Annotated in this window: 45 protein-coding genes and 2 tRNA genes (2 of these 47 only partly in view); 25 read left to right on the plus strand and 22 right to left on the minus strand. The window is 74.0% G+C overall.

Going from position 1 to position 57,671, the window contains the following annotated elements:
* The 6 genes in view from BCAV_RS07770 to BCAV_RS07795 are tightly spaced (at most 49 nt apart) and all read left to right on the plus strand, a layout consistent with a single transcriptional unit that may run on beyond the window.
* Positions 1-152: the final stretch of an SDR family NAD(P)-dependent oxidoreductase gene (locus BCAV_RS07770; RefSeq protein ID WP_015882040.1), read on the plus strand. The gene continues 616 nt to the left of window position 1, outside the view; only the last 152 of its 768 coding nucleotides appear in the window; its start codon lies off the left edge, out of view; it ends in the stop codon at positions 150-152.
* A 49-nt stretch (positions 153-201) separates the two neighbouring features.
* Positions 202-1,212, plus strand: a complete 1,011-nt coding sequence (locus BCAV_RS07775; protein WP_015882041.1) for a 3-hydroxyacyl-CoA dehydrogenase family protein — start codon at positions 202-204, stop codon at positions 1,210-1,212.
* Positions 1,209-2,177, plus strand: a complete 969-nt coding sequence (locus BCAV_RS07780; protein WP_015882042.1) for a sugar phosphate isomerase/epimerase family protein — start codon at positions 1,209-1,211, stop codon at positions 2,175-2,177. The genes BCAV_RS07775 and BCAV_RS07780 overlap by 4 nt, the downstream gene beginning before the upstream one ends.
* 1 nt (position 2,178) lies before the next feature.
* On the plus strand, positions 2,179-3,936 hold the full coding sequence (locus BCAV_RS07785) for a dihydroxyacetone kinase family protein (RefSeq protein ID WP_015882043.1): 1,758 nt from the start codon (positions 2,179-2,181) through the stop codon (positions 3,934-3,936).
* Positions 3,936-4,394: a ribose-5-phosphate isomerase gene (locus BCAV_RS07790; RefSeq protein ID WP_015882044.1), complete on the plus strand. Its 459-nt coding sequence runs from the start codon at positions 3,936-3,938 to the stop codon at positions 4,392-4,394. The genes BCAV_RS07785 and BCAV_RS07790 overlap by 1 nt, the downstream gene beginning before the upstream one ends.
* Positions 4,387-5,130, plus strand: coding sequence for a triose-phosphate isomerase (locus BCAV_RS07795; protein ID WP_015882045.1), 744 nt, complete (start codon positions 4,387-4,389; stop codon positions 5,128-5,130). The genes BCAV_RS07790 and BCAV_RS07795 overlap by 8 nt, the downstream gene beginning before the upstream one ends.
* A gap of 6 nt (positions 5,131-5,136) precedes the next feature.
* Here BCAV_RS07795 and BCAV_RS07800 read toward each other — a convergent pair whose 3' ends face one another.
* From BCAV_RS07800 to BCAV_RS07810, 3 genes are read right to left on the minus strand one after another with little or no spacing between them, the layout of a single operon-like run.
* On the minus strand, positions 5,137-6,012 hold the full coding sequence (locus BCAV_RS07800; protein ID WP_187292861.1) for an inositol monophosphatase family protein: 876 nt from the start codon (positions 6,010-6,012) through the stop codon (positions 5,137-5,139).
* Positions 6,013-6,046: 34 nt separating this feature from the next.
* Entirely contained in the window at positions 6,047-7,048 is a 1,002-nt protein-coding gene (locus BCAV_RS07805; RefSeq protein WP_015882047.1) for a serine hydrolase domain-containing protein, read from the minus strand.
* Between the two features lie 58 nt (positions 7,049-7,106).
* On the minus strand, positions 7,107-8,015 hold the full coding sequence (locus BCAV_RS07810; protein WP_015882048.1) for a hypothetical protein: 909 nt from the start codon (positions 8,013-8,015) through the stop codon (positions 7,107-7,109).
* A 124-nt stretch (positions 8,016-8,139) separates the two neighbouring features.
* Here BCAV_RS07810 and BCAV_RS07815 point away from each other — a divergent pair, with 124 nt between their 5' ends.
* Together BCAV_RS07815 and BCAV_RS07820 are read left to right on the plus strand one after the other, a co-directional pair.
* On the plus strand, positions 8,140-8,493 hold the full coding sequence (locus BCAV_RS07815) for a YciI family protein (protein WP_015882049.1): 354 nt from the start codon (positions 8,140-8,142) through the stop codon (positions 8,491-8,493).
* Positions 8,490-9,725, plus strand: a complete 1,236-nt coding sequence (locus tag BCAV_RS07820; protein WP_015882050.1) for an RNA polymerase sigma factor — start codon at positions 8,490-8,492, stop codon at positions 9,723-9,725. The genes BCAV_RS07815 and BCAV_RS07820 overlap by 4 nt, the downstream gene beginning before the upstream one ends.
* 62 nt (positions 9,726-9,787) lie before the next feature.
* Here the strand turns inward: BCAV_RS07820 and BCAV_RS07825 are convergent, their stop codons facing one another.
* Genes BCAV_RS07825 through BCAV_RS07850 form a run of 6 tightly spaced genes read right to left on the minus strand, consistent with a single transcriptional unit; the run spans position 9,788 to position 19,566 of the window.
* The gene (locus BCAV_RS07825; RefSeq protein ID WP_015882051.1) at positions 9,788-10,507 is read right to left on the minus strand and encodes an ABC transporter ATP-binding protein; all 720 of its coding nucleotides are present in this window, start codon (positions 10,505-10,507) and stop codon (positions 9,788-9,790) included.
* Complete coding sequence (locus BCAV_RS07830) at positions 10,504-11,457, minus strand: ABC transporter ATP-binding protein (RefSeq protein ID WP_015882052.1); 954 nt, start codon at positions 11,455-11,457, stop codon at positions 10,504-10,506. Before BCAV_RS07830 ends, BCAV_RS07825 begins: the two co-directional genes overlap by 4 nt.
* Positions 11,454-14,225 carry an FtsX-like permease family protein gene (locus BCAV_RS07835; protein WP_015882053.1) on the minus strand — a complete coding sequence of 924 codons (2,772 nt, stop codon included), beginning with the start codon at positions 14,223-14,225 and terminating at the stop codon, positions 11,454-11,456. Before BCAV_RS07835 ends, BCAV_RS07830 begins: the two co-directional genes overlap by 4 nt.
* Positions 14,222-17,494 (minus strand): FtsX-like permease family protein, encoded by a 3,273-nt coding sequence (locus BCAV_RS07840; RefSeq protein WP_015882054.1) that lies wholly within the window; start codon positions 17,492-17,494, stop codon positions 14,222-14,224. Before BCAV_RS07840 ends, BCAV_RS07835 begins: the two co-directional genes overlap by 4 nt.
* Before the next feature lie 33 nt (positions 17,495-17,527).
* The gene (locus BCAV_RS07845; protein WP_015882055.1) at positions 17,528-18,448 is read right to left on the minus strand and encodes a 3-methyladenine DNA glycosylase; all 921 of its coding nucleotides are present in this window, start codon (positions 18,446-18,448) and stop codon (positions 17,528-17,530) included.
* Complete coding sequence (locus BCAV_RS07850) at positions 18,445-19,566, minus strand: heparan-alpha-glucosaminide N-acetyltransferase domain-containing protein (protein WP_050761692.1); 1,122 nt, start codon at positions 19,564-19,566, stop codon at positions 18,445-18,447. Before BCAV_RS07850 ends, BCAV_RS07845 begins: the two co-directional genes overlap by 4 nt.
* Before the next feature lie 157 nt (positions 19,567-19,723).
* Here BCAV_RS07850 and BCAV_RS07855 point away from each other — a divergent pair, with 157 nt between their 5' ends.
* The gene (locus BCAV_RS07855; protein ID WP_015882057.1) at positions 19,724-20,575 is read left to right on the plus strand and encodes a methyltransferase domain-containing protein; all 852 of its coding nucleotides are present in this window, start codon (positions 19,724-19,726) and stop codon (positions 20,573-20,575) included.
* Here BCAV_RS07855 and BCAV_RS07860 read toward each other — a convergent pair.
* A complete protein-coding gene (locus tag BCAV_RS07860; protein WP_015882058.1) occupies positions 20,572-21,432 on the minus strand; it encodes a hypothetical protein in 861 nt (286 codons plus the stop codon). The two genes, BCAV_RS07855 and BCAV_RS07860, sit on opposite strands and share 4 nt — an antisense overlap.
* A 52-nt stretch (positions 21,433-21,484) precedes the next feature.
* Here BCAV_RS07860 and BCAV_RS07865 point away from each other — a divergent pair, with 52 nt between their 5' ends.
* The 4 genes from BCAV_RS07865 (at position 21,485) to BCAV_RS07880 (ending at position 25,428) form a co-directional block, all read left to right on the plus strand.
* A complete protein-coding gene (locus tag BCAV_RS07865; protein ID WP_015882059.1) occupies positions 21,485-22,189 on the plus strand; it encodes a MerR family transcriptional regulator in 705 nt (234 codons plus the stop codon).
* Positions 22,190-22,199: 10 nt separating this feature from the next.
* On the plus strand, positions 22,200-22,973 hold the full coding sequence (locus tag BCAV_RS07870; RefSeq protein WP_015882060.1) for a fumarylacetoacetate hydrolase family protein: 774 nt from the start codon (positions 22,200-22,202) through the stop codon (positions 22,971-22,973).
* A 167-nt stretch (positions 22,974-23,140) separates the two neighbouring features.
* Positions 23,141-24,640, plus strand: coding sequence for a glutamate--tRNA ligase (gene gltX / locus BCAV_RS07875; RefSeq protein ID WP_015882061.1), 1,500 nt, complete (start codon positions 23,141-23,143; stop codon positions 24,638-24,640).
* Positions 24,637-25,428, plus strand: a complete 792-nt coding sequence (locus BCAV_RS07880; RefSeq protein WP_015882062.1) for an HAD family hydrolase — start codon at positions 24,637-24,639, stop codon at positions 25,426-25,428. The genes gltX and BCAV_RS07880 overlap by 4 nt, the downstream gene beginning before the upstream one ends.
* On the opposite strand, the gene BCAV_RS07885 is transcribed toward BCAV_RS07880, so the two are convergent.
* Positions 25,409-26,011: a GNAT family N-acetyltransferase gene (locus BCAV_RS07885; RefSeq protein ID WP_015882063.1), complete on the minus strand. Its 603-nt coding sequence runs from the start codon at positions 26,009-26,011 to the stop codon at positions 25,409-25,411. The genes BCAV_RS07880 and BCAV_RS07885 overlap by 20 nt on opposite strands.
* 4 nt (positions 26,012-26,015) lie before the next feature.
* Positions 26,016-26,633 carry a maleylpyruvate isomerase N-terminal domain-containing protein gene (locus BCAV_RS07890; RefSeq protein ID WP_015882064.1) on the minus strand — a complete coding sequence of 206 codons (618 nt, stop codon included), beginning with the start codon at positions 26,631-26,633 and terminating at the stop codon, positions 26,016-26,018.
* A gap of 174 nt (positions 26,634-26,807) precedes the next feature.
* Between BCAV_RS07890 and BCAV_RS07895 the strand changes: the two genes are divergently transcribed.
* Together BCAV_RS07895 and BCAV_RS07900 are read left to right on the plus strand one after the other, a co-directional pair.
* Positions 26,808-26,879, plus strand: a tRNA-Gln gene (locus tag BCAV_RS07895).
* A 74-nt stretch (positions 26,880-26,953) separates the two neighbouring features.
* Positions 26,954-27,026, plus strand: a tRNA-Glu gene (locus BCAV_RS07900).
* A 48-nt stretch (positions 27,027-27,074) separates the two neighbouring features.
* Here BCAV_RS07900 and BCAV_RS07905 read toward each other — a convergent pair.
* Positions 27,075-27,893, minus strand: coding sequence for a GNAT family N-acetyltransferase (locus BCAV_RS07905; protein ID WP_015882065.1), 819 nt, complete (start codon positions 27,891-27,893; stop codon positions 27,075-27,077).
* Positions 27,894-27,977: 84 nt separating this feature from the next.
* Here BCAV_RS07905 and BCAV_RS07910 point away from each other — a divergent pair, with 84 nt between their 5' ends.
* Together BCAV_RS07910 and BCAV_RS07915 are read left to right on the plus strand one after the other, a co-directional pair.
* Complete coding sequence (locus tag BCAV_RS07910) at positions 27,978-31,124, plus strand: PD-(D/E)XK nuclease family protein (RefSeq protein WP_043346821.1); 3,147 nt, start codon at positions 27,978-27,980, stop codon at positions 31,122-31,124.
* A complete protein-coding gene (locus BCAV_RS07915) occupies positions 31,121-34,453 on the plus strand; it encodes a UvrD-helicase domain-containing protein (protein WP_015882067.1) in 3,333 nt (1,110 codons plus the stop codon). The genes BCAV_RS07910 and BCAV_RS07915 overlap by 4 nt, the downstream gene beginning before the upstream one ends.
* 10 nt (positions 34,454-34,463) lie before the next feature.
* Here BCAV_RS07915 and BCAV_RS07920 read toward each other — a convergent pair whose 3' ends face one another.
* Positions 34,464-35,186: an IclR family transcriptional regulator gene (locus BCAV_RS07920; RefSeq protein ID WP_015882068.1), complete on the minus strand. Its 723-nt coding sequence runs from the start codon at positions 35,184-35,186 to the stop codon at positions 34,464-34,466.
* A 102-nt stretch (positions 35,187-35,288) separates the two neighbouring features.
* Between BCAV_RS07920 and leuC the strand changes: the two genes are divergently transcribed.
* Both leuC and leuD read left to right on the plus strand, forming a co-directional pair.
* Entirely contained in the window at positions 35,289-36,770 is a 1,482-nt protein-coding gene (gene leuC, locus BCAV_RS07925) for a 3-isopropylmalate dehydratase large subunit (protein WP_015882069.1), read from the plus strand.
* Positions 36,771-36,796: 26 nt separating this feature from the next.
* Positions 36,797-37,435, plus strand: coding sequence for a 3-isopropylmalate dehydratase small subunit (gene leuD / locus BCAV_RS07930; protein ID WP_015882070.1), 639 nt, complete (start codon positions 36,797-36,799; stop codon positions 37,433-37,435).
* Between the two features lie 22 nt (positions 37,436-37,457).
* Here the strand turns inward: leuD and BCAV_RS07935 are convergent, their stop codons facing one another.
* The 8 genes from BCAV_RS07935 to BCAV_RS07970 form a co-directional block, all read right to left on the minus strand.
* Complete coding sequence (locus BCAV_RS07935) at positions 37,458-42,230, minus strand: NAD-glutamate dehydrogenase (protein ID WP_015882071.1); 4,773 nt, start codon at positions 42,228-42,230, stop codon at positions 37,458-37,460.
* 113 nt (positions 42,231-42,343) lie between these two features.
* Positions 42,344-45,277 (minus strand): glycoside hydrolase domain-containing protein, encoded by a 2,934-nt coding sequence (locus BCAV_RS07940; protein WP_015882072.1) that lies wholly within the window; start codon positions 45,275-45,277, stop codon positions 42,344-42,346.
* Between the two features lie 4 nt (positions 45,278-45,281).
* Positions 45,282-46,454, minus strand: coding sequence for a Gfo/Idh/MocA family protein (locus BCAV_RS07945; protein WP_015882073.1), 1,173 nt, complete (start codon positions 46,452-46,454; stop codon positions 45,282-45,284).
* A gap of 10 nt (positions 46,455-46,464) precedes the next feature.
* A complete protein-coding gene (locus BCAV_RS07950) occupies positions 46,465-47,493 on the minus strand; it encodes a LacI family DNA-binding transcriptional regulator (protein ID WP_015882074.1) in 1,029 nt (342 codons plus the stop codon).
* Between the two features lie 64 nt (positions 47,494-47,557).
* The gene (locus BCAV_RS07955) at positions 47,558-49,216 is read right to left on the minus strand and encodes a type 2 periplasmic-binding domain-containing protein (RefSeq protein WP_015882075.1); all 1,659 of its coding nucleotides are present in this window, start codon (positions 49,214-49,216) and stop codon (positions 47,558-47,560) included.
* Positions 49,217-49,257: 41 nt separating this feature from the next.
* Positions 49,258-50,160 (minus strand): carbohydrate ABC transporter permease, encoded by a 903-nt coding sequence (locus BCAV_RS07960; protein ID WP_015882076.1) that lies wholly within the window; start codon positions 50,158-50,160, stop codon positions 49,258-49,260.
* A 1-nt stretch (position 50,161) separates the two neighbouring features.
* Entirely contained in the window at positions 50,162-51,145 is a 984-nt protein-coding gene (locus tag BCAV_RS07965) for an ABC transporter permease (protein WP_050761693.1), read from the minus strand.
* A 312-nt stretch (positions 51,146-51,457) separates the two neighbouring features.
* Positions 51,458-52,327, minus strand: a complete 870-nt coding sequence (locus tag BCAV_RS07970; protein ID WP_015882079.1) for an LLM class flavin-dependent oxidoreductase — start codon at positions 52,325-52,327, stop codon at positions 51,458-51,460.
* 152 nt (positions 52,328-52,479) lie between these two features.
* Here BCAV_RS07970 and BCAV_RS07975 point away from each other — a divergent pair, with 152 nt between their 5' ends.
* From BCAV_RS07975 to BCAV_RS08000, 6 genes are all read left to right on the plus strand, one after another.
* A complete protein-coding gene (locus tag BCAV_RS07975; RefSeq protein ID WP_015882080.1) occupies positions 52,480-52,863 on the plus strand; it encodes a hypothetical protein in 384 nt (127 codons plus the stop codon).
* Positions 52,864-53,118: 255 nt separating this feature from the next.
* On the plus strand, positions 53,119-54,084 hold the full coding sequence (locus BCAV_RS07980) for an ABC transporter ATP-binding protein (protein ID WP_015882081.1): 966 nt from the start codon (positions 53,119-53,121) through the stop codon (positions 54,082-54,084).
* Positions 54,081-54,920, plus strand: a complete 840-nt coding sequence (locus tag BCAV_RS07985) for an ABC transporter permease (RefSeq protein ID WP_015882082.1) — start codon at positions 54,081-54,083, stop codon at positions 54,918-54,920. Before BCAV_RS07980 ends, BCAV_RS07985 begins: the two co-directional genes overlap by 4 nt.
* A gap of 71 nt (positions 54,921-54,991) precedes the next feature.
* Positions 54,992-56,236 (plus strand): sensor histidine kinase, encoded by a 1,245-nt coding sequence (locus BCAV_RS07990; protein WP_144016744.1) that lies wholly within the window; start codon positions 54,992-54,994, stop codon positions 56,234-56,236.
* Positions 56,233-56,838: a response regulator transcription factor gene (locus BCAV_RS07995; RefSeq protein ID WP_015882084.1), complete on the plus strand. Its 606-nt coding sequence runs from the start codon at positions 56,233-56,235 to the stop codon at positions 56,836-56,838. Before BCAV_RS07990 ends, BCAV_RS07995 begins: the two co-directional genes overlap by 4 nt.
* Positions 56,839-56,898: 60 nt before the next feature.
* On the plus strand, positions 56,899-57,671 hold the 5' portion of the coding sequence (locus tag BCAV_RS08000) for a lysophospholipid acyltransferase family protein (RefSeq protein ID WP_015882085.1). It continues 34 nt past the right edge of the window; only the first 773 of its 807 coding nucleotides appear in the window; its start codon is at positions 56,899-56,901; the stop codon falls past the right edge of the window.

Below are 57,671 nucleotides of genomic sequence, written 5' to 3' on the forward strand. Positions count from 1 at the left end.
AGCGCAAGGCGGCCCTCGTGGAGGAGCTGCTGGTCGACCGCGTCGGGACGACGGCGGACATCGCGTCGGCGATCGCCTACCTCGCGGGCGAGGAGTCGGGGTACATCACCGGTCAGACGCTCAACGTCGACGGCGGTCTGTACATGCACTGAAGCCCAGTCTGTACCGACCGTGTCCCGCAGGGAAGGAAGCAGAGACCGCATGAAGCAGCAGATCGAGAGGGTCGCCGTCGTCGGCTCCGGGTACATGGGCACGGGGATCGCGCAGGTGCTCGCCGGCGCGGGGCTCGACGTCGTGCTCGCGGACGCCGACGCCGAGCGCGCTCGCGCCGGGCACGCCCGCGTCCTCGCCGAGGCGACGTCCGCCGAGGAGGCCGGGACCGCCCCCGGAGGCACGGCCGAGCGCGTCGCCGCGCACCTCACGTGGGCGGCCAGCGCCGCCGAGGCGGCCGACGGCGCGGACTTCGTGGAGGAGGCGGTGCCCGAGGTGCTCGGCCTGAAGCGGCGGGTCCTCGCGGAGGTCTCCGCGGCCACCGCGACGGCGATCATCGGCAGCAACACCTCGACGATCCAGGTGCGCGCGCTCGCGGACGCCGTCGCGGATCCGAGCCGGTTCCTCGTCGTGCACTGGAGCAACCCGGCGCAGCTCGTGCCCGGCGTCGAGCTGGTGTCGGGCGAGGCCACGGATCCGGCGGCGGCCGACGCCGTCCGCGCGATGATCGACGGCGTCGGGCGCGTGAGCGCGCAGCTCGGCGACGCCCCGGGCTTCGTGCTCAACCGGCTGCAGTTCGCGCTGGTGAAGGAGGCGCTCGCGATCGTGGAGGAGGGTCACGCCTCCCCGGCGGACGTCGACGCCGTGGTGCGGAGCACGCTCGGCTTCCGGGCCGGGTTCTTCGGCCCACTCGAGATGCTCGACATGGCGGGCCTCGACGTCTACGCCGACTGCTACGCGTCGCTCGAGCGCGAGCTCGGCCCGCGGTTCGCGCCGCCGCGGATCCTCACGGACGCCGTCGAGCGGGGTCGGCACGGCATGAAGAACGGCGCCGGCCTGTGGCGGGACTACACGGACGACGACGTCGCCGCGCTCACGGCGTGGCGCACTCTCGCCTACTCCCGGATGGCTGACCTGCTGCGCGAGCTGCCCCCGGCGCCCGTGCGGGCGGCCACGGCGGCGTCGTCCGACGACCCCGACCTCGAGAGGACCCCCGCATGAGCGCGCCCACGCACACGACGACGTCGCCGGACCACGACACTCGACCGCGGGCCGAGGACTGGCCCATCGGCGCCGCCCTGCTGCAGTTCCCCGGCGGTGCGGCACTCACGCAGGCCGGACCGCCGGCGTGGCGCCCGGCGCTGCGCGAGGTCGCCCTCGCGGGGTTCAGCCACGTGGACCTCACGGACTCGTGGGTCCGGCCCGGCGACCTGGACCCCGCCGGCCTGCGCGCCCTCACGGGCGCGGCCGCGGAGCTCGGCCTGGCGTTCAGCGCGATCTCCGTGACCCGGCAGAGCGTCATCGACCCCGATCCCGACGTCGCCGCGGCCAACCTCGACTACGCGCTGCGCAGCGTCGACGCTGCCGCCGCTCTCGGGGTGGGCGTGCTGTGCCTCGGGCTGCACCGGCCTCTCACGTCCGAGCAGCAGCAGGCCCAGTGGTTCTGGCACGCCCGCGGCGCGGAGGACCCCGACGACGAGGCCGTGTACGCGCTCGCCGTCGAGCGGTTCTCGGCGATCGGCGAGCGTGCGGCGGCCGCAGGCGTGCAGATCTCGCTCGAGATGTACGAGGGCACGTACCTCGGCACGTCCGCCGGCGCCGTGCGGCTCGCCGGCGACATCGGGCTCGCGAACGTCGGCCTGTGCCCGGACATCGGCAACATCGTGCGGCTGCACCGGCCCGTCGAGGACTGGCGCGTGATGCTCGAACGCATGCTCCCGGTCACGAACTACTGGCAGGTCAAGAACTACCTGAGGGACCACGACCCGGCGACCGGTGCGTACTTCTCGGCGCCGGCCCCGCTCGAGAGCGGCTTCATCGACTACCGCACGGCGATCGGGATGGCGGTGGAGGCCGGGTTCAGCGGGCCGCTCTGCGTCGAGCACTACGGCGGCGACGGACTGAGCGTCGCCGCCTCGAACCGGGAGTACCTGCGCCGCGTCCTCCGGGCGAAGCTGGGCGAGTGACATGACGCACCTGGTCAACGACCCCCACTCCTTCGCCTCCGACGTGCTGGACGGCTTCGTCGCCGCCCACCCCGACGACGTCGTGCGGGTGCACGGCGGCGTCGTGCGAGCCACCCGCACACCCCAAGGCCAGGTCGCCGTCGTCCTCGGGGGAGGGTCCGGCCACTACCCGGCGTTCGCCGGCTGGGTCGGGCCCGGCATGGCGCACGGTGCGGTGTGCGGCAACGTGTTCGCGTCGCCGTCGGCGTCGCAGGCCGTCTCGGTGGTCCGCGCGGCACAGGCCGGCGGCGGGGTGCTGCTGGGCTTCGGCAACTACGCCGGCGACGTGCTGCAGTTCGGCGAGGCCGCGCGGGAGCTTCGGGCTGCGGGGATCGACGTGCGGATCGTCACGGTGACGGACGACGTCGCGTCGGCACCGCCGGAGCGCGCGGAAGAACGCCGCGGCATCGCCGGCGACCTCGTCGTCCTCAAGGTTGCCGGCGCCGCGGCCGCGGCCGGGTACGACCTCGACGACGTCGAGCGGGTCACCCGGATGACCAACGACCGCACGCGCACGATCGGCGTGGCGCTGTCCGGCTGCACGCTGCCGGGGCAGGTCGAGCCGCTGTTCGCCGTCGAGCCCGGCACGATCGCGCTGGGGTTGGGCATCCACGGGGAGCCCGGCCTCGCGGCGCACGCCCTCGGGACGGCGGCCCAGGTGGCGGACGAGCTCGTGGACCGGCTGCTCGCGGAGCTGCCGTGCGACGTCGGCGACCGCGTGGCGGTGCTGCTCAACGGGCTCGGCTCGACGACCCACGAGGAGCTGTTCGCCGTCTATGGGCGCGTCGCGTCGCGGCTTTGCGAGGCGGGGCTCGTCGCGGTGCGGCCGGAGGTGGGGGAGCACGTCACGAGCCTCGACATGGCGGGCCTCTCGTTGACCCTGACGCTCCTGGACCCCGAGCTCGAGACCCTGTGGCTCGCGCCGGTGGACGCCCCGGCGCTGCGCCGCGGCGCGCCCGCACCGGCAGCGACCGGGGAGCGGCGCGACGCCCGGGACGTCGACCGGCCGGAGGAGGTCGCTGTCGCGGAGGGAACGCCCGAGTCCCGCCGCGCGGCCGCCGTCGCTCTCGACGCACTGGCTGCCGTGTGCCGGGCCCTGCGGGAGGCCGAGACCGAGCTCGGGGCGCTCGACGCCGTCGCCGGGGACGGCGACCACGGCCAGGGCATGGTGCTCGGGGCCGCCGGGGCGCTCGCCGCGGGCCGGGCGGCGCACGACTCCGGCGCCGGCCTGGCCTCGGTGCTCCGCTCGTGCGGGGCGGCGTGGGCCGAGGCCGCCGGCGGCACGTCCGGCGCGCTGTGGGGCGGCGCGTTGCGTGCGGCCGCCGACGCGTTCGACGACGCCTCGGCACCGGACGCCGCTGCCGTGCTGGTGGCCGTGGAACGGGCCGCCGAGGCGGTGACCGCGGCCGGCGGTGCGTCGGTCGGCGACAAGACGATGGTCGACGCCGTCGTGCCGTTCGTCGAGGCGCTGCGGAGCGCGCTCGGCGACGCCGCGCCCGCGGCGGCCTGGAGCACCGCGGCGGCGGCGGCCGACCGCGCAGCCGCGGGAACGGCGGATCTGGTGGCGAGGCGAGGTCGGGCGCGCACGCACGGCGAACGCGGGATCGGTCACCGGGACCCGGGCGCCGTCTCGTTCGCCCTGGTGATGACGGCGGCCGGGCGGGTCCGCGGGGCGGACCTCGTCGAGGCCGCTGCGGACGCACGAGCGACGGAGGACTGATGGGACTGCGGATCGTCGTCGGCGCGGACAGCGCGGGCTTCGAGTACAAGGAGGCGCTCAAGCGCGACCTCGAGGCTGACGAGCGCGTGAGCGACGTCGTCGACGTGGGCGTGGACGCGGGCGGGCAGACGGACTACCCGCACGTGGCCGTGTCTGCGGCCCGGCTCGTGGCGCGGGGGGAGGCCGACCGGGCGCTGCTCGTGTGCGGCACGGGGCTCGGCGTCGCGATCGCGGCGAACAAGGTGCCGGGGATCCGGGCCGTGACGGCGCACGACTCGTACTCCGTCGAGCGCTCGGTGCTGTCGAACGACGCCCAGGTGCTGACGTTCGGCCAGCGCGTCATCGGGCTCGAGCTGGCGCGCAAGCTCGCGGCGGAGTGGCTCGCGTACACGTTCGACGCCTCGTCGCCGTCGGCGGTCAAGGTGTCGGCGATCTCGGAGTACGAGGCGCGTGACTAGCACCTGGGTCGGCACCAGCTGGAAGATGACGAAGACGCTCGCCGAGGCGCGCGCGTTCGCGCGCGGGCTCGCCGCAGCGGAGCCCGCGCTGCCGGCGGAGGTCCAGCCGTTCGTCATCCCGCCCGCGACGGCGCTCGCCGCCGTCCGCGCGGAGCTCCCGGCGTCCTCGCGCGTGCTCGTGGGGGCGCAGGACGCTCACTGGGAGGACGCCGGGCCGTGGACGGGCGAGGTGTCGGTGCCCCAGGTGGCCGACGCCGGGGCGAGGCTCGTGGAGATCGGCCACTCGGAGCGTCGCGAGGCGTTCGGTGAGACGGACGAGCGGATCCGGCTCAAGGTGCACGCCACGTTGCGCCACTCCCTGGTGCCGCTCGTGTGCGTGGGGGAGCCGGCCGCCGTCCGGGCCGCCGGCGGGCAGGCCGCCTACGTCGCGGCGCAGACGCGAGCGGCGTTCGACGGCGTCGCGGCGGGCACGCGCGTGCTGGTCGCGTACGAGCCGGTGTGGGCGATCGGCGAGGGCGGGCGGCCGGCCACGCCGGACGACGTCGAGGCGCCGGTCGCGGCGATCCGGGCGGCGACCGCCGACCTCGACGCCCACGTGCTCTACGGCGGCTCGGTGGACGGCGAGAACGCGCCGGCGCTGCTGGACGTGCCCGGCGTCGGCGGGCTGTTCGTCGGGCGCGCCGCATGGGACCTCGCGGGCTTCCTCACGATCCTCCGGGTCGCCGCGCGCGGCTGAGGACCGTCAGGCGCCGGCGCGCTCCGCGGCACGCCTCCACGTCGTCCAGACGTCGGCCACGACGCCCGGCGGGGCCACGAGCAGCCCGTGCGGCGGGAGTCCGTCCGCGGGTCCGTGGGTGTCGTACAGCTCGAGGCCGCCCTCGGTTGCGATGAGGACCCCCGCGGCGACGTCCCAGCTGTGGTACCGCCCCGCGATGAGCGTCGCTGCCGAACGGCCGAGCCCTGCGTGGGCGAGCGACAACGCGCACGACCCGAGGATCCGCACGGTGCCCTGCTGGTCTCGCACCCAGCCGAGGGTCTCGTCCATCCCCGGCCACGTCTGGTGGCCGGACCACTCCGTGAGGAGCACCCGGCCCGCGAGCGACGTCACGCCGTCGTCGGCGCCCACCGCCGGGGAACCGTCCACGCGCACGCCGAGCCCGCGAGCGGCGCCGATCGTCTGGTCGCGGTACACGTCGTGGACGACCCCGACGGCGGGGCCGTCCGCGTCGATCGCCCCGATGCTCACGGACACGTTGCCCAGCCCGTACAGGTAGTTCGTGGTGCCGTCGATCGGGTCCACGTGCCACACGATCTGGGCTTCGGCGGTGTCGCCCCGCGTGGGCCGCTCCTCGCCGACGATCGCGTGGTCCGGGTACGCGGCCGTGAGCTCGGCCCGGATGAGGTCCTCCGTCGCGCCGTCGACCGGAGTGAGCCAGTCCGACGCGCTCGACTTCGTGACCGCGTCGGAGCGGTCGAGGGCGGCGTCCCGGACCTGGCGGCCGGCGCGGCGGGCCAGGTCCTCGGCGAACCTGAGCAGGTCGGCCAGGTCGGCCAGGTCGGCCAGGTCTGTCGGGTCGGAGGGAACGGTCGGTCGGGCGGCATCCGCGGGCAGCGTCACGTCGTCCATCCTGCCCGCTCGGGGGCAGACGGCGTCAGTCGACGACGTGCGCGACGGCCCCGATCACGGGCCAGGCGCCCTCGGAGGTGTTGCCGAGGACGCTGACGGTGGTGCCCGTGCGCGGATCGTGGGTCGAGCGGAACGAGGCCCCCGCGTCGTAGCCCTCGAGCACGAGCTGCGGCCCGCTCGCGTGCAGCCACAGGCCGAGGCCGTAGCGCATGCCCTCGTCCGGGACGTCGTGGCGGGGTCGGGTCATCTCGGCGACGAGCTCTGGCGGGACGATCCGCCCCGCGGTGAGCGCCAGCCAGAACGTGTGCAGGTCGTCCGCGGACGTGACGATCCCGCCGTCGCCCGTGGCGCGGACCGGGAGGTGCAGCACGTTGCACCGGTCGCCGTCGGCGTCGAGGTAGCCGAGGGCGACATCGCCCGGAAGCGCGTCGAGTCGCGGGAAGCCGGTGCGCGTCAGGCCGGCGGGAGCGCAGACGAGCTGCTCGACGAGGTCGTGGTAGCCCTGGCCGCTCGCGCGCTCCGCGACGAGGGCGAGCACCACGTACCCGCCGTTGCAGTATGAGAAGCGCTCGCCGGGAGGGAAGGACTGCGGGTGCCCGTCCAGCATCGGTAGGAACGCCTCGGTGCGGTCCAGCTCGTGGACCGGCCGGGTGAGGACGTAGTCGTCGGCCTGCCAGTCGGCGCTCTCGTCCAGGTAGTCGCCGATGCCGGACGTGTGGGCGAGCAGGTGCTCCACGGTCACGGCGTCGTCGATCAGCGGGAGGTCGTCGCCCAGCACCCCGCGGACGGGGTCGTCCAGGCGCAACACGCCGTCGTCGACGAGGCGCAGCACGGCCAGCGCCGTGAACGTCTTGCCGCCGCTGGCGATCCCGAACCGGGTCTCGGGGGTGTTCGCCACCTGCAGCGCGCGGTGCGCGAACCCGTACGCGCGGGTGAACGTCCGCTCGTCGCCGGTGTGGACGGTGACGACGCCGCTGAACGCCGCGTCGGCGGCGACGGGGTCGAGGGTCTCGGCGGTGAGCGACATGGCCGCGAGCGTACGGCGCGCCCCGGCGCGGAGCCACGGAATTCCCCGCGGCGGGAGCTCAGCGGCCGCGCGCCTCGCGCCGTCGTCGGCGCGCCGCCGACGCCCGCTCCTCCGCGTCCTCGAGCGCGGCGTCCACCGCCGCGAGCTTCGACTTCGCGGCCTCGAGCGCGGCGCTCGCCGCGTCGCGACGGCGGCCCACCTTCTGCCGGTCGGCGCTCAGGCGCTCGATCTCGTCGTCCAGCCTCCGGGCCTCCGCCTCCAGCGGGTCGAGGGTCGCCGTCGCCGCCTTCACCTCGGCCGCGGCGTCGTCGCGCCGCGACTCCACGCGGTCCACCTCCGCCGCGGCCTCGGCCACCTCCCGCTCGGCGGCCGCGAGCGCATCGTCCGGCGGGGCCTCCGGCGACGCCGCGCCCCCGGCCGCCCGTTCGCCGTCGTCCTCGCGAGCCCGCCCGACCAGATCGACGACGTCCGCCGGCTCGCCGCTCTCGTCGACCATCCCGAAGCCCACGTACTGCAGCGCCTGCGCGAGCCGACCGCTGCGCACGGCGGCCGCTGCGCCGTCGTCCATGACGACGGCGGTCAGCGTCTCGCCGAGGCGCCGCGCCGCGTCCGCGGAGACCTTGCGCCCGCCGATCGAGCCGGCGGCCAGCACGTCGGCCACGAGGCCGTCGACCCGCGTCCGGCGCAACCGGTCGAGCGCGGTGATGCGCCCGCGGTCCCGGTCCTCCGTCGCGTCGCGCAGCTCGTCGCCGAGCGCGGCGAGCGCGTCCACGTCGTCCGGCCGTTCCCGCACCACCTGGTTGACGATCCACGCGGCGAGCGTCGGCTTCGGCAGCCGCTTGATCCGGGCGCCGCCGACGTCGTCGCCGCCCTGCGCGACCTCCCGCGCCAGCGCGGCGCGGCCGGGGATGAACGCGTCCAGCGGCCCGGCGTACAGGTCGGCGATGCGGGTGTCGAGGTCGGGCACGTCACCAGCCTGTCACCGGGAAGGGGGTCGTGCCGCCGCACGCGCCGCCGGCGGGTGTCGATCTCGGGCGGGCTCACGCGTAGAAGGGGTGCCACACTCACCCCACCAGGCAAGGAGAACCACGATGAAGTACGTCCTCATGTTCGCCGACCGGCCCGAGGTGTCGAGCGCCGTCCCGCCCGAGCGTCAGCAGGAGGTGTACAACGCGATCTACGGCTGGTTCCAGGAGAACGCCGCCGTCATCGCCGACATGGGCGTCCAGCTGCAGCCCGCGTCGACGGCGACCACGGTCCGCAGCGGCGGCGACGGAACCGATCCGGTGGTCGTCGACGGCCCGTTCCTCGAGACGAAGGAGCAGATCGGCGGGTTCTCGGTCATCGAGGTCCCGGACCTCGACGCCGCCCTCGCCGTGGCCCGGACCTGGCCCGGCCTCGCCATCGACGGTGTGAGCGTCGAGGTCCGCCCGATGGTCGAGTGATCCGCGCGGCGTCCGACGACGTCCTCGTCCGCATCGTCCGCGACGAGGCGGGGCTCATCGTCGGCGCGCTGACCCGCCGCACCGGCAGCTTCGACGTCGCCGAGGAGGCGGTCCAGGACGCGGTCGTCACGGCGCTGGACCTCTGGCGCCGTGACGGCGTGCCGCCCAACCCGGCCGGCTGGCTGACGACGACGGCCTGGCGCAACGCCGTCGACCGCCTCCGCCGCGCGACGCGCCAGGACGCGGCCCTGCGCCGGCACGCCGAGCGTCGGGAGACGGTCGCCGGCGAGGTGGCGGACGTCGACGAGGTCCCCGCGATCGAGACGGACGAGCGCCTCCCGATGCTGTTCGCCTGCTGCCACCCGTCGCTCGCCCCGCCGGCCCGCCTCGCCCTGTCGCTGCGCGCCGTCGTCGGCCTCACGACGGCCCAGATCGCCGGCGCGTTCCTCGTCCCGGAAGCGACGGCCGCGCAGCGGATCGTGCGCGCCAAGCGGAAGATCGTGGCCGCGGGAATCCCGCTCCAGGTGCCCGACGGCGCAGCGCTGCCGTCGCGCCTCGACGACGTCCTGTCCGTGGTCACGCTGTGCTACAACGCCGGCTACCTGCGGGCCGACGACGTCGGGCGCCGCCTCGCGGGCGACGGTGCCTGGCTGGCGCGCGTCGTCGCGCAGCAGCTGCCCCGCGAGCCCGAGGCGCTCGCCGTGAGCGCGATGCTCGCGATGCTCGAGGCGCGGGCGGCGACCCGCTTCTCGGCCGACGGCGTCCTGGTGCCGCTGGCGGAGCAGGACCGCTCACGCTGGGACCACGAGGCGATCCGCGCCGCCGACGACCTGCTCATGCGGGCCGCCTCGTACCACCGGCCCGGGAGGTTCCAGCTGCAGGCGGCGATCACCGCCTGCCACACCACGGCGCCGTCGGCCGCCGAGACCGACTGGCTCCAGGTCCTCACGCTGTACGACATGCTGGCGGCGCGGGACCCGTCGCCGGTGGTGCGGCTGAACCGCGCCGTGGCGCTCGCGGAGATCGCGGGTCCGGAGGCGGCGCTCGCCGAGGTCGACTCCCTCGCGACCCAGCTGGCCGGGTACCACCTCCTGCATGCCACGCGGGGCGACCTCCTCGCCCGGCTCGGGCGGAGGGCAGAGGCCGAGGAGGAGTACGCGGCGGCCCTCGAAAGGGCTGCGTCCGAGGCCGAGCGTGCGCTGCTGCGCACCCGCCTCGGCCCGCTCGTGTGATCGGGCGCAGTGGCGGGCCACGAACCTCTCGCGGAGGGGCCACGAACCTCTCGCGAGCGGCGTCAGGCGGGGGAGTGCTGCGCGGCGTGCCGCCCTTCGCGGGCGTGCAGCGTGGCGCGGCCGTCGTGCAGCTCGAGCACGCGGTCCGCGCGCGCGACGAGCAGCGGGTCGTGCGTCGAGACGACGGCGGCGAGGCCGCGCGCGTGCACGAGCTCGTGCAGGAGGTCCATCACCGACGCCGCGGTCTGGCTGTCCAGCTGCCCGGTCGGCTCGTCAGCGATGAGCACGGTGGGGGAGGAGACGAGCGCGCGTGCGATGCCGACGCGCTGCTGCTGACCGCCGGACAGCTCGAACGGCCGCTGCGCGGCGTGCTGCCCGAGCCCGACCAGCTCGAGCGCGTCGCTCACGCGCCGGTCCCGCTCGGCCGGGTCGAGCCGGGCGATGCGCAGCGGCACCTCGACGTTCTCCGCCGCCGAGAGCACGGGCACCAGCCCGAACGACTGGAACACGTACGAGAGGTGCTCGCGACGCAGCGCCAGCGACTGTGCCTCCGACATCGCGCCGAGGTCCTCCCCGTGGACGACGACGGTCCCCGACGTCGGCGAGTCCAGCCCGCCGAGCAGGTTGAGCAGGGTCGTCTTGCCCGACCCGGACGGGCCGCGCACGACGAGCAGCTCGCCCGCGTGCACCTCGAGGGACACGTCCGTGCAGGCGTGCACAGCCGTGTCGCCCGAGCCGAATACCCGGGAGAGCTCGCGGCCCTCGAGAGCGGGAGTCGTCATCGGGATCCCTCCTCCGGCTCCGCCTCGGGCACGGCGTGCCCGTCGCGTGACGCGTCTCGGTACACCTCGACGTGGTCGGCCTCGAGCGCCAGCCGCACGCGGTCGCGCAGCTCGAGCGACTGCACGTAGTCGCTCGGCAGCTGCAGCCGGCCCACGCGGTCGATGACGGCGAACTCCTCGGCGACGTGCCGCTCCGCTCCCGCCTCGTCCAGCTCGGTGCGCCGCAGCACCTCCGTGGACGTCCGCCCGTCCCGGATCTGCACGGTGCGGCGCACGTGGTCGCTGACCGTGGGGTCGTGCGTGACGATGAGCGTCGTCACGCCGAGCTCGGCGTTCACCCCGCGCATCGCCTCGAGCACCTCCACGCTGGACGCCTCGTCGAGCTCACCCGTCGGCTCGTCCGCGAGCAGCACGCGCGGCGAGTTGGCGACGGCGACGGCCACCGCCACCCGCTGCTGCTCACCTCCCGACATGCGCGACGGCGTCCGGTCCGCGCAGTGGGCCACGTCGAGCAGCTTGAGCAGGTCGGTCGCGCGACGTTCCCGGTCCGGGGTCCGGGCCAGGACCATCGGCAGCGCCACGTTCTCGACGGCGGTGAGGTACGGCACGAGGTTGCGTGACGTCTGCTGCCACACGAAGCCCACCGTGTGCCGCTGGTACTGCACCCGCTGCTTCGCCGTCATGGACAGCAGGTCGACGCCGGCGACGCGCGCCGACCCGGCGCTCGGCGTGTCCAGCCCGGACAGGATCGTGAGGAGGGTCGACTTGCCGGAGCCGGACGCGCCGACGACGGCGACGAGCTCCCCGGCGTCGACGCGCAGCGTCAGGCCCTGCAGGGCCTGCACCTCGACGCCTTGCCCCGAGAAGATCCGGACGAGGTCCTCGCACCGGATGTCCCCGGGCACGGACGTGGTGACGTCCTGCTCCAGCTCGAGCGTGTCGACGCTCATGTGTCCTCCCCGACCCTCAGTACCACTCCGACGGCGCGGCGCCGTGCGACAAGAGCGCTCACCGCGACGGCGAGCGCCACGACGGCCAGCAGGCCGCCGATCACGAGACCCAGCAGCGGGCCGTCGACGACGATCCCCGGTTGCTCGGACCCGCCGGTGAACGGACGGAGGTCGACGACCCGCGTCAGGAGCACGCCGAACGCGACGCCCAGCACCCCGCCCGCCACGACGGACACCGCCAGCAGGGGCACGATCTCCCACAGCACGAGGCCGACCTCCTCCCGCGGCCGCAGCCCGAGCGTACGCAGCACGGCCACGAGGCGGGTCCGCGCCGGCGCGGCGATCGCGAGGGTCAGCACGCATGCCAGCGCCGCGAGCACCCCGGCGATGGCGATGGTGAGCGCCAGCCCGGTGCGCATGCCGCTGACGACCGGTGAGGTGTCGAAGTCCGCGAGCGAGTCGGCGGGCATCGTGGCGACGGCGGTCGGCGCGACCAGCGCGAGGACCTGCTCCTCGACGCTCGCCGGGTCCGCGCCGTCGTCGAGCGAGACGAGCACGAGCCGGGGCGCGAGCCCGGCGTTCGTGACCTCCGACAGCAGCGCCCGGTCCGCGAGCAGCCACGTCGGTGCGTTCGTGATCCCGACGGCGTCCGGAGCGGTCGCGACGACGTCGAGCGGGACGGGGTCGGCCAGGGCCAGGCGCCAGTCGGCGTCGGGATCCTCGACGAGCTGCGACGACGCCACGGCGGGCAGGGCGCCGTCGTGCCACTCGGCTGAGCCCGCGGGGATCGGCGCGGCGCCCGGGACGTCGGCCTGGATCCGGGCGAGGGCCTCCATGTCGACGGCGAACACCGGGGCGGCGACCCCGCCCCTGCCCTCCCGGACCTGGGTGGTGCCGTTGTTCGCGACCGGCGAGACGTCGGCGACGCCGTCGAGGCTCGCGATCGCGGCCAGCTGTTCGTCGGTGATCACGGGTCCGCTGACGCGCAGGTCGGCGCCGACGTCGCGCAGCGCAGCGGTCTCGGCGCCTCCGCGGATCGTGGGCAGCAGCAGCGCCGCGAACACGGTGATGGCGACGCCGACGACCACGGACAGCGCCGGTGCGAGCCCGGGCACCGGCGAACGCGCCGCGCGCGCGGCCCCGAGGGAGGGGACGAGCCCGCGCCCGCTGCGCAGCCGGCGTCCCAGGCCGAGCACGAGCGGCGGGTAGAGGCGCATCGTCCCGACGGCCGTGCACATGGCGAGCAGCAGCGGCGTCGCCACGATGAGGGGGTCGACCCCGGCCTCGCCGGCGCTCGCGACGAGCCCGCGTTGCAGCAGGAGCACCACCGCGGCGGCCGTGAGGACGACGAGCACGAGCTCCGCGACACCCCGCGCCTTCGCCCGGCCCGTGCCGAGGTCCTCCCGGACGGGCCGCAGCGAGCGCCGGTTCGTGACGCCGGCCAGCGTCACGGCGGGGGCGAGCGCGACGGCGGCCGGCAGCACGTACGCCCCGGCGCCGACGTCGGCCGGGACGAGCAGAGCCGCGGCTGCGACGCCGATCGCCGCGGCGGGAACCCCGAGCACCAGCCCTTCGAGCGCCATCACCGACCGCATCTGCACGCCCGAGGCGCCGCGCGCGAGCGCCAGCGCGAGGACGCCGCGGCGTCGGTCGAGCAGCAGGCGCCCCGTGAGCGCGATGACGGCCAGAGCGACGCCGACCGGTCCGGACGCGACGAGCGCGAACACGGCGTCGAGCCCCGCGGAGCGGCCGAGGACGCGCTCGATCGCGGGCACGAGCTGCGTGTCCCACTCGAGCTCCGCCGGGAACCCGCCCGCCTCGGAGGTCGGGAGCGGGGTGTCCACGAGGCCGCGCAGCCCGGCGAGCGCCGCGGGGGCGTTCGTCGCGCTGAGGTCGGACACGTCGAACGGGAACCACGCCTCGCTCGTCCAGGTGGTGGCGAACCGCAACGCGGCGACGCTCGTCGGGTCGAGGATCGCCCGCGCCGTGACGTGGTACCCGGTGTCCGGGTTGTCGTCGACGTTCGGAAACAGGGTCGACGGGGTGTGCTGCCAGAACGGCTCGTCGGGGTCGAGCGCCTCGAACGTCCCGGTGAGCCGCAGATCGGCGACGCCGGCCGACCACGGGGCGGAGCCGAGGGTGACGCGCCGGGTGTCGCCGACCTCCCAGCGCATCTCGTCGGCGCTGTCCACGGACATCCACAGGTCGACCGGGACCGCGTCGTCGCCGGTCGCCGGGTCGGCCGGATCGACGGCGAACGCGTCGTCGGGGACGGCGCCGGGGGTCGTCCCGTCGACGAGCCGCACGCGGTCGGCGAGGAACGGGTCGAGCACGAGCACCGCCGACGCCGAGGCGCGATCGGGGAGCTCGGTTCGTTCGACCGTCGGGACGGCGTCCTGCGCGACGGCGCGGTAGCGCGGGTCGCCGAGGGCCGACCGCACCGGCTCCGCCTGCCGGTCGCGGAGTGCCTGCAGCGTCGAGTCCCACGCCCGCCACTGCGGCCACAGGTCGTCGGGGAGGCTCTGCTCGGTGCCGGTGACGACGTCGTCGGCGAGCCAGTTGTTCACGGCGCCGGAGGGGTCCCGCACCTGGGGTGCCAGCAGTCCCACCTGATACCGCAGCTCGGCGGTGGACATCCGGTCGAGCAGGCGCGGCCACGCGGCGAGCGTCCCCGCGATGACCAGGACGACGAGGGCGATCGTGACGGCCGGGCCGACGGCGGAACGGGCCCCGGCGACGACGATGCGGCGGGCGGTCGGGCGGCTCATCGGATCTCCTCCCGCCACTCGGTGTCCCGCGCCTGGGAGCGGACGTGGGCGCCGTGCGCGAGGGCGATGGCGGCGACGGCGACGACCAGCGCGCCGCCCGCCGCGAGCGCCCAGCCGGCGTCCACCCGCAGAGCCACCTCGAGGGGCAGCGAGCTCGCGGCGGTGGCGGCGAGCGGCGGGACCACGAGCCAGCTCAGCGCGAGCCCGACCACACCGCCGGCGACGATCGCCGCGAGCGTGACGGCGAGCACCTCGGTGCTGCGGGAGCGCGCCTGGTCCGTCGGCGACTCGCCGATGGCACGCAGCACGACGACCTCGCCCCGGCGGGATCGGGCCAGCGCGACGACGACGGCGCCCGTGCCGGCGATCGCCAGCGCGGCTGCCGCACCCGCGGTGAGCCAGAACATGTCCAGTGCGGGGCCGGTGACGGGGTCCGCGTCGGCGTCGGCGCTCAGCACGGCAGGGGCGTCCGTCCCGCGCACGTTGCCCACCGCAGCGGCGGTCTCGGCCGGGGCGTCCGAGGCGATCCACACCTCGGCGGGCAGGCTCGGCGACGTGCCGCTCGCGAGCAGCGTGCCGGCGAGCGCCTGCGGCGTCGTGAGGATCGACTCCGCCGCCCGCGAACCCGGCACCAGGGGGACGACGGCCGCGACCCGGGCCCGGACGTCGGTGCCGTCGACGGCGAGCGTGACGTCGTCACCGGACGACCAGCCGAACGCGTCGGCCGCGGCGGTCGAGACCGCGAGCGGGACGGCGTCCGGGTGCACGGGCATGAGGCGCGCCGTCTCCAGGGCGGGCGCAGCGAGCGCGAACGACGCGGGGTCGGCTGCCGCGAGCGTGCCGGTGAGGCCCAGCGGCTGCATCGGCTCGAGGCCGGCACCTGCCTCGGTGGACGTGTGCAGCTCCCAGCCCTCCGGGAGCTCCAGCGCATCGCCGTCGATGCTCAGCTCGTCGACGGTGAACGTCAGGTCGGCCGCCCGCGGCGGGGTCCGGATCCCCAGGTCGATCGCGACGACGCGCCACCCCGCCGTGTCCGCGGGCACCGGCACGTCGAACGTCTCGGAGACGGGTTCGCCGAGGCCGGGGGTCGCCGGGTCCTCCGTGCAGGAGGTCAGCGCACCGTCCGGATCGGTCGAGCAGTGGACGTCCGGCTCCGCGCGCGCCACGAGCGTGCCGGCGTCGCGCACGAGGACCTCGCCGTCGTCGCTCGCGAACCACACCCGCACGGTGCCGTCGCGGTGCGCGGACCCGCCGAACACCAGGTCGCCGCTCGATCGGGCCAGCACCTGCAGCGTCGCGGTCAGGTCGAGGGACTCCGTGCCCGCCGGCAGCTCGATCCCGGGGAGGGCAGCGGCGTCGTCGAGCGCTGCCGCGACTGCCGAGGCGTCGAACAGCGCCTCGGGGGCGACGACGGCGCCGGCGATCCCCTCGGCCGGCACGGCCAGCCCCGTGACCGGGACGTCGTCCACGCTCGCGGCCAGACTCCAGACCGGCGCCGCGTCCCGCGCCCCCGGCAGCTCGGCGAGCTCCGGCAGGCCGAGCGGCGGCGTCGACGCCGACACGTACGTCACCGAGTGCCCGGGCACCCGCAGGTCGGTCCCGGACCCTAGAGCCGTCGCCGAGGCGCGGACGCTGGTCCAGGTCCCGGTGAACGCCGCGGCGAGCGACGCGGAGCCGGTGGCGAGGACGAGCAGGAGGACGGGGACGGCGTAGACGGCCACCCGGCGGGCGACCTGCCGCGCTGGTTGGACGGGCCACGTCCCGCGCGTCCGCGTAGCGATGCGCGCGGCGAACGAGCTGACGGGGCCGACGAGACCGAGCGCGAGCAGGCCTCCGGTCAGCAGAGCGAGCGCGGGCGCCGCGGCGGAGACGGGATCGACGGTGACGGAGCCGTCCGGGCGCGTCACGACGGGGTCGCCGTACCGCCACAGCTGCCAGACGCCGATCGCCGCGGCGGCGGTGACGAGCGCGACGGCGGCGCCGGTCGTGGCCGTGCGGGCCCGGCCGGACGCCTCGGCCGTGCGCCGGCCGTGCGACGACGCGGCGTCCGCAGCACTCGTGGCGAGCATGATGACGACGACGACGAGCGCCGTCGCCGCCCCGACGCCGGTGACGAGCGCCGTCGCCGGCCCGGCGCCCGCGGGGCCGGCCGCCAGCAGGAGCCACGCGGCGGCCGTCCCTACCGCGGCACCGGGGACGGCCACCGCGAGGGCCTCGGCGAACGAGGCTCCCAGGATCTGTCCGCGGGTGGCACCGCGCGCGGTGAGCAGGTCCGTCTCGGTGGAGCGGACCGTCACGAGCAACCCGACGATCTGCCAGATGGCGAGGGCCGACACGACAGCGAGGACGAGCAGCGGCACGGCGACCGTTCCGCGGACCGCGCCCAGGGCGGCGGCGGTCGCGGCGAGCTCCTGGGCGCCCGTCCCGGTCGTGGTCGCACCGCGGAGCACGACGCCGGGCTCGTCGTCGAGAGCGGCCGGGATGCGTTCGAGCGCCCGCGCGAGGGGGGCGAGATCAGCCGGCACGACGCGCTGCGCGTCAGCGCGGACCGTCCACCGGACGAAGGGCTGCGTCGGGACGGCGGCGAGCGAGGACTCCGGGAGCATGAGCGGACCGAGCGCGCCACGGTCGGCGGGGCTCGAGCCCGTCACGACGACGCGCTCGCCGAACCAGGCCGGGTCGGCGCCGTCGTCGGGCTCCCACAGCCCGGCCACGACGACGTGCACCGCGTCCTCGCCGCCGAGGGCGAGCACGTCGCCGACGCCGGCGCCGAGGCTCTCCGCAGCCAGGGCGTGCAGCACGCCCTGGAGCGGCGTCTCCTCGGTACCCGCGCCCTCGCCGGTCACCGGCTCGGGCCACGCGCCGTCCGTGAGGTGAGCCCGCTCGGCCAGGGCGTCGTCGGCGCCGGCGACGACGCGTTGCGCGACCTCGGGGGCCTCCTCGGCGACGGCGAGCACGTCGAGCGGTCCCGTGCGGATCGAGCGGTCGACGACGGCGGGGAGCCCCGACGTCTCCGTGTCGATCCGGGCGGTAGCTGCGGCGTCCTGCGCGGGGGCGTCGTCGGCGAGCCGCGTCTGGACCTGCACGCCGGACGCCGTCGGCGGTGCCTCCTCGATCGTCTGGCGGGAGCCGGCCTCCGCGGAGACCACCACGAACCCGAGGGCACCGGCGCCCACGCCCGCCACGAGAGCCACGAGCACGCCGAGCAGCGCGAGGAGGCCCAGCTGGGAGCGGGCGCGCCGGCGCAGCAGTGCTGCCGTCGTGACCACGCAACCCCCTCGACTGAGCCTGAGAGCGGGAGCCTAGCGTCCGGCGGCGGCCGCCGCGGACGTTTCGGAGCGGTCGTCCGCCCTCGCCTCGAGTGCCGTCGTCACGGCGAGGAGCCGCGCCCGGAGGCTCTGCGCCCGGGCCGCGAACGTCCGCTGGTGCGCGACGTACTCCGCCTTCCCCTCCGGGGTCTCGATGCGGATCGGCTCGTACCCCCACTGCTCGAGGTCGTAGGGGGAGGCCCGCATGTCGACCTGGCGGATCTCGCGGGCCAGGTCGAACGTCGCGAGGAGCAGCTCGCCGGGGACGGCCGGACCGAGGTGCGTCGCGACCCGGTAGAGGTCCATGTTCGCGTGCAGGCAGCCGGGCTGCTCGAGCTCGAGCTGCGTCGCGCGCGTCGGCTGATGGGCGTTGCGGGGCCGGGCCTGCGGGGTGAAGAAGCGGAACGCGTCGTAGTGCGTGCACCGGATGCCGTGCTCCTGGACGACGGCGTCGGTCCCGTCCTCGCCGAGGCGCAGCTCGAGCGGGTGCCGGTGCTCGCCGGGGCGCTCCCGGTAGACCATCGCCCACTCGTGCAGCCCGAAGCACCCGGTCACCGGCCGGCGCTCCGCCGTCGCCGCGAGCAGCGCCGCGTAGTGCGTCACGGCCCGGCCCCGCTCGTGCACGAACGCCCCGACGTCGAGGCGCGCGGCGCCGTCGTCGTCCATCCGGTACCACCTGGCGTCGGCGAACGGCGTGCCGGCGGCGTCGGCGAGGCGGGTCCCGACGCCGGGGTGCCAGCGGGCGAGCACGCCGGGCTTGGTGGGGTAGTAGGTGAAGAGGAAGTCGTCGACGGGGTGGGTCTCGCCCCGGGCGCGGCGTGCCGTGTGCGCCGCGGTGCGCTCACCGGCGCCCGCCGCGTGGGCACGCGCGGCTTCCTCCCACACCGGGCGGGGGAGCGTCGAGGGGACGGTCATGGCCGCGTGCCCGGCGGGTAGACGGGCGGCGTGCGCTCGCGGGTGGCGGCGTCGGCGGCCACTTTGAGCAGCCGTTCGAGCGGACCGCGGCCCAGCGTGAGCTGCCACACCAGCGCGAAGACGATGCAGCCGAGGCCGATCACGAGCAGCGGGCCGTTCGACGTCGGGTACCAGACGGCGTCGGAGCCCACGATCGCGATCGCGACGATCTGGATCGTGTACACGGTGAGCGACATCGCGCCGGTGGCGGCGATCGGCCGCAGCGCGACGGCGCCCACGACGCCACGCGTCGCGAGGAGGCACAGCCCGAGGACGGCGACGGCGACGCCGATGTTCCCGGCCATCTCGAACATCGATGACGAGTGCGGCTCCGTCGAGACGAGCACGCCGGGCCACGACGTCGTGTCGGCGCCCGTGACGTCGGCCAGCACGACGCCGAGACCGTACGCGACGACGGCCAGGGCGGCCCCGGCGCCGACGAACCACCACTGGGTGGCCAAGCGGCCGAGGCCGAGCCGCCCGACGGCGAGGCCCACGAGCAGGTACGCGATCCACACGAGCGCCGGGTAGTACCCGGTGAGCAGCTCGCCGACGACGAGCGTCGGCTGCGTCGGCTCGACGGTCCCGGTCAGCGACTCGCGCAGGCCAAGCACGAGCGGCGACCCGACGACGAGCACGGCGGCGGCGACGGCGAGCAGGGCCGGCGGGCGCAGGCGCAGGAACGGCAGCGCCATGACGAACAGGAACGCGTACGTCGGCAGGATCACGGCGACGGGGGTGCCCAGCAGCATCAAGGCCCACCCGAGGACGAGGATGATCCCCGAGCGCACGACGATCTTGACGCGTGCGCGACGCATCGCGACGGCGTCGCCGGGAACGACGGAACGCGTGATGAACGCCAGCCCCACGCCGGCCAGCATCGCGAACAGGGCCGACGAGCGTCCGTCGACCACCCACATCCACTGGGAGCCCCATCCGTCCCCGGCCGGATGGTGCCCCGTCCCGAGGTGCGCGACGAACATGCCGAGGACCGCGAGGCCGCGCGCGACGTCGACGCCCTCGATGCGCGCGCCCGTGCGCGCGGCGCGAGGGCGCGAGGAGGCGACGGTCTGGGTCACCGGGTCAGGGTAACCAGCGAGGTCCACCGGCGTCGGGCCGCGACCAGGTGATGAGTCGCGCCGGCGCGGCAGCGAACGTGACCCGTCGCCTGGTCGGGCGCACCGAGCGGGCCGGGGCGGCCGGTCCTACCATCGAGGCAACGAGGCGGAGGTAGGCATGGGCGTGACGGCGAGGGTTCAGGGCGCGGAGGCCGCGGGGCCGTCAGGCGAGCGCGCCCGGTACACGCACGGGCACCACGAGAGCGTGCTGCGCTCCCACACGTGGCGCACGGCCGCGAACTCCGCCGCGTACCTCCTGCCCGAGCTCGCCGAGGGGATGGACGTGCTCGACGTCGGGTGCGGTCCGGGCACGATCACCGCGGACCTCGGAAAGTACGTCGCGCCGGGGCGCGTGGTCGGGATCGACACCGCCGAGGACGTCCTGGTCCGGGCCGCGGAGTTCGCCGCGGCGCGCGACGTCGACAACGTGCTGTTCGAGACCGGCGATGTGTACGCGCTCGGCTACTCCGGCGGCAGCTTCGACGTCGTCCACGCCCACCAGGTGCTCCAGCACCTGGGCGACCCGGTCGCGGCGCTGCGGCAGATGCGGCGCGTGCTGCGCCCCGGCGGCGTGCTCGCCGTCCGCGATGCCGACTACGGGGCGATGCGGTGGTACCCCGAGGTGCCGGCGCTCGACGACTGGCAGCGGCTCTACCGGGCCGTCGCGCGGCGCAACGGCGGCGAGCCGGATGCCGGACGGCGTGTGCTGGCGTGGGTGCGCGAGGCGGGGTTCGACGACGTGACGCCGAGCTCGAGCACCTGGTGCTTCGCAGAGCCAGACCTGCGCGAGTGGTGGTCCGGGCTGTGGGCGGACCGGCTGACCAAGTCCGCGTTCGCCGCGCACGCCAAGAAGACCGGACTCGCCGACGACGCCGAGCTCGCGCGTCTCGCGGCCGGCTTCCGCGAGTGGGGCGAGGACCCGGACGGCTGGTTCGTCGTCGTGCACGGCGAGGTGCTCGCCCGGCGCTAGCGTCCGCCGTCGTCCCACCACTCGCTCAGCAGCGGCAGCACGACGTCGGCGTGCATGGCGCCCAGGTGGTCGAGGCCGTCGAGCAGCCGCACGCTCCACCCGGCCGCCTCGAGCTCGGGAGCGGTGCGGCGCAGGGTCTCCGCGATGGGCACCCGGACGCCGCCCCAGTCGGGACCGTAGGAGATGTCGTCGTCCGCCCCGGCGAACGCCAGGCGAGGGATCGTCAAGGCCTCCGCGACCCGGCGGTCGTCGAAACCCTGGAGGGCCTCGTACAGCGTGACGAACTGGCGCGTCTGCTGCTCGTCGGTCCGGATCTCCGCGGTGTCCCAGTCGCCGGGCGTCACCTCGTGCTCCGCGGCTGGTTCCGGGGGCGTCGCAGCCCGCTCGTGGGAGGCCCGGGTCACGGCGAGCATCGCGTCGTAGGGACCGTCGACCGGCGGGAAGCCGCCCATCGCGAGCCTCGTGAGGCGGTCGGTGCGGGCCGCGACCTGCAGCCCGGCGAGCGCGAGCCAGGAGTACCCGACGTAGGCGAAGCCGTCGGCGCCGGCGGCGTCGGCGATCGCGACGACGTCCGCCACGAGGTTCTCCGGCGTCAGCGTGTCCGGTGCGGGGTGGGCGAGCCGGTGTCCGGTGACGTCGGCGGTCACCACGCACGCGCGCTCGGCCAGGGCGACGGCGAGCTTCAGCCCGTAGTCGGGGTCGCCGCCCCAGGCGCGCAGGTTGTCGGCCTCAGCGGGAGGCAGCCGGCGCGTGCGCTCCGGGAGCACGAGGTGGGCACCGGCGCCCCAGGCGCGGACCTCGAGGAGGCTGCCGTCGTGGAGGACGGCGGTGGTCGTGTGATCTGGTTCGGTCGCCATGCTTCAACCGTAGAATTCACGTGCTGTTGAGGGTTGGAATGCGGGGGGTCGGATGCGCATCGGGGACGTCGCCGGGCCGGCCGGTGTGTCGACCCAGCACGTCCGCGACCTGGAGCGCCTCGAGATCATCCCGAGGTCGGTCAGGTCAGCCAACGGCTACCGGTCCTACACGCGGACCCACAGCACCGCCGTCGTCGCCTATCGCGCCCTGGTGGCCGGCTTCGGCGTCGCGCAGGCGCGGGCGGTGATGCGTGCCGTGACGGCCGACGACGTCGAGCGCGCTCTCGAGCTGGTCGACCTCGGTCACGTGGCACAGCAGGGAGCGCGGGAGACGGTGCGGCTCGCGTCCCGCGCCCTCGACGCGCTCGCGGCCGAGCCGGAGCGCGACGTGCGTGCCGAGGACGACATGACGGTCGGCGAGCTCGCCGGCGCCCTGGGCGTGCGGACCTCGACCCTGCGGTCGTGGGAGGCGTACCGGCTGCTCGTCCCGGCCCGCGACGCACGTTCCGGGCACCGCCGGTACTCGCCCGACATCGTCCGCGCCGCGCGCATCGTGCACCAGCTGCGCCTGCAGGGGGTGCGGCCGGCCCAGATCCGCGCCGTGCTCGCGGCCGCGCCCGCGGGGGGCGAGGTCGTCGAGCTGCGACGGGTCATGGCCGAGCGCCGGGGCGCCCTGGGGGCGGCGTCGCTCGCGATGCTGGACGCGGCGGCGGCCCTGCGCGACCATCTGGCGGCCCGGCAGGCGGATACGTCCTAGGTTGGGCGACATGCGCATCGCCCGGTTCACGTCAGGCTCGGATCCCAGGTACGCGATCGTCGACGGCGAGGGAGACGACGCGGAGCTGGTCGTCGTCACCGGCGACCCGCTGTTCGCCGAGCTCCAGCCGACCGGGCAGCGGCTCCCGCTCGACGCCGTCCGCCTCCTCGCGCCGGTCATCCCGCGCTCGAAGGTGGTCGGGATCGGGCGCAACTACGCGGAGCACGCCGCGGAGCTCGGGAACGAGGTGCCCACCGACCCCCTCGTGTTCCTCAAGCCGAACACCGCCGTCGTCGGCCCGGACGACCCGATCGTGCTGCCGCCGTACTCGGCGGACGTCCACTACGAGGGCGAGCTCGCCGTCGTCATCTCCCGGCTGTGCAAGGACGTGCCGGTGGAGCGCGTCCCCGAGGTGGTGCTCGGCTACACGTGCGCCAACGACGTGACGGCGCGTGACCAGGGCGCGACCGGGCCGTGGACGCTGAAGAAGGCGTTCGACACGTCGTGCCCGCTCGGGCCGTACCTCGTGACGGGTCTGGACGTGAGCGACGTGCGGGTCACGACGGCGCTCGACGGCGAGGTGGTGCAGGACGGCCGGACGTCGCAGATGGTGCGCACCGTGCCGGAGCTCGTGGCGTACGTGTCGAGCATCTTCACGCTGCTGCCGGGGGACGTCATCCTCACCGGGACGCCGGCCGGCGTCGGGCCGATGCAGCCCGGTCAGCGGGTCGAGGTCACCGTCGAGGGGATCGGCACGCTCGGCAACCCCGTCGTCCGCCGCTGACCACCCTTCGCGAGAGGTTCGTGGCCCGTTCGCGAGAGGTTCGTGGCCCGTTCGCGAGAGGTTCGTGGCCCACGGATCCTCTCGCGGTTGCGCAGGAAACCTCTCGCGGTCGCGCAGAAAACCTCTCGCGAAGGGTGGGGACGGGCCGCGGCTAGGCTGGCCGCATCATGAGCACCCCCGCTGCGCCGTCCGCCGTGCGCGTTCGTTTCTGCCCCTCGCCCACCGGCACGCCGCACGTCGGCCTCGTCCGGACCGCCCTGTTCAACTGGGCTCACGCGCGCCACACCGGCGGCACGTTCGTGTTCCGGATCGAGGACACCGACGCCGCCCGCGACTCCGAGGACAGCTACCGCCAGATCCTCGACGCGCTGCGCTGGCTCGGCCTGGACTGGGACGAGGGCGTCGAGGTCGGGGGACCGCACGAGCCCTACCGGCAGTCGCAGCGGATGGACATCTACGCCGACGTCGTCGCGCGGCTGCTGGATGCCGGCCACGCCTACGAGTCGTTCTCGACGCCGGAGGAGGTCGAGGCGCGGAACGTGGCGTCGGGCCGTCCGACCCAGAAGGGCTACGACAACCACGACCGGCACCTCTCGGACGACGAGCGCGCCGCGTTCCGCGCGGCCGGCCGCGAGCCGACGATCCGCCTGCGGATGCCGGAGGACGACATCACGTTCACGGATCTGGTGCGCGGTGAGGTGACGTTCGCCGCCGGCGAGGTGCCGGACTACGTGCTCGTCCGGGCTGGCGGCAAGCCGTTGTACACGCTCGTCAACCCCGTGGACGACGCGCTCATGGGCATCACGCACGTCCTGCGCGGGGAGGACCTGCTGTCCTCCACGCCGCGGCAGATCGCGCTGTACCGCGCGCTCGCGGAGCTGGGCGTCGGCGACGGCGAGCCGACGTTCGCGCACCTCCCGCTCGTGCGCGGCGAGGGCAACCGCAAGCTGTCGAAGCGCGACCCCGAGTCGGACCTGTTCCTGCACCGCCGCCGGGGGTTCACCCCGGAGGGTCTGCTCAACTACCTGGCGCTGCTGGGCTGGTCGATCGGCCCGGACCGCGACGTGTTCTCGATGCCGGAGATGGTCGAGGCGTTCGACGTCGCGGACATCAACCCCAACCCGGCCCGCTTCGACCTCGCGAAGGCGGAGGCGATCAACGCCGCGCACGTGCGGCTGCTCGCCCCGGAGGACTTCGCCGCGCGGCTCGTGCCGTACCTGCACGCCGCGGGCGTCGTGGTGGCCGACTCCTACGCCGACCTCCCGCCCGAGTCCCGTGCGTTGCTCGACGCCGGCGCGCCGCTGGTGCAGGAGCGCATGGTCCTCCTGGGGGAGGCTCCCGGGATGCTGGGCTTCCTGTTCACCGCCGACGACGCCGTGACGGTCGAGGACGACGCGCGGGCGGCCCTCACCGACGACGCCGGCGCGATCCTCGACGCAGCCGTCGCGGCTCTCGAGGGCGTCGAGCCGTTCGAGGCGCAGCCGATCCAGGACGCGTTGCGCGCCGCGATCGTCGACGGGCTCGGGATCAAGCCCCGAATCGCGTTCACGCCGCTGCGGGTCGCCGTCACGGGTCGCCGGGTGTCGCCGCCGCTGTTCGAGTCGATGGAGATCCTCGGCCGGGACGCGGCGCTCGCGCGGCTGCGGCGGCTCCGGGCGAGCCTGTGACGGCGCCCGACGGCGTGACCGGCGTCCTGTTCGACATCGACGACACGCTCGTCGACACGCGGACCGCGTTCGCCGTCGCGCTGGACGCCGTCGTCGACGCCTACCTGCCCGGACTGGGCGCCCCCGAACGGGCCGAGGTCCTCGCGATGTGGCGTGCCGACACCGGCCGCTACTACAAGGCCTACATTCGTGGCGAGCTCACGCAGACGGCGCAGCGCCACGCCCGTGCCCAGCAGATCCTCGACGCGTTCGGTGGTCCGACGCTCGACGACGCCGGGCTCGCCGCGTGGGACCAGGTGTATCTCGCGGCGTTCGCCGACGGATGGGTGGCCCACCCGGAGGCGGTGGAGGTCGTCGGCCAGCTCCGGGAGGCCGGGATCGCCGTCGGCGCCCTGACGAACGCCACCCGCGAGATGCAGGTGCTCAAGCTCGAGCGCACGGGGTTCTCCGACCTCCCGCTGCTCCTCACGGTGGACGACCTCGGCGTCGGCAAGCCCGACCCGCGCGTGTTCCTCGAGGCGGTGCGGCTTCTCGGCACGAGCCCGGGGGAGACGGTCTACGTCGGGGACGAGCTCGACACCGACGCGTTCGGCGCCCGCGACGCCGGGCTGCGCGGGGTGTGGCTCGACCGCCCAGGAAACCGTCGGGGCGGGCCGCACATCGAGGATCCCGAGCTCGCCGCCGCCGAGGGCATCCCGGTTCTCGCCTCGCTGGACGAGCTTCCCAGCCTCTTGGGCGTCGCGCCCCGAGCAGACGCCGTGACGCGCGTCAGCCCGCCGACGCGCTGAGGTCGAGCCGCACGAGCCACCGCGGCGCCCCGCCCGCGCGCGCCGAGGTCTCCGCCACGCGGACGAAGCCCGCGGCCTCGAACAGCGACATCGTGCCCATGTAGGCGAAGGCCGAGCTCAGCCGCCGCTCGCCCGGGTCCACCGGGTAGGCCTCGACCACCGGTGCGCCGCGGGAGCGCGCGTAGTCGACGGCGCCGTCGAGCAGGTGACGGGCCAGGCCGCGCCGTCGGAACCGAGGCCGGACCACCAGGCACACGATGCTCCACACGGGCACGTCGTCGACGGTCGGGATCGTGCGCGAGTGCGTGAGCCGGTGGTGGCTGGAACGTGGGGCGATCGAGCACCAGCCGGCCGGTTCGCCGTCGACGTACGCGACGACGCCCGGCGGTGTGCCCTCCTCGGCGTAGCGCCGCAGCCGCGCGCCGCGGTCGGCGCCCCGCAACGCATGGTTCTCCGCGTTCGGCAGGCGCATGCTGAGGCACCAGCAGGTCGGCACGTCAGGGGAGCGCGGCGCGAGGACGGCTGCGACGTCGTCGAACCGCTCCGGCGTCGCCGGATGCACCTCGATCAGCCTCGGCTCCACGGCGTCACCTCACGTTCGCGTCCCAGTTCCACGACGTCCGGCGCGCCTGACCGGGCAGCTCGCCCCGTCCGGTGGCCCACACCAGCGTCGCACCGGCCTCTCCAGGAGCGGGCGGCGCGACGTCCGGGAACAGGCGGGCGAGCACCCCGGCGGCCAGGTTCTCGGGCAGAGCCGGTGGGGCCCCGTCCAGACCGTTGAGCACGTCCCAGCCGTGGACGACCGTCTCGATCACGGCCATGGCGGCCCAGCCCGCGGCGTCGGCGAGCCCGCGCGGGTGCCGGGCCCGCGCCGTCGGGGGCGCGACGGCGACCGCCGCGGCCATGACCGCCCCGGCAGCGACGAGCGTGTCCGCGATGCCGTCGACCCCCACGCCGGGGTCGACGCGCATGACGTCGAAGCCGCCGTCAGCGGCGACGAGCGGCAGGTAGTCGCGCTGCGCCCACGCCGTCCCTGCGCCTCCGAGCTGGAGCGCGTACGCGAGGAGGTCGTCGAGGACGTGGTCGAGAGTCTGCCGGCACGACCAGTCCACCGGGCCGGCGGGCACGGACAGGTCGGCGTCGGGACGGGAGCGGATCGCCTCGGCGAGCCAGCGGGAGGCGTCGCGCACGTCGTCGGGTGTCATGCCACCCACCGTGCCATGCCGTTCCGACACGCGAGCGAGGTCGGGTGCGGGGCCGCGCTCCGGGCGTCGTGGCGGTTTGGAGCGCCCCGTGCGCTCGGGTAGAGTGCTCCGTCGGTAGATCGCCCGTCCGGAGCCGCGTCAGCGGACCCGAGAACGTCGAGCGAGATACCCCCATGGGGTATGGTGTAATTGGCAGCACGACTGATTCTGGTTCAGTTAGTCTAGGTTCGAGTCCTGGTACCCCAGCGGTGGAGATGTCCGCGTTCGGTGTGCGGACGCACCCGGCACCTCGGGTAGACTCCTCCAGGCATCTGCCGCACGGCCCCGTCGTCTAGTGGCCTAGGACGCCGCCCTCTCAAGGCGGTAGCGCCGGTTCGAATCCGGTCGGGGCTACATCGAACGCCCCTCACCAGTGGAAACGCTGGTGAGGGGCGTTTTCCGTCATTCACCGGAGGCGCGGGGTCCCCTGCGCCACTCGTACGGCGTCGTCGTCGACACCTTGACGAACCCGGAACGTTCGAGGATGGGCCGCGAGTACTCCGTCGAGTCGCTGTTGATGAGGGTCTTGCCCGCGGCGAGCGCCGACCGCGCCCGGGCCGCCGTCAACGCCCGGTAGATGCCCTGGCCGCGCCACTCGGGCAGGGTCGAACCGCCCCAGATGCCGGCGAACTCCGTGCCGGCGACCGGCTCCAGCCGCCCGGTGCTCACGACCGTCCCGCCGTGCTCGGCCACCCAGAGCTCCGTCGTGGGGTCGATCGTGAGCCGACGCAGCATCGCGGCGGTCATGTCCGCGGCCATGTGCGTGCCGAACGCGACGTCGGCCGCCTCGCACATGGCCCGCACGTCGGCCTCCCGACTGACACGGCGCAGCGTGACGCCGTCGGGAAGGGGCGTGTCGACGGCGAGGTGGCGCGCCTCCCCGATCATGATCGATTCCGGCTCGTCCATGACGAACCCGTTCGCCAGGAGCACGTCGTGCAGCCCGGGGGCGTGGTCGTGGCCCCGGGTCTTCCACTCGACGCGCGTGATCCGGGCATCCGCCACGTAGTGAGCCAGAGCATCGGCGACGAGCACCGCGACGCCGGCCTCGTCGGCCCCGCCCAGGTCCGGGTAGGTGACGAACCCGCGCCCGCCGGTGTAGGTGGCGAGCCGCAGAGGCCCGAGCCAGGTCACGGAGGCGGCGCTGAGCGCCTCGGCGGCGTCGCCGCGGAGCTGGTCGTCGTAGGCGGCGAGAAGCTGGGCGGTCGTGGTGAGGGTCACCGGGGCGACGGTTCCCGCTCGGGCTCCCTCGGGCAAGCGGTTATCGCGAGCGGGACGTCCCAGGCGCCCGCTACGGTCCCTCTCGTGGGGAGCGTGCGGGTGACGACGGCGGCGTCCGGCCGTCCCGCCCTCGACGCGCTCCGGGACGCGGTGCGCGAGGCGAAGGCGGGCGACCCGCTCGCCGCGGTCACCGTGGTCGTCCCGGACAACCTCACCGGCGTCGTCGCGCGTCGCGCGCTCGCCGCAGGGCTCGACGGCGACGACGCCCGGCGCACCCCCGGCGTCGCCGGCCTCGTGCTCACCACCCTGCCGCGCCTCGCAGAGACGCTCGTCGCGGCCCACCTGCATCCCCGGGTCCCGGCCACCCGCACCGTCGTCGCCGCGCACTGGCGCGCGATCCTCCGGGAGGAGCCCGGGCGGTTCGGCCGGGTGGCCGAGCATCCGGCCACGGTCCGCGCCCTCGTGCGGGCGCACACCGAGCTGCGCGACGCCGGCGACGAGGGGCTGGACGCCATCGCGGCGAGCGGCCTCCTGGCGGCCGACCTCGTCCGCCTGCACCGCACCGTCGCCGCGCGCCTCGCCACGCGCTGGTACGACGAGACCGACCTGCTCCGGGCCGCGGCCGCCCGGCTGCGCGGGACGCACGGCGACCTGCCCGCCACGGGCGGGAACGCCGTCGTCGTCCACGTGCCCGGGCGCCTCGCCCACGCCGAACGCGAGCTGCTCGCCGCGCTCGCCGACGCGCGGCCGCTGCACGCGGTCGTCGCGCTCACCGGTGTGCGGCGCGCGGACGAGGAGGTGGTGCGCGGCCTGGCCGAGGCCGGCGTGGAGGTGCCGCAGGAGCGGGCCGACGACGGCGCCCGGCTCGGTCCTGCGCCGCCCGTCGCCACGTACGTGCGGCACGCCTCCGACGCCGACGACGAGGTGCGGCTGGTCGCACGCGAGCTCGTCGCCACCCTGGAGACGGTGCCGGCGCACCGCGCGGCCGTCCTCTACGCCGGCGCGTCGCCGTACGCGCGACTGCTGCACGAGCGCCTCGAGACGGTCGGGATCCGCGTCAACGGGCCCGGCGTCCGAGGAGTGGCGGAGCGGGCGATCACCCGGTCGTTCCTCGCACTGCTGCGGCTGCCCCAGGCGCGCTTCGCCCGCGCCGACGTGTTCCGGGCGCTCGCCGACGCACCCGTGCGCACGAGCGACGGCTCGCCGGTGCCCGTCGCGCGCTGGGAGCAGGTGTCGCGGCTCGCGGCGGTCGTCGAGGGCACGGACTGGGACGCCAGGCTGCGGGACTGGGCGGCGCGGCAGCACCGGGTGGCCGAGACGGAGCGCGCGGCGGACGACCCCCGCCCCGCCGTGCTCGAGGCCGCGGACCGCGACGTCGAGACGGCCGAGGCGATGCGGCGCGAGATCGGTGCCCTGATCGCCGACGTGACCCGGGGGACGGAGCTTCGCACGTGGCGCGAGCTCGCGGCCTGGGCGCTCGACCTGCTCGCGGCGAGGTACGGCGAGTCGGACGACCTGCGCCGTCTGCCGCCCGAGGAGCAGTACGCGGCGGCGGCACTGACCTCCGCCCTGCGCGGGCTCGAGGTGCTCGACGACGTCGACCCCGTGGCCGATCTCTCCACGGCCGTGGAGGCGATCGAGCTCGAGCTGGAACGCGCCGTGCCACGCGTCGGGCGGTTCGGCGAGGGCGTGTACGTCGGCCCGCTCGGCGAGGTGGCGGGACTGGACGCGGACGTCGTCTTCGTCGTCGGGCTGGCGGAGGACGCCTATCCTGGGCGGCTGCGTGCCGACGCCCTGCTCGGCGCGGACGCGCGAGCCGCGACGGACCGGCTGGCCCCGGCGCGCACGTGGATCGACGACCGGCACCGCGCGCTCCTGGGCGCGTTCGCCGCGGCGCCGCGCGTCGTCGCGACGTTCCCGCGGGGCGACCTGCGGCGCAGCACGGAGCGCCTGCCCACGCGATGGCTGCTGCCAACGCTCCGCGCGCTCGCGAGCGACCGCGACCTCGCGGTCACGGACTGGGACACGATCCGCTCGCCGCACCTGACCGGCTCCCCGTCGTTCGCCACCGAGCTGACGACGACACCGCTGCCCGCCGACGAGCAGGAGTGGCGCGTGCGCGCGGCGAGCGCGGGCGCCCTGGTGCCCGACGCCGTCGTCGACGCCGCCCGGGACCTGCTGGCGGGGCGACGCGGGCCGGGCCTCAGCCGCTACGACGGCGACCTGTCCGCCTCCGCCGGGCTCCCGGACCACGCCACGGGCACGCCCGTGGTCTCGCCCACGTCGCTCGAGTCGTTCGCGGAGTGCCCCCACGCGTGGTTCGTGCAGCGGCTGCTCCGCGTGCAGCCGCTCGAGCTGCCGGAGGAGACGGTGACGATCTCCCCGCTCGAGATCGGCACGCTCGTGCACGCCTGTCTGGACCGCCTGGTGCGCACGTCGGAGGCGCTGCCGGCCAATGGCGCGCCCTGGTCGGCCGCGGACCGCGCCCGCCTCGCGGAGATCTTCGACACAAAGGCCCGCGAGGCGGCGCGGCGCGGCGCGACCGGCCACGCACGGCTGTGGGAGGTGGAGCGCGAGGCGCTGCTGCGCGACCTGGGGCGCATGCTGGACGACGACGACGCGTGGCGCGCGTCGCGCGGAGCCACCGTGCTCGCGAGCGAGCTGACGTTCGGCACGGACGGCGCCGAGCCGGTGCGCGTCGCGGTGCCGGGCGGCGCCGTCGCCCTGCGCGGCAGCGCGGACAAGGTGGACCGCGCGGGGGACGGCACGCTGATCGTCACCGACGTCAAGACCGGCAGCACGCGCCGCTACGAGGAGATCGAGGACGACCCGGTGGCGCACGGCACGCGCCTCCAGCTGCCTGTGTACGCGCACGCGGCCCGCGCGGCGTTCGGCGCCGGAAGCGCGGGTCGTGCGGAGGCCCTGTACTGGTTCGTGCGGAAGAACGCGGGCCGGCGCATCGCCGTGACTCTCGACGCCGACCTCGAGGCCCGTTTCGCGACGACCCTGGGCACACTCACCGCGTCCATCTCGCGCGGGTGGTTCCCCGCGATCGCGCCCGACAAGCCGGACTTCGCGTGGGTGCAGTGCCCCTACTGCAACCCGGACGGGCTCGGTCACTCCGAGACGCGCGAGCGGTGGGAACGGCAGCGCCGCGACCCCCGGCTCGCGCCCCTCGTGGCCCTCGTCGACCCCGCCGCCCTCGCCGAGCCGGGGGAGGGGAGCCCATGACGCTCGTCGACGACGCCGCCCGCTCGCGGATCGCCACCGACACGTCGTCCTCGCTGTTCGTCGAGGCCGGCGCCGGCTCCGGCAAGACCCGCTCGCTCGTGGAGCGCGTGGGCACGCTCGTGATGGACGACGGCGTCCCGCTGGCCCAGATCGCGGCCATCACGTTCACGGAGAAGGCCGGCGCGGAGCTGCGCGACCGGCTCCGGGGGGAGTTCGAGCGCGTGTGGCGGCGGGCGCGGCCGGGCGGACCGCAGGAGGATCCCGCCCGCTCGTCCCTGGCCGAACGGGCGCTCGAGGACCTCGACGGCGCCGCGATCGGCACGCTCCACTCGTTCGCGCAGCGGATCCTCGCCCGGCACCCGGTCGAGGCGGGTCTGCCGCCCCTGATCGAGGTGAGCGACGAGGTCGCGTCCGGTGTCGCGTTCGACGAGCGGTGGTCGGTGCTCCAGCGCGAGCTGCTCGACGACGAGGAGATGGCGCCCCGCCTGCTGCTCGCGATGGCGGCGGGCGTGACGTTCGACCACCTGCGCTCGCTCGCGCGCGCGTTCGGCGCGGACTGGGACCTCATCGAGGGCCACGTCCTGCGCGGCGCGAGCAACGACAGCGCCCTCCCGGACGCCGCGCCGCTCGTGGACGAGGCGCAGGCGCTCGCCGCGCGTGCCGCGGAGTGCACGGACCCGGACGACAAGCTGCTCACCAGGCTCTCCGAGATCCGGGCGTGGGCGCAGGTGCTCGCGGCCGCCGACGGCGATCCCCGCCGCACGTACGCGGCGCTCGTCGCGCTGGGGGAGCCGAGGTTCGGGCGGGTCGGGCGCAAGACGAGCTGGCCGGACGTCGACGCGGTGCGGGCCGCGTGCACCGCCCTCGTGGAGCACGTGAGCGCCGCCGCTGCCGCGTTCGCGGATGCCGCGGTCCGTCCGCTCGCCCGGTGGATCGCCGCACGCGTGGTGCGCGACGCACGCGCCCGCGCCGCCGAGGGCGCCCTGGAGTTCCACGACCTGCTCGTCCTCGCCCGCGACCTGCTCCGGACCCGCGAGGACGTGCGCAGCTCGCTCCAGGCGGCCTACCCACGTCTGCTCCTCGACGAGTTCCAGGACACCGACCCGATCCAGGTCGAGCTGGCGGTGCGCATCGCTGCCGGGGCCGAGGGCGGCGCCGGGGACTGGCACGACGTGCGCGTCCCGCCGGGGTCGCTCTTCGTCGTCGGCGACCCGAAGCAGTCGATCTACCGGTTCCGGCGCGCCGACATCCGCACGTTCCTCGACGTGCGCACGTGGCTCGGCGACGTGTGCTCGCTCACCACGAACTTCCGGTCGGCCGCGCCCGTTCTCGCCTGGGTCAACGCGACGTTCGGGGAGCTCATCCAGCCGGTCGACGGCGCCCAGCCCGCCTACGAGCCGCTGGACGCGGTGCGGCCCCCGGTGGGGGTCGGTCCGGCGGTGACGGTGCTCGGCGCCCAGCCGCACCAGGACCTGCCCCGCGCGAGCGCCGCGCTGCTGCGCGAGCGCGAGGCGGCCGACGTCGCGGCGGTGCTGCTGCGCGCGGCCGGCCAGGGCTGGACGGTCCACGATCCGCGCGGCGGCGAGGAGCGGGAGCTGCGGTGGGGGGACGTGGCGGTCCTCGTTCCCGCGCGGACGTCGCTGCCGTTCCTCGTCGAGGCGCTCGACGCCGCCGGGATCCCGTACCGGGCCGAGTCGAGCTCGCTCGTGTACTCCGCGACCGAGGTTCGCGCCCTCATGGCCGCCGCACGGGCGATCGCCGACCCCGGCGACCAGTTCTCCGTGGTCACCGCGCTGCGCTCGCAGGTCTACGGGTGCGGCGACGACGACCTGTGGTCGTGGAAGCGTGACGGCGGTTCGTTCCACCTGCTCGCGCCGGCCGACGAGGACCGAGCCGACCACCCGGTCGCACAGGGGCTCGCCCACCTGCGCACGGTGCACCGGTGGGCGCGCTGGGCGACGCCGAGCGAGGTCCTCGCGCGGGTCGCCGCCGACCGCCGCATGTTCGAGGTCCCGGCCGACGCACCCGCGCACGCGCGCGACGTCTGGCGCCGGCTCCGCTTCGTGCTGGACCAGGCCCGCGCCTGGAGCGAGGTCTCCCACGGCGGGCTCCGGGCCTACCTGGCGTGGGCGGCGCGGCAGGCCGACGAGTCCTCCCGGGTGGCGGAGGCGATCCTCCCGGAGACGGACGTCGACGCGGTGCGGATCATGACGATCCACGCGGCGAAGGGGCTCGAGTTCCCGCTCGTCGTGCTGTCCGGGCTCACGTCGCAGCAGCGTCGGGCGAGCGGCGTGCGCCTCCTGTGGACCGACGACGGGTACGCGGTGCGGCTGCGGCAGTCCGTGCAGACGAACGACTTCACCGCCGCGGCCCCGCTCGACGAGCAGATGGACGACCACGAGCGCCGCCGCCTGCTCTACGTCGGTGCGACTCGGGCGCGCGACCATCTCGTCGTGTCGCTGCACCGTGGGCCGACGGCGGCCGCCACCCACGCGAGGCTGCTGGCCGACGCGGGCGGGAGCGGCGCGGGAGCGCACGCGTTCACCGCGGCCGACGACGGCGCTGCTCGCCCCGAGCGCGCGGCGGCACCTGCCGCTCCCGACCACGCGGCGTGGGCGGGCCGCCTCGAGGCGGCCCGCGCGGCGTCCCGCCGGGTCGCGACGCACAGCGCGTCGGGCCTCGAGGGGACGGAGCCCGAGGTCGTCTTCGCGCACTCCGCGACGGGACGCGCGAACGCGGGGGACGCCGTCGTCGATCCCGGAGGAGGGGAGGGCGACGCGCTCCCGGGCAGCGCGAAGGGTCCGCGCGACCTCGCCCTGCCACCGTGGTCGAAGGGCAGGTACGGGACGGCGATCGGGCGGGCCGTGCACGGCGTGCTGCAGGCCGTGGACCTCCGCGTCCAGCTCGCCGACGCCGGCGAGCTGGACGCGGCCGTCGAGGCACAGGCGCGCGTCGAGGGCGTTCTCGAGTTCGCGGACGTCGTGGCCGACCTGGCCCTGTCGGCGCTCGCGAGCCCGCTCGTGCAGGACGCGGCGCGCCGGGAGCACTGGGCGGAGACGTTCGTCGCGACGCTCGAACCGGACGGCCGGGTGCTCGAGGGCGTCGTCGACCTGCTCGTGCGGGACGCCGACGGCGCGGTGACGATCGTCGACTACAAGACCGACGCCGTTCCGGAGGCCGCGCTCGGCGTGCGCACGGAGTTCTACGCGCCGCAGCTGCGCGCGTACGCCCGGGCCCTGCGGGACGCGGGCGCCGACGTGCGACGCGCGGTGCTCCTGTTCCTCGCGCCCGACGGCGCGGTGGAACGCGAGGTGACGCTCGGGTTGTGACGACCCGGCGTCAGCCCTCCTCGGTCCGGCGCAGCACCTCGGTGAGCCGGTTGGCGGCGCTGACGACGGCGGCGGCGTGCAGCCGTCCGGGCTGCCGCGTCATGCGCTCCACCGGACCGGACACTGACACGGCGGCGACGACGCGCCCCGACGGGCCGCGCACCGGCGCCGACACCGACGCCACGCCGGCCTCGCGCTCGCTCACGCTCTGCGCCCAGGCCCGGCGGCGGACGCCGGAGAGGATGGTGGCGGTGAACTTCGCGCCGTGGAGGCCCCGGTGCAGCCGGTCGGGCTCCTCCCAGGCGAGGAGGATCTGCGCGGCGGACCCGGCCTGCATGGTGAGCGTCGCGCCGACCGGGATCGAGTCCCGCAGGCCCATCGGCCGCTCGGCCGCTGCGACGCAGATGCGCTGGTCGCCCTGCCGGCGGTAGAGCTGCGCGCTCTCGCCCGTGTGGTCGCGGACGGCAGCGAGCACCGGCCCAGCAGCGGCCAGGAGGCGGTCCTCGCCGGCGGCGGAGGCCAGCTCCGCGAGCCGCGGGCCCAGCACGAACCGGCCCTGGAGGTCGCGGGCGACGAGCCGGTGATGCTCGAGGGCGACGGCGAGCCGGTGCGCCGTCGGGCGGGCGAGGTGGGTGGCGCTCACGAGCTGCGCGAGCGTGGCGGGTCCGGCCTCGAGCGCGCCGAGCACGACGGCCGCCTTGTCCAGGACCCCGACTCCGCTAGAGTTGTCCATACGGCGATACTGCCGTCTCGCACCATGAGACGCAAGTCCGAGTCCCCGACCCCGGGGGCGAAGATCGAGGAACACCCATCCGAGAGCGCAGAGGTGAGCAGGATGTCCGGCACGTTGGCGGAGAAGGTCTGGCAGGCGCATGTCGTGCGCCAGGGCACGGACGGCGCCCCGGACCTGTTGTACATCGACCTGCACCTCGTGCACGAGGTCACCAGCCCGCAGGCGTTCGAGGGTCTGCGGCTCGCCGGCCGCGGCGTCCGCCGTCCTGATCTCACGATCGCCACCGAGGACCACAACACCCCGACCCTCGACATCGACCTGCCGATCGCCGACGCGACGAGCCGCACCCAGATCGAGACACTGCGCGCCAACGCGAAGGAGTTCGGCGTCCGCATCCACTCGCTCGGCGACGCCGACCAGGGGATCGTCCACCAGGTCGGGCCGCAGCTCGGCCTGACGATGCCCGGCCTCACCGTCGTGTGCGGCGACTCCCACACGTCGACGCACGGCGCCTTCGGGGCGCTGGCGTTCGGGATCGGGACGTCCGAGGTCGAGCACGTGCTGGCCACGCAGACGCTGCCGCTCGCCCCGTTCAAGACGATGGCGATCACCGTCGACGGCGAGCTCCCGCCGGGCACGACGAGCAAGGACATCATCCTCGCGATCATCGCGAAGATCGGCACCGGCGGCGGTCAGGGCTACGTGCTCGAGTACCGCGGCGAGGCCATCCGTGCGCTCTCGATGGAGGCGCGCATGACGATCTGCAACATGTCGATCGAGGCGGGCGCGCGCGCCGGCATGATCGCGCCGGACGAGACGACGTTCGACTACCTGAAGGGACGCCCGCACGCGCCGGAGGGCGCGGACTGGGACGCCGCCGTCGAGTACTGGCGGACGCTGCGGTCCGACGACGACGCGGTCTTCGACGCGGAGGTCGTGCTCGCCGCGGCCGACCTCGAGCCGTTCGTCACGTGGGGCACGAACCCGGGCCAGGGCCTGCCGCTGTCGGCGAGCGTGCCGATCCCGGAGAACATCGGTGAGGACAACGAGCGCACCACCGCGGAGCGCGCGATCGAGTACATGGGCCTGACGCCGGGGATGCCGCTGCGCGACATCCCGGTGGACACCGTGTTCATCGGCTCGTGCACGAACGGCCGGATCGAGGACCTGCGGTCGGTCGCGAAGGTGGTGCAGGGACGGCACAAGGCGGACGGCGTCCGCGTCCTGGTCGTCCCGGCCTCGGCTCGTGTCCGGCTCCAGGCGGAGGCCGAGGGGCTCGACCGCATCTTCCTCGACTTCGGTGCCGAGTGGCGCAACGCGGGATGCTCGATGTGCCTCGGGATGAACCCGGACCAGCTCGCCCCGGGAGAGCGGGCGGCGTCGACCTCGAACCGCAACTTCGAGGGCCGCCAGGGCAAGGGCGGCCGCACGCACCTCGTCTCGCCGCTCGTCGCTGCGGCGACGGCGATCCGCGGCACGCTGTCGAGCGTCGCGGATCTCGACCTCGACGACGACGTCGACCTCACCACGTTCGACGGGTCGCCCCTGGCGCCGCTGGACCCGCGGGTCCCGGTGCAGGTCTGAGCGACGAAGAGACGGGAGCACCAGCCATGGAGAAGTTCACGACGCACACGGGTGTCGGTGTGCCGCTGCGGCGCAGCAACGTCGACACCGACCAGATCATCCCCGCCGTCTACCTCAAGCGGGTGACCCGGACCGGGTTCGAGGACGCGCTGTTCGCGGCGTGGCGCGGCAACGAGACGTTCGTCCTCAACCAGCCCGCCTACACGCACGGGTCGGTGCTCGTCGCGGGCCCGGACTTCGGCACCGGGTCCTCCCGCGAGCACGCCGTCTGGGCGCTCAAGGACTACGGGTTCCGCGTGGTGATCGCGTCCCGGTTCGCCGACATCTTCCGCGGCAACTCGGGCAAGCAGGGGCTGCTCGCGGCGCAGGTCGCGCAGGACGACGTCGAGCTCATCTGGAAGGTGCTCGAGAACTCCCCGGGCACCGAGGTGACCGTCGACCTCGCCGCCAAGCAGGTCACGGTCGCCGACATCGTCGCCCCGTTCCAGATCGACGACTACACGCGGTGGCGCCTCCTGGAGGGCCTCGACGACATCGGCCTAACCCTCCAGCACGCCGACGAGATCACGGCGTTCGAGGCCACGCGTGAGCCGTGGCGTCCGCTGACGCTGCCCGCGAAGCACCTGCCCGCGGTGCCGATCACGGCGGCGCGCCCCGTCGCCTGAGCCGGGGCGTCGGCTGCCCGCGTCACCGCACCAACGAGCGCAGCTGCCGAAGAGCCACGGAGAGCGTGGCGATGCCGGGTCGCTCCACGGCGTGCGCCGTGGCGAGCGCGTCCAGGGCGCGCCGGGCGGGCGCGCCGCCGCTCTCGACCCATGCCGCGATCCGGTCCGCCGCGTCGCCTGGCTCCGTGCCCTCCAGCACGGATGCGGTGAGCGCCACCATCACCGCGTACAGGTCGTCACGCAGAGCGGCGCGCGCCATCGAGTCCCAGCGGTCCTCCTGCGGCAGGTCGGACACGCTGGTGAGGAGGTCGTCGAAGCGGGTCCGTCCGGACAGCGTGAAGTACGTCCGTGCCACCTCGTCGAGCTCCCGGCCGTGGGAGCGCGCGAGCTCCGCGACGTCGAGCAGCGGCACCGACGCGAGCAGGCCAGCGCCGCGCGCAGCGAGGGCACCGTCGCATCCCGCGGCCTCGAGCTCGGCGACCCTGTCGGTGAAGCCGGTCTGCTCGTTCCCCTGCAGCAGATCGCCCATCCGTGAGGCGTACCGGCGCACCGGGCCTGCGAACGCCTCGATCTCGGCGCCGATGTCGAGGCGGTCGGCGCGATGTTGCACGAACCACCGGGCCGCGCGGTCGAGCAGCCGCCGGAACTCCAGATAGAGGTCGGTCTGCACCCTCGCATCGACCACGTTGTCGGTGGCCTCGACCGCGACGACGAAGCCGCCCAGGTCGAGGATCTCTCGGGCGGTGACGAACGCCCGCGCGATCTGCTCGCTCGATGCCCCCGTCTCGTCCGCGGCTCGGAACGCGAAGGTGATGCCGCCCCGATTCACCATCGAGTTCACGACGGCGTTGACGATGATCTCGCGGCGCAGCGGGTGCTCCGCGAGATCGCCGGCATAGGCCTCGCTGACCGCGGCGGGGAAGTACGCCGTCAGCGTGCGCCCGAACCAGGGATCGTCCGCCAGCTCGGTCTCGATGAGGTCCGACTTGAGCGCCAGCTTCGCGTAGGCCACGAGCACCGCGAACTCCGGCCGGGTCAACCCCTGCCCCTGCGCGGTCCGGGCGGCGAGCCCGCCGGCGTCCGGCAGGAACTCCAGGTCGCGGTCGAGGTCGCCGCGTGCCTCCAGCCACTCGATGAAGCGTTCGTGAACAGGCAGCATGACCGCCGCGTTCGCGCGGGAGTTGCCCAGCAGCACGTTCTGCTCGTAGTTGTCGCGCAGCACCTGGGCCGCCACCTCGTCCGTCACGGCCTGCAGCAGCTCGTCCCGGGCGGCCCGGTCCATCCGGCCCTCGCGCATCACCGCTCCGAGCAGGATCTTGAGGTTCACCTCCCGGTCGGAGGTGCCGACCCCGGCGGAGTTGTCGATCGCGTCGGTGTTGATGTGGACGCCGGCCAGGGCCGCCTCGATCCGGCCGCGCTGACTGACCCCGAGGTTTCCGCCCTCCCCGACCACCCGCACCCGCAGGTCGGCGCCGTTCACGCGGATGGCGTCGTTCGCCCGGTCACCGATCTCCGCGTTCGTCTCCGTGCTGGCCTTGACGTACGTCCCGATGCCGCCGTTCCACAGCAGGTCGACGCGAGCGAGCAGCACGGCCCTCTTCAGCTCTGCCGGGGTGAACGACGTGACACCGGGTTCCAGGCCCAGGGCCTCGGCCATCCGTGGGCTCACCGGGACCGACTTCGCCGTCAGCGGGAAGACGCCACCGCCGTCGGAGATGAGCCCGCGGTCGTAGTCGTCCCACGACGAACCGGGCAGCTCGAACAGGCGCTGCCGCTCGGCGCGGGACGTGGCGGCATCCGGATCCGGGTCCACGAAGACGTGGCGGTGGTCGAAGGCGGCAACGAGTCGGATGTGCTCCGACAGGAGCATCCCGTTGCCGAACACGTCGCCGGACATGTCGCCGACGCCCACCACCGTGAAGTCCTGGGTCTGGGTGTCGTGGCCGAGCTCACGGAAGTGCCGCTTCACCGATTCCCACGCACCGCGGGCAGTGATACCCATCGCCTTGTGGTCGTAGCCGGCGGACCCCCCGGACGCGAAGGCATCGTCGAGCCAGAAGCCGTACTCCTGCGAGATGCCGTTGGCGACGTCGGAGAAGGATGCGGTGCCCTTGTCGGCGGCGACCACCAGGTAGGAGTCGTCGCCGTCGTGGCGCACCACTCGGTCCGGCGGCGTGATGACGGAGCCGTCGCGGTTGTCGGTGATGTCCAGCATGCCGCGGATGAAGGTGCGGTAGGCGGCCTTCCCCTCCGCCAGGCGCTCGGCGGCGTCCCCGGTGTCCGGAAGCTGTTTCGCGATGAAGCCGCCTTTGGAGCCGGTCGGCACGATCACCGCGTTCTTGACCATCTGAGCCTTCACCAGGCCGAGCACCTCGGTGCGGAAGTCCTCGCGCCGATCGCTCCAGCGCAGCCCACCCCGAGCGACCTTGCCGAAGCGCAGGTGCACGCCCTCGACCTGCGGGGAGTACACCCAGATCTCCGTCATCGGGCGCGGCGGCGGCAGGCCCGGCACGTTCGCACAGTCGAGCTTCATCGAGATCCAGGGCTTCGGCGCGCCGCTGGGGTCGCGGGTGTAGAAGTTGGTGCGCCAGGTGGCGCCGATGACGCCGATGAACGAGCGCAGGATGCGGTCGTGGTCGAGGCTCGGGACGTCGTCGAGATCCTGCAGCAGAGCCGCCGCAGCCTGCCGCGCAGGTTCCTCGCGGTCGCCCGAGACGTCCGGGTCGAAGCGCAGCGCGAACAGCCGCACCAAATCGGCCGCGAGCCGCGGATGGGTGATCAGTGCCCCGTCGATGTACTCCATGGAGAACGCCGAGCCGATCTGTCGCAGGTAGCGGCCGATCGCCCGCAGGATCACGATGTCCCGCCACCGCAGGCCGGCGCGCAGCACCAGCGAGTTCAGGATGTCGCTCTCTGCGGCCCCCGCCCACACGGCGCAGAACGCGTCCTCGAACGCCGCAGCGGTGCGGTCGTCGCCCCACAGCCCCGGGTCGCCCGCTGCAAGCCCGAAGTCGGAGATGTGCCTGTCGCCGTCCGGGATCCTGATCGTGTACGGGCGCTCGTCGATGACGTCGACGCCGAGGTCGGTGAGCATCGGCAGCACCTGGGTGAGCGGGTACTCGCGGAACGAGGCGATCGTGAGCCGGCGTGCGCCAGGGTCGGCGCCGTCCGGCGCGTACAGGTGCACGGCGATCGGATGAGCGTCGGTGAGGCTGTCGAGGCGTGCGATGTCTGCGACGGCGGCCGCCGGTGTGACCTGCTCCTTGTACGCCTCGGGAAACGCGGAACCGTACCGACCCAGGATCTCCGCGGCCTCGTGCTCGTCGTGGGTGTGGTGCAGCTCGTCGACCAGCGCCGTCTCCCAGGTCCGGACGGCTGCCTCGAGCTGCCGCTGCATCTCGGCGGGGTCGACGTCGGGGATCGAGGCACCCCTGGGGACGCGCACGACGAAGTGCAGCTGTGCGAGCGGCGACTCGCCCACGCGGGTGGTGTGCTCGACACGTTCCGCGTCGAACGCCTCGCGCAGCAGCGCCTCGATGCGGAGCCGCACGGTGGTGTTGTAGCGGTCGCGGGGCAGGAAGACGAGCGCCGAGACGAACCGACCGAACTCGTCCCTGCGCAGGAAGATGCGGGAGCGACGGCGTTCCCGCAGCCGGCTCACCTCGCCGGCGACCTCGGACAGGTGCTCGACGGAGTCCTGGAAGAGCTCGTCGCGCGGGTACTGCTCGAGGATCTGCTGCAGGTCCTTGCCGGTGTGGGACGTCGGCGCGAAGCCGGATGCGTCCAGCACGGCTCGCACCTTCGCCCCCACGATCGGCAGGGTGAGCACGGAGGAGGCGTACGCCGTCGAGGTGAACATCCCGAGGATCCGCCGCTCGCCGGTGACGTTGCCCTCGTCGTCGAACGTGCGCACGCCGATGTAGTCGAGGTAGACGTCGCGATGCACGGTGGCGCGGGAGTTCGCCTTGGTGATGGTGAGCAGCCGCGGCTCGCGCGCGGTTCGGCGCGCCTCCGGCCGCAGGTGAGCCACGGCTGTCGTCGGCTTGCGCAGGATGCCGAGCCCGGTGTGCGGCAGCGGGCGCAGCACGTCCTCGCCGTTCTCCGTCTCGAGCGCGTACTCGCGATAGCCGAGGAAGGTGAAGTGGTCCTCCGCCAGCCAGGTGAGGAACTCCACGGTGGGAGCGATCGTCGCCGGGTCGACGGTGGCCGGCGGTTGCGTGCGCAGATCCGTGCAGATGTCGAGGCAGGCACGGCGCATCGCAGCCCAGTCCTCGACCGAGCTGTGAACGTCGCCGACGACGTCCCGCAGGCGCTCGGCCAGGGCGCCGCGATCTTCCTCGGTGGCGATCCGGTCCGTCTCGAGGAGCATCCACGACTCGAGCCGGCCGCCGTGGGCGCCGATCGCGAGCAGGGCTCCGGAGTCGTCGCGCCGCGCCTCGACGACGGGATGCAGCAGCTGGTGCACGGTGTAGCCATGGCGGGCGATCGCCGCGTCGACGGAGTCGACGAGGAACGGCGCGTCATCGGTGCAGACGCCGACGATCGTGCGCCGCGACGTCCAGCCGTCCTCGCGAACGGTCGGCGTGAAGACCCTCACCAGGGTCTGCCCGGGCTCACGGTGTGCGGCGAGCTTCCACATCGAGGCCAGTCCGCCGACGACGTCACGCGCCTCACGTTCGGCGAGGTCCTCCGAGGGGACTGCGGCGAGCAGGCGCTCGACGCCGGACCGGAGCTCTGGTGCCAGGCCTTCGACAGCGTCCTGGACGAGCGCGCTCGAGACGTCCTCTGCGGCCATGAACACCTTCGTCCTTCAGTGGCGTCGCGCGAATCACGCCCCCCTCGCTCGAACCATAGCGAGGGGGCGTGACGTCGCAACCGCCCGCCGGCGCGAGGAGCCGACGCGCCGCGTCAGGCGCGTGCAGCCGCCGGGTCGGAGGCGGCATGAAGATGCAGCAACCGGCCCCGACCAGGCGCGATCGGGATCGGCTCGCCGATGCGGTAGCGCGCCGCCGGCTGGAAGCCGGCGATCTCGGGCGCGGAGATGGTCATCTCGTCCGGCGGTAGGCCGGGAAGCACGCCGTCGAGAGCCAGGGACACCTCGCACGGCTCCGACGCCCAGCTGGCGAGCGCGATCACGGCATCGCCGTCCCCGGCGAACGTGGTGGCGAGCACGTCGTCGCGGTCGGTGAGCACCGGCGTGTCCGCCGACCACCAGCCCGTCATCGTCATTCCGGTCAGGCCGAGCCGGTCCCACGCGGTCCAGAGCGGCCGGTTGTCCACCGCCGGCGCCCGCGCGGTCATGCCGAACACCATGCCCCGCCACGGGTTGCCGCCGTCCTGGAGCATCTCTCCCATCAGACCGAACGGGATCCCCGACACCTCGACGAGCCAGTAGGCGGGGTCGGTGCCCTCGTAGTCGACGTACTCGCCGAGCCAGAGTCGGTCCAGGTAGGGCATCAGCTCGAGGTAGAGGTTGGCGCTGGAGGCGTAGCCGTCAGAGGCGTTGAACTGGTTGGCCGAGTGCAGGTCCACCAGCGGGTCGGGCCGGTGCCGGGCCAGGACCCGGCGCAGCCGCTTCATGGCGGTCCGGTCGAAGGCGACGTCGTCGAGGTACAACCCGTCGATGCCGACGTGCTCGGCAAGGTGCTCGACGCTGCGCACGTACACGTTGTGCCAGCGCGAGTCACCGGTGGTGACCACGGCGACGTCGTCGACGTTGGGAGCGACCCAGCCGGGCACGTGGTCGCCGGGCAGGTGCTCCTGCAACCACGGGTGCCCGCCCCCAGGTCCGGCGGCCAGCACCTCGTGATCGAGGGCGACCAGCGCGGCCAGCTCGGGGACGTGCCGGGTCAGCTCGCGAACCGTGTCGTAGACCTTGACCCGCTGACCACGCCGGTGCGCCTCGTCGACGAGTGCGCGCAGCTCCGCCTCAGCCCTCATCGGGTCGTTGATGTAGGGGTTCACCGGGGTGGCATGGTGGAGATTGACGACGTTGCCCCCGTAGTCGGCGACGGCGGCCGGATCGTCGAAGGCGTGGAAGTACCGCTCGGTGAGGTGCTGCGCGGGCGTCAGCGGTTTGAACGGGGTCAGCAGGAGCCGGACGTCGAAGGTGCGGCTCCCGCCGGCCGGAAGCTCGAGCGGACCGGAGAACGCGGTCAGCGTCCGCACCTCGGCGTCGCTGCGCAGCCGGACCCCGCCGCTGCCCCCGTTGCTCCACGACTCGGGTTCGAGGAGCGGCTGCTCGGTGTAGTAGTTCGTGTTCAGCGGCCTGCGGTAGTGCTGGTCCCGCCAGGACACCTGCACGCCGGCGTTGGTGTCGCCCAGCCACAGCGCGTCCTGGTTGGCGGTGGCCACCTGCCACGCCCAGTCCAGGCTGTCCGGGCAGGACTGGCCGATCTCGCCGAGCCCCATCAGATAGCGCGCCACGTCGCGACGCAGCGGCACGATGAGCGACACGTCGTCCAGGCGCAGGTCGGCGTCGGCGTGCACCACGATCCGGACCTGCAGGCACCCGTCGGCCTCGAGCTCGCCGTCGACCTCCAGCCGCAGCCCCGCGCCCTGGCCGGCGAGCTGCCAGGTCACGCGGGCCGGGCCCGGCTGCTCGTACGCGAGCGGACCCCAGCGCACGTGGGTGCCGGTGTCGAGGGTGATCGGCCCGGCCAGCAGCTCCCGGCGCGGATGGCCGACGGCGGTGACCTCCGGCGTGAACGACGAGCCGAGGCCGCTCGGCAGCCCGTTCGGACCCACCTCCACGGTGCGGCCCAGGATCTGCAGCACGTCGCCGTCGCGACGCACGGGGACGAACGGGGCGATCACCTCGTCGTCATGACCCGTGGTGGAGTCCAGCCAGCCGAGCCTGGCCATCGGGTCGGTGGCGACTCCGCCGTCGGTGACCACCCGGTCGGCGACCTCGAACGTCACGTCGACGTGCTGGCTGTGCCCGGCGGTGGTGATCGTGATCCGACCGCTGCGCTCACCCGGATCGGCGTCCGCGGGAACCTCCACGCCGATCCACACGGACCTGGCGGTGCCGGCGGTGGTGGGCAGCGCCGAGGTGAAGCGTCTGCCGCGGGCGTCGATCCCGCCGCCGGTGAGATGCCGGGAGGGGAACGGCAGACCGCCGAGCTCCACCTCGACGTCGGACAGGTCGCGCAGCGCCCACACGCCCACCTGGAACGTGCGGAACGCGCCTCGGTCGGCGTCCAGGCGCAGCGGTGCCCCGGGCTCCGCGCGGGCCCATCGTGCCGGCAGGTAGGCACCGCGGCCGAACGGGTACCGACTGTCGTCCGGGAAGAGCACGAACGGGGCGTCCTGACCACGTTCGGCGATCGCACGGCGCTCCGCGGCCGTCGCCGCGAATCCCATCGGTGCGAACGAGTCGATCTCGGAGCGGGCCTCGTACCCGACGGCCGTCGCGATCGGCAGCGACGGCCATTCGTCGGGGGACCGCAGTCCGATCCGGTGGACCCAGGCAGGGTCCGCGGTTGCCGTCACGGTGCGGTAGACGCCCTGCGGGTAGTGGGCGCTCCCGGTGAGGGAGTACGGCAGGTAGTAGACGTAGTAGACGCCCGCCCCGTCGATCGGCTCGAAGGCCAGCTCTCCGGCGTCGGCGTCGATCCGGCCACGGACGACATTGCGCACGCGTCGTCCGCCGGCCGCGACGACCCAGGTGTCGACCCGCTCGTGGTCCGCGTCGTGCCGGCGCCAGGGCACCAGGACCCGGACGCACGGCGCCGTCTCGTGCACCTGCACCACGATCCGGTGGTTGCCGTAGGCATCGGCATCCCACTCACCGATGCCGCAGGTCAGCTCCGGATGGCCGTCAGTGCCTGGATGTGCCATGTCGTCAGGCCTCCGTCTGTCCGCGCTCGAAGTAGTCGATCAGGTCCGGGGCCAGCGGCGGCACCGGCCGGGCGGAGCCGTCGGAGCGCAGCGACTGCGTCGCCACCACCCCGGCGGCCACCGACATGCGTGCCGCGACCGGCGACGTCTGGGTGGTCCCGCCCTCGGTGACGAACCGCAGGAACTCCGTGATCAGCCGCGGATCGGCGCCACCGTGCCCGCCGTCGGCCGCCTGCACGGTGAACGTCTCGTCCGGCGCCGCGTGGCCGGAGTGCCGGCGGTTCCACAGGCCGATCGTGTCCCCCGGACCGTCGCCCAGGTTCTCCAGCCGGCCCTCGGTGCCGATCACCGTGTAGTTGCGCCAGTAGTCGGGGGTGAAGTGGCACTGCTGGTAGGAAGCCAGCACGCCGTTGTCGAGCCGCATGGTCATCATCGAGATGTCCTCGACGTCCACCACGGGATGCAGGCCTGTCTGCGCGGTGGGCGGCCAGTTGTCGAGGCTGACCCACTCGCCCATCCGCTCCTGCATCCGATCCCGACGGTCGGTGATGCCGCCGTAGACCATCAGGTCGCCCATGGCGGCCACGCTGGTGGCGAAGCCGCCGGCCAACCAGTGGATGACGTCGAGGTCGTGGGCGCCCTTCTGCAGCAGGAGTCCGGTGGTCCTGCTGCGGTCGGCGTGCCAGTCCTTGAAGTAGAAGTCCCCGCCATGGCCCACGAAGTGGCGGCACCAGACCGCCTTGACCTGCCCGATCCGGCCGTCGTGGATCAGCTGGCGCATCTGGGCCACGACGGGCATGTGTCGCATGTTGTGGCCGACGTAGAGCCTGCTCCCGGTGCGCCGGGCGGTGGCCAGCATCTCGTCGCACTCCTCGACGGTGATCCCGAGCGGCTTCTCGCAGAACACGGCGGCCCCCGCCTCGAGCGCCGCGAGGGTGGGCCCGTGGTGCTGGTCGTCCGGCGTCGTGACCAGCACGGCGTCCAGACCGAGACCGAGCAGCTCCTTGAGGTCGGCGGTGACGAGAGCTGTCTCGGGCAGGGCGGCGACGGCGTCCGCCCGGCCGCGCTCGGAGGTGTCGCAGGCGGCCACCACCTCGAAGCCCTGCTCGGGGCGGTGCGCGTGGCGCCAGAGCCCAGAGCGCAGCCCGAAGCCGATGATGCCGATCTTGACGGTCACGATGATGCCCTTACTGGTCGGTGGTGCCCGTGGTGGACTCACGGGCGAAGAGCTCCCAGGTGAACTCGTGCAGCTCACCTGGGCCGTCGTCGCCCGCCGCCCGCCGCGTCAGCAGGGTCGCCAAGGCGGGGAACAGGTCGCGGGGGCCGACGGAGGAGACGCTGGGGGAGACCAGCTCGGTCTGACTGGCGTTGCCCACCCCGATCACGGCGAGGTCGCCCGGGACGTCGAGCCGCAGCCGCTGCGCGGCCTCGACCGCGGCGATCGCCGCGAAGTCGGTGGTGGCGTAGACGGCGGTCGGTCGGTTGGGGCGGCTGAGCAGATCGGTGGCCGCCTTGAAGGCGCTGGACGAGCTCTCGCGGAACTCGGCCACCAGCGAGTCGTCGTGCGGCAGGCCGGCGTCCCGCATGGCCTGCACCCACACGCCGTGCCGGATGTTGCGGTGGCCGCCGGACCCTACCGACGTCAGGCTGCCGATCCGCCGGTGCGAGGCCAGCAGGTGCGCCATGGCCACACGGCAGCCCGGCAGGTCCTCGGAGCGGACGACGTCGAACCCGTCGGGCTCCAACGTCTCGGAGAAGACGACGAGGCTCCGGTGGCGGGCCAGCTTCCGCACCAACGGCGCCTGCTCCGGCCGGACGCCGTCGATGAAGGCGACGTCGGCCTGCACGCGGTCCAGGGCGGTACCCCAGTCGGAGTCGGCGAGCACCAACGCGGTCCCGCCGGCGTCGCGCACGGCCGGGACCACCGCGTCGATCACGCTCTGGCTCCACGGGTCCGCCAGCATGTGGAGCGACAGCAGCACCACGCCGGTGCGGCCCGTGCGAACCGCCCGGGCCGCCTGGTTCGGCAGGTACTCGAGCTGGGAGGCCGCCGCGCGGACCCGGTCGGTGGTCTCGGCCGAGACCCCCGAGCCGCCGCGCCGCCCGGACAGCACGTACGAGACGGTCGCCGTCGACACCCCCGCCAGCTCGGCCACCTGGCGCAGCGTGACGCGTCGAGGGCGTGCCGGGCTGGCAGGGGGGTCGGTCTCGGTCATCTCGTCGTCCCTGGCGTGTTCGCGTGGCTCGTGTCCGGTCGGTCGAGCGGCGCCCGATCGAGCGTCACGCGGTGGGCGTCACCGGGACGTCGTCGGGCAGGACGGCCTCGAACTCCTCGCGGATCTTCTCGCCGCCCTCCTCATTGAACCGTGTGACCGCGGCCTCGAAGTCGGCGATCGTCGCACGCCCGGTGATGACGTCCACGATGGTGTCGTTGACCGGCACGGAGATGGTGGCACCGTCCTTGGTGTTGGTGTCGGAGTACAGCCCGCGGACGGGGGAGTACATCGCCAGCTTGATCAGCTCGCCCTGCAGCGCGTGCGCGGCCTCGGTGTCCTCGGGGAAGCCGGGGCTGTAGAGGACTGTCTCGCCGCTGGTCATGATGTTGAGAGCGCTGACCAGGCCGGGGACGTTGGTCTCGGCGGCCGGGGTCGGCTGGAGGTCGCCCGCGCTGTCGCGGGTCCAGTCCTCGCCCTCGGTACCGAACTGCTTCTGCACGTACTCGGCGCTGCCGAAGGGGGCCGACAACCAGTTGACCAGCGCGAGCAGCTCGCGGATCTTGCCTTCGTCCGCCTGCTTGAACGGGGTGAACCCGACCGTGCCGTAACCCATGTTGTACGAAGGCCTGGAGTCGCTGGTCGCGGCGAAGGGCACCAGTGGCACGGCCGGCAGGCCGGGGTCGTAGTCGCGCAGCTGGCCGACGCCCTGCGGACCCACGGAGACGAACGAGGCGATCCGCCCCTGGGCGGCGAGCGGCTGCGGGTTCGCGAGGTTGAGGTCCTCGTAGATGAGCCCGGCGGCCCAACACCTGGCGACGAACTCGATCGCGGCCTTGTACTCCTCGGTCTCCCAGTTGCGGGTCAGGGTGCGGTCGGAGTTGACCCGCCAGGTGTTGGGGGCGCCGTAGCACTGGCTGATGATGTTGAGCACGTTCCGGACCGCGGGCTCGAACGCGAACGTGTTGCCGTCGCTGATCTCTGTGGCCTTGTCGAACAGGTCCTCGATGTCGGTGAAGGTGAACCCGCCGACCCTCTCCCACACGTCGGGGTTTCCGCACATCACCTGCCCGAACGGGGTGGAGGGGATCGGAGCGCCCCAGATCTTGCCGTTGACCACCGCCGTCTGCCACGAGCTCGGCTTGAGCGCGGCCAGGTTGGGGTACTCGAGAACGGCGTCACCGGAGAGGTAGTCGGTGAGGTCGGTGAACTTCGCCTCGAGCATCTGGCCGACGTTGGGGATGCCCTGGTTCGGCGGGACCCACATCATGTCGGGCAGGTCGTCGGAGGCCAGGATGGTGGCGAACTTCTCGGGGTAGCCCGGGTCGGTGCCGATGATCAGGTCGAGGTCGCCTCCGAGCGCGCTGTTGAGCCGCTGCCAGAACGGGTTCTGGTCCATCGCCGGAGGCGGGGTGGCGAAGGTCTCGGTGAGCCCCGAAGCGGTGCCGGTCAGCGGCTTGGCCGCCGTGGTCGCCTCGAACGACTCGGGGAACGTGAGGTAGCCCGGCTGGACGCCCTCGGCGGTGCCCGGCAGGTCGGGCGCGGCGCCGGTGGACTCGCGGTAGGTGGGCAGGGTGAGGTTCGCCGACTCGGAGGCGCCTCCGCTCGACCCGCCGGAGCCGCTGCAGGCGGTCAGCGCGCCGAGGCCGGCCGCCGTCCCGGTGACCGTGAGGAAGCTGCGGCGGCTGACACCGCTCGCCGACAGGGAACTGAAGGTGGTGGGCATGGGAATCCTTCGGTCGTCGTTGATCGGACAGACGTGAGAGCTCAGCCCTTCACCGCGCCGGTGATGACGCCCTTGGTGAAGTGCCGTTGCAGGAACGGGTAGACGAGCAGGATGGGCACCAGAGCCACCATGACGATGGCCATCTGGAGCGACTGGGGCGGTGGCACCTGCTCGACGCCGAGCTGGTCGGCGGTGAGCGAGTCACCACGGATGACGTAGGAGCGCAGGATGACCTGGACGGGGTAGAGGTCGGTGCGTCGCTGGATGTAGAGCAGCGCGTTGAAGAACGCGTTCCAGAAGCCGACCGCGTAGAACAGCCCGACCACGGCGACCACCGCCTTGGACAGCGGCAGCACGACTCGCCGCAGCACGTAGAAGTCCGACGCCCCGTCCATGTGGGCCGCTTCGGTCAGCTCGCGCGGGATGGCCTGGAAGAACGAGCGCATGACCACGAAGTTGAAGGCGCCCAGGGCTCCGGGAAGGATGAGCGACCAGACGGTGTCCAGCAGGTTGAGCTGACGCACCATCAGGAACATCGGGATCAGACCCGGTGCGAACAGCAGAGTGAACAGCACGGCGAGCAGCACCGGCCGGCCGAACAGCACCGGGCGGCTGAGCGCGTAGGCCATGGTGATCGTGGTGAACAGCGCGATCGCGGTGCCGACCACGGTCACGAAGACGCTGACGCCGATCGCCTGAACCATGAACGGCCCACGGAACAGGACCTCGTAGGCCTCGAGCGTGGGGTCGGTCGGCCACAGCACGTAGCCACCCGCCTCGAGGATCTGCTCCTCGCTGGCCAGCGAGGTCGAGACGACCACGAGCATCGGGATCAGGATCAGCACCGACGTGACTGCCACGACGACGGCCTTCGTCGAGCTGAGAAGGACCGAAGGCTTCTCTTTCCACACCGGGCGGCTGGACGCCGTCACGTCACGCGCCATCTCAGGCCACCTTCCGGCTCTGGAAGATGCCGGGCTCGCCGAAGCGGTGAGCCAGCTTGTTGGCACCGATGATGAGCACCAGTCCGACCACCCCCTTGGCCAGACCGGCAGCGGCACCGGCACCCCAGTCGCCGCCGATCACACCGGAGAAGTAGGTGAAGGTGTCCAGCACCTCTGCCGCGCCGGCGCCGACGGAGTCGCGCTGCAGCAGGAACTGCTCGAAGCCGACGCTGAGGATGTCGCCGATGCGCAGGATCAGCAGCAGGATCACCACCGCCCGGATGGAGGGCAGGGTGATGTGCCAGAGGCGTCGCCAGCGCCCGGCGCCGTCGGCGGCGGCGGCCTCGTAGAGCTCGACGTCGACGTTGGCCAGAGCGGCAAGGAAGATGATCATCGCCCAGCCGGCGTCCTTCCAGACGAGCTGGAACGTCGCCATCAGGGGGAACGTGGCGGGATCGGTCATGAAGCCGATGGCGTCCAGGCCGATCGACCGGAGGCCGTTGTTGACCAGCCCGTTGGCGCCGAGCGCCTGCTGGAAGAGGGCGATCACGAGCACCCAGGACAGGAAGTGGGGCAGATAGACGATGCTCTGGAACGTCCGGCGAACCTTGCTGCTGACCAACGAGTCGACCAGCAGTGCCAGCGCCAGCGGGACCGGGAAGAACAGCACGAGCTGGAACGTCGCCAGGACCAGCGTGTTCTTCAGGGCGTTCCAGAAGTCCGGGTTGTCGTAGAGGTCGATGAAGTTGCCGAGGCCCACCCACTCCGATCCGGAGAACCCGAGGAAGGGCTGGAAGTCCTGGAAGGCCACGACGTTGCCCAGGATCGGGATGTAGAAGAACAGGAGCAGCGCCAGGACGCCGGGCACCATCATCAGGAGCATGCGCCAGTCGCGTCGGAACCGCGCCCGTAGCGACACCTGGCGGGGCCTCGACGGCGTCGGCGTCGGCTGCTGGCCGGACCCTGTTGCTGGTTCTTGCGACACGGCTGCAGTGGCGTGCGCCAACGGTCTCCCCCATCGTCGGGTCGAAGTTGGCGCGACGCTAATCGATTAACTGATGGTTACGCAAGGGTCCCGTCAGCAGGTGGAACCGAGCTGCGTCGTACCGCTCGTCAGCAGCGAGCCCGTCCCCGGCGGCGCACCCCACGAGCAGCATCGCGGCGACGGCCGCGACAACGCCGGCCACGTACCCGTCTCGTCCTGCCATCGACCGGCCCCTTCGTCGTCGGCGAAGGGCGGCACGCCGAGGACGGTGTGACCAGGCCGACGAGGCGCCCGTTCGGTGGTGCCGCGACCTCAGGGCCGCGGCGGGCCCTGGCGCACGTTCTCCAGGAGCAGCGCGGGCGTCGCCGTGGCCGGGTCCCACCAGGACTCGATCCACCAGGTGGCCCCGGCGTCGGCGGCGGCTCGGGCCTGGGCTGCCGCGACGGCGGGATCGGCGTCGAAGCGTCCCTGGACGACGATCTCGAACGGTCCGGCGTCGGCACCTCGCTCCTGATCGATCCAGGACACGAGCTTCGTGACGTCGTCGGCGCCCGCCTCGGCGTCCTCCGGTGACTCACCGCGCACCTGCGGCACGATGCCGTCCCACCGCAAGGCCCGATCGAGGCTCCGCCTCGGTGGCCGGGCGGCGTCCCAGACTGCGACCGGCCAGACCGGGATCCGGCCGTTCACCGGCGGTGCGGGAAAGTGGAACGTGCCGGCGCTGAGGTGGCGTCCCTCGAACGCGAACGGCTCGCCGGACCACGACCGTTCCAGGTACTCCAGCACGTCGTCGAGCAGCTCGGCGCGCTCCCGCAACGACGTCAGCTGGCCGGGCACCGACGTGAAGCCGCGGTCGTCCACCACGCCGACCCCGACCGGGAGTACGAGCCGACCACCCGAGAGGTGGTCCACCGTCAGTACCCGTTGGGCCAGCTCCCACGGGCGGTGGCGAGGAAACGCGAACACCATGGCGCCGAGCGTGATGCGCTCCGTCACCGCGCTCGCGGCGCCCAGGAGCGCGAACGGGTCCCACGTGGGCTGCGCATCGAACCCCGGAGCGGCCAGGCTGAGCCCGTCCCAGGTGAAGAAGCCGTCCCAACCGTGCTCCTCGCAGGCGCGCGCGAGCGTGAGCTGCTGGGCGGGCGTCCCGAAGCTTCCGATGAATCCGTACTTGATGGCCATCCCGGCACCGTACGAGGCGCCTCCGACATCGGCTTGGGTGGGCAGGCGCCGGCGACTCAGCCGATCGCCAGGCGGGCGCCAGGGAGCACTCAAGCTCGCCACGCATGCTCCTTCCTCCGGCGGCCACCAAGGGCGGTCGGAGAAAGAGAACGATGAGCGACGACATGACGACGGCCACCATGGCTCCTCCGCCCCAGGCCGGTCCGCGGCGCGGTCCGCTGCGCTGGACGCTCGGCCTCCTGGCGGGGGGTGCCTTCGCCGCCGGCGGGGTCGCGCTGGCCGGTCCGGCACTCGGCGCGACACTGGACGACTCGACGGCTGCCACGGTCGCCGCAGCGGCCTCGACCGAGGCCTCCAACGCCGAGGACCAGAGCACCGAGGACCAGAGCACCGAGAGCTCGACCGAGACGCCGTCCGACGAGACGGACGAGGCCGCCCCGGGCGACGAGTCCGAGCGCCCGTCCGGCGACGACTGCGCGGAGGGCGCGGGCGGCGGACAGGGCGAGGTGCCCGCGGACGACGGCTCGGCGAGCTGATCCCGAAGAAGCGGGGTGGTTTCGGGAGCCATGTGCTCCCGAAACCACCCCGCTTCGCGTGTCCCGCGGGCGCGGATCGGTCCGGGCGGTCCGGCATGGGGGGGCGAACCGGTTCCGGACCGCGCTCGGACCGCCGCGGCCGGCGATGCGCCGTGATCGGCCATGACACGTGTCACGGTCCGCCGATGACGCACCCACACGAGCCGGTGAGATGCGGCACTGCCGCCGTAGCGCCGTCGTCGCCAGGCTCGAGGCATGACCACAGATGCGCTGATCTCCGCCACCGGGGCGATCCGCCGGTACGGGACGTTCGAGGCCGTCCGCGGTGTCGACCTGACCGTCCGCCGCGGGGAGCTCCTCGCCCTGCTCGGCACGAACGGTGCCGGCAAGACGTCGCTGCTCGAGCTGATCGAGGGTCTCGCCCCCGCGAGCGGCGGCACGGTCCGCGTGCTCGGCCACGACCCGTACCGCGAACGCGGCCACGTGATCCCGCGTGTCGGGATCATGCTGCAGGAGGCCGGGTTCGCGTCCGACCTGACCGTCGCCGAGACGGCGCGCATGTGGGCGGGCACCCAGACCGCGCCGCGGCCGTACCGTGCCGCCCTCGACATCGTCGGGCTCGCGCACCGCGCGGACGTCCGGGTGGCCAGCCTCTCCGGCGGGGAGCGGCGCCGCCTCGATCTCGCGCTGGCCGTCATGGGCCGGCCCGAGGTGCTCTTCCTGGACGAGCCCACCACCGGGCTCGACCCGGCCAGTCGGCGCGCGACCTGGGACCTCGTGCGCGACCTGCTCGCCGACGGCACCACTGTCCTCCTCACCACCCACTACCTGGAGGAGGCCGAGGAGCTCGCCGACCGGATCGCCGTCATGCACGAGGGGCGGATCGCCCGCGAGGGCACCGTCGCCCAGATCGTCGCCACCGAGCCGGCCCGGGTCTCGTTCGTGGTGCACGACGGCGCCGGCCGCGTCGTCGACGTGCGTGCGGCCGATCTCCCGCCGCTCGCGGGCGCCGTCGCCCCGCCGGACGTCGCGCGAGCGCGAGTCAGCGTGCGCACCGACGAGCTGCAGGACGACCTCGGCACGATCCTCGGCTGGGCCCACGAGCGGAGCTACCGCCTGGCGGAGCTCGACGCACGAGCGGCCTCGCTGGAACAGGCGTTCCTGGCGATCGCCGGGACGCCGTCGTCCGCGGCACCTATCGAGAAGGAGGCAGCAGCATGACGACCTCGACCACCACCACGTCCCCCGCCCCGCCGCGCCGGACGGTCAGCTCGCGCCGGATCGGCGCCCTCGCCCGCGCGGAGGTGACGCTGCTCCTGCGCAACCGCACGACCCTGTTCAACGCCGTGCTGCTCGCGCCCGCCACCGTCGGGTTCCTCACGCTCGTCGGCGGGCTGGACGCGATCGCCGGAGCGGTCCCCGGCGGCCTCGGAGCCGCCGTCATCAGCATGCTCGTGGCGATGGCCCTGCTCATCGTCGTCTACTACAACCTCACGACGACGATCGTCGCCCGCCGCGAGGAGCTCGTCCTCAAGCGGCTCCTCACCGGCGAGTGCTCGCGCACGGAGATCCTCGTGGCCACGGCTGTCCCCGCCCTCGTGATCCTGGTGGGCCAGCTCGTGCTCGGGGTCGCGGCTGTCGCCGTCGCGTTCGAGCTCCCGTCGTTCACGAACCCGGTGCTCGTGCTCCTCGCACTCGTCGGCGGCACCGCCGTCTTCGCCTTGCTCGCCGCGGCGAGCTCCGGACTCACGCGAACGGTCGAGTCTGCGCAGCTCACGACGCTGCCGGTGCTCATCGTCACGATGGTGTTCTCGGGTGGGACCCTGCCGCTCGACCTGCTCCCGGACGGCGTGCAGCGCGTCGCGGAGCTGACCCCGCTGAACCCGGTCATCGAGCTCATCCGCCTCGGCCTCACGGGCACCAGCGCCGACGGCGAGACGCTCACGTTCACCGGGACGCTCGCGGAGGCGGCGCTCCCCGGGGCGATCCTCGCCGCGTGGGTGCTGCTCAGCGCGTTCGCCGCCTCCCGCTGGATGCGGTGGGAACCGCGACGGTGAGCGGCGGCGTCGGCGCGGGGCCCGTCACCGGCGACGAGCCCCGCACCCGGGCGCCGTGGCAGGCTGGCGGCATGAGGTCTCCGTGGTCGTCACGCCTGCTGAGAGGCGGCGCGCACGGCGTCGAGATCTACACCCGCGTCTCGCTGTACGCGATCGCGTTCATCGAGCTGATGCTGCTGCTCGTCCCGGCGGCGGTGCTCGCGGAGACCTCGGAGGGGCTCGCGCTGGCGTTCGGCCTGGCCGTTCTCGTGCACGTCGCGCTGTGCGTGACGGTGCTGCGCGACGGACTCGACCGGCGTCCGGCCTCCGCCCGCGGTGTGCGGGCCGCCCTCGTCGCGCTCGGAGCGCTGAGCGTCGGGTTGATCGTCCTGGCGTTCGTCGCGTTCCCCTCCGGCGACCAGGCCTTGTTCCCCGAGAATCCTCGCGCGACGACGGTCGTCGTGGTCGGTGCGTTCGCGCTGGGCGCCCTCGCGCCGCGCCTCGACATCCGCGCGCTGACGGTCGGCATGCTGGGAGTCGCGGCCCTCGCCGTCGTCGGTCAGCTCACCTCGGACGAACCCGGCGTCGCCGCAGTTCTGGGCCTCGTGACCTTCCTCGTCGGGTTCGGGTACGTCGCGAGCGTGCGGCTGTCGATCTGGATCCTCGAGGTCGTGCGTGAGCTCGACGCCTCGCGGGACACCGCTGCCCGTCTCGCCGTCGCCGAGGAACGGTTGCGGATCTCCCGCGACATGCACGACGTCGTCGGCCGGGCGCTCTCGACCGTGGCGGTGAAGAGCGAGCTGGCCGCCGAGCTCGCCCGCCGCGACGACGCCGGTGCGGTGCGGGAGATGCTCGACGTGCGCACGCTGGCGCAGGACTCCCTGCGGGAGGTGCGCGGCGTCGTCGCCGGCTACCGGGCCGCCGATCTCGCGACCGAGCTCACCGGTGCACGATCGGTGCTGACGGCGGCGGGGATCCGGACGCGGATCATCGGCGACGCGAGCGGCCTGGACCCGCGCACCCAGGAGGCCCTGGCCTGGGTCGTGCGCGAGGCGGTGACGAACGTGGTCCGCCACGCGGACGCGCAGGAGTGCCGCCTCGAGATCGCCACCGACGCCACGGGAACGCTCCTGCGCGTCGTCAACGATGGAGCCAAGCGGCCGGACCATGCGTCCGGCGCGGGCCTGCGTGGCCTGACCGAGCGGCTCGCGGAGCTGGGCGGAACCGTCACGACCTCCTGCGACGGCGACACGTTTGTCCTCGAGGCGCGCCTGCCGCGCCCGCCGGGAGAGGACGATCGCCACACCGGGCGCGCCGACACCGGGGCGCGCCGATGATCCGCGTGCTGCTGGCCGACGACGAGACCCTCATCCGGGACGCCGTCGCCACGTTGCTCGGGCTCGAGGAGGACATCGAGGTCGTGGCCGTGGCCTCGTCCGGCACGGAGGCGATCGCCGCCTGCGAGCGGGTGCGTCCCGACGTCGCCGTCCTCGACCTGCAGATGCCGGGCGCGGACGGGATCGAGGTGGCCCAGGCGATCGCGCCGACGGTGCCGGACTGCGCCGTCGTCATCGTCACCAGTCACGGCCGCCCCGGCTACCTCAAGCGCGCGCTGACCGTGGGCGTTCGCGGCTTCCTGCCGAAGACGGCGTCAGCGGCAGTGCTCGCGTCGGTCGTGCGGCAGGTGCGCGACGGCGGACGCTACGTCGACCCCGAGCTCGCTGCTGACGCGATCGCCGCCGGCGAGTCCCCGCTGACGCCGCGGGAGGCGGACGTGCTGGAGCTCGCCGCCGAGGGCGCACCGGTCGAGGAGATCGCGCGCCGCGCCGCGCTGGCGCCCGGCACGGTACGCAACTACCTGTCGTCGGCCGTCGCGAAGCTCGGCGCGAGCAACCGGCACGAGGCCGCCCGCCTCGCCCGCGCCCGCGGCTGGCTCTGAGCGGTCGGGCCGCCCCGAGTGGGCAGCACGGCGGTACCCGGGCGACTACGATCGGGCTCCGTGCCGCGGTTCCGAGATGCCCCACCTGTTCCCTTCGCGTACCGGGTGGTCGCGTTCTTCGTGAAGCCGTTCCTCTGGCTCACCACACGACGCGACTGGTCCGGCGTCGAACACCTCCCGGAGAGCGGCGGATTCATCGCCGCGGCGAACCACATGACGAACATCGACCCGCTGACGACGGCGCACTACCTGTACGACAGCGGCGTCGCGCCGAAGATCCTCGCCAAGTCGTCGCTGTTCCGCGTGCCCGTCGTGGGAGCGGCGCTGCGCCGCACGGGCCAGATCCCGGTGTTCCGGCACTCGCGCACGGCCGGGGACTCGCTCGACGCCGCACGTGAGTCGCTCGCGGCAGGGGAGTGCGTGGCGATCTTCCCGGAGGGCACGCTCACGCGGGACCCCGACCTGTGGCCGATGGTGGCCCGGACCGGCGTCGCGCGCCTCGCCCTGACGTCACGGGCCCCGGTCGTCCCGATCGCGCAGTGGGGAGCGCAGCGCCTGCTCGGCCGGTACTCGAAGCTCCTCAAGCCGTTCCCGCGCAAGCTCGTGCACGTGCGGGCGGGTGAGCCCGTGGAGCTGGCCGACCTGTACGGCCGGACCGACACCGCCGCGCTCACCGAGGCGACCAGCCGCGTCATGGCGGCGATCACGACGATGGTCGCGGACCTGCGAGGCGAGACACCGCCGGCCGAGGTGTACGACATGCGCAAGCACGGGCCCGGGAAGGGGCCGGGTGTGGCGCGGATGAAGGACGCACGCGGGGACGTCGACTCTGC

The sequence above is a fragment of the Beutenbergia cavernae DSM 12333 genome, assembly GCF_000023105.1.
Classification (GTDB): domain Bacteria; phylum Actinomycetota; class Actinomycetes; order Actinomycetales; family Beutenbergiaceae; genus Beutenbergia; species Beutenbergia cavernae.

What these genes read in the sequence shown, in the direction of transcription:
- BCAV_RS07825 (WP_015882051.1), bottom strand. Translation starts at nt 10,507, where the DNA reads ATGACGACTCCCGCTCTCGAGGGCCGCGAGCTCTCCCGGGTATTCGGC.
- BCAV_RS07935 (WP_015882071.1), bottom strand. Translation starts at nt 42,230, where the DNA reads ATGGCCGCAGAGGACGTCTCGAGCGCGCTCGTCCAGGACGCTGTCGAA.
- BCAV_RS07960 (WP_015882076.1), bottom strand. Translation starts at nt 50,160, where the DNA reads ATGGCGCGTGACGTGACGGCGTCCAGCCGCCCGGTGTGGAAAGAGAAG.
- BCAV_RS07845 (WP_015882055.1), bottom strand. Translation starts at nt 18,448, where the DNA reads ATGACCGTCCCCTCGACGCTCCCCCGCCCGGTGTGGGAGGAAGCCGCG.
- BCAV_RS07915 (WP_015882067.1), top strand. Translation starts at nt 31,121, where the DNA reads ATGACGCTCGTCGACGACGCCGCCCGCTCGCGGATCGCCACCGACACG.
- leuD (WP_015882070.1), top strand. Translation starts at nt 36,797, where the DNA reads ATGGAGAAGTTCACGACGCACACGGGTGTCGGTGTGCCGCTGCGGCGC.
- BCAV_RS07975 (WP_015882080.1), top strand. Translation starts at nt 52,480, where the DNA reads ATGAGCGACGACATGACGACGGCCACCATGGCTCCTCCGCCCCAGGCC.
- gltX (WP_015882061.1), top strand. Translation starts at nt 23,141, where the DNA reads ATGAGCACCCCCGCTGCGCCGTCCGCCGTGCGCGTTCGTTTCTGCCCC.
- BCAV_RS07865 (WP_015882059.1), top strand. Translation starts at nt 21,485, where the DNA reads ATGCGCATCGGGGACGTCGCCGGGCCGGCCGGTGTGTCGACCCAGCAC.
- BCAV_RS07950 (WP_015882074.1), bottom strand. Translation starts at nt 47,493, where the DNA reads ATGACCGAGACCGACCCCCCTGCCAGCCCGGCACGCCCTCGACGCGTC.
- leuC (WP_015882069.1), top strand. Translation starts at nt 35,289, where the DNA reads ATGTCCGGCACGTTGGCGGAGAAGGTCTGGCAGGCGCATGTCGTGCGC.
- BCAV_RS07995 (WP_015882084.1), top strand. Translation starts at nt 56,233, where the DNA reads ATGATCCGCGTGCTGCTGGCCGACGACGAGACCCTCATCCGGGACGCC.
- BCAV_RS07985 (WP_015882082.1), top strand. Translation starts at nt 54,081, where the DNA reads ATGACGACCTCGACCACCACCACGTCCCCCGCCCCGCCGCGCCGGACG.
- BCAV_RS07785 (WP_015882043.1), top strand. Translation starts at nt 2,179, where the DNA reads ATGACGCACCTGGTCAACGACCCCCACTCCTTCGCCTCCGACGTGCTG.
- BCAV_RS07835 (WP_015882053.1), bottom strand. Translation starts at nt 14,225, where the DNA reads ATGAGCCGCCCGACCGCCCGCCGCATCGTCGTCGCCGGGGCCCGTTCC.
- BCAV_RS07955 (WP_015882075.1), bottom strand. Translation starts at nt 49,216, where the DNA reads ATGCCCACCACCTTCAGTTCCCTGTCGGCGAGCGGTGTCAGCCGCCGC.
- BCAV_RS07860 (WP_015882058.1), bottom strand. Translation starts at nt 21,432, where the DNA reads ATGGCGACCGAACCAGATCACACGACCACCGCCGTCCTCCACGACGGC.
- BCAV_RS07830 (WP_015882052.1), bottom strand. Translation starts at nt 11,457, where the DNA reads ATGAGCGTCGACACGCTCGAGCTGGAGCAGGACGTCACCACGTCCGTG.
- BCAV_RS07790 (WP_015882044.1), top strand. Translation starts at nt 3,936, where the DNA reads ATGGGACTGCGGATCGTCGTCGGCGCGGACAGCGCGGGCTTCGAGTAC.
- BCAV_RS07855 (WP_015882057.1), top strand. Translation starts at nt 19,724, where the DNA reads ATGGGCGTGACGGCGAGGGTTCAGGGCGCGGAGGCCGCGGGGCCGTCA.
- BCAV_RS07970 (WP_015882079.1), bottom strand. Translation starts at nt 52,327, where the DNA reads ATGGCCATCAAGTACGGATTCATCGGAAGCTTCGGGACGCCCGCCCAG.
- BCAV_RS07815 (WP_015882049.1), top strand. Translation starts at nt 8,140, where the DNA reads ATGAAGTACGTCCTCATGTTCGCCGACCGGCCCGAGGTGTCGAGCGCC.
- BCAV_RS07775 (WP_015882041.1), top strand. Translation starts at nt 202, where the DNA reads ATGAAGCAGCAGATCGAGAGGGTCGCCGTCGTCGGCTCCGGGTACATG.
- BCAV_RS07870 (WP_015882060.1), top strand. Translation starts at nt 22,200, where the DNA reads ATGCGCATCGCCCGGTTCACGTCAGGCTCGGATCCCAGGTACGCGATC.
- BCAV_RS07940 (WP_015882072.1), bottom strand. Translation starts at nt 45,277, where the DNA reads ATGGCACATCCAGGCACTGACGGCCATCCGGAGCTGACCTGCGGCATC.
- BCAV_RS07920 (WP_015882068.1), bottom strand. Translation starts at nt 35,186, where the DNA reads ATGGACAACTCTAGCGGAGTCGGGGTCCTGGACAAGGCGGCCGTCGTG.
- BCAV_RS07805 (WP_015882047.1), bottom strand. Translation starts at nt 7,048, where the DNA reads ATGTCGCTCACCGCCGAGACCCTCGACCCCGTCGCCGCCGACGCGGCG.
- BCAV_RS07990 (WP_144016744.1), top strand. Translation starts at nt 54,992, where the DNA reads ATGAGGTCTCCGTGGTCGTCACGCCTGCTGAGAGGCGGCGCGCACGGC.
- BCAV_RS07890 (WP_015882064.1), bottom strand. Translation starts at nt 26,633, where the DNA reads ATGACACCCGACGACGTGCGCGACGCCTCCCGCTGGCTCGCCGAGGCG.
- BCAV_RS07780 (WP_015882042.1), top strand. Translation starts at nt 1,209, where the DNA reads ATGAGCGCGCCCACGCACACGACGACGTCGCCGGACCACGACACTCGA.
- BCAV_RS07980 (WP_015882081.1), top strand. Translation starts at nt 53,119, where the DNA reads ATGACCACAGATGCGCTGATCTCCGCCACCGGGGCGATCCGCCGGTAC.